General features: G+C 68.2%; 55 protein-coding genes (2 of these 55 running past the window's edge). 29 read left to right on the top strand and 26 right to left on the bottom strand.

The genetic code is table 11. The features are described from left to right. The 3 genes from ACEQZY_RS12510 to ACEQZY_RS12500 form a co-directional block, all read left to right on the top strand. A protein-coding gene (locus ACEQZY_RS12510; protein ID WP_341703649.1) for a ribonuclease E/G crosses the window boundary here: on the top strand, positions 1–241 show its end. Its footprint begins 1,334 nt before the window's first position; 241 of the gene's 1,575 nt are visible here — the last part of the coding sequence; the start codon falls outside the window, past its left edge; the stop codon is at positions 239–241. A gap of 14 nt (positions 242–255) precedes the next feature. Then, positions 256–462 (top strand): DNA gyrase inhibitor YacG, encoded by a 207-nt coding sequence (gene yacG, locus ACEQZY_RS12505; protein WP_370154822.1) that lies wholly within the window; start codon positions 256–258, stop codon positions 460–462. A gap of 165 nt (positions 463–627) precedes the next feature. Further along, positions 628–1,470, top strand: a complete 843-nt coding sequence (locus tag ACEQZY_RS12500) for a VacJ family lipoprotein (protein WP_341703651.1) — start codon at positions 628–630, stop codon at positions 1,468–1,470. An 81-nt stretch (positions 1,471–1,551) separates the two neighbouring features. Here ACEQZY_RS12500 and ACEQZY_RS12495 read toward each other — a convergent pair whose 3' ends face one another. The 3 genes from ACEQZY_RS12495 to ACEQZY_RS12485 form a co-directional block, all read right to left on the bottom strand. Next, positions 1,552–3,645: an ATP-binding protein gene (locus ACEQZY_RS12495; RefSeq protein WP_370154819.1), complete on the bottom strand. Its 2,094-nt coding sequence runs from the start codon at positions 3,643–3,645 to the stop codon at positions 1,552–1,554. A 76-nt stretch (positions 3,646–3,721) separates the two neighbouring features. Beyond that, positions 3,722–4,234 carry an N-acetyltransferase family protein gene (locus ACEQZY_RS12490; RefSeq protein WP_370154816.1) on the bottom strand — a complete coding sequence of 171 codons (513 nt, stop codon included), beginning with the start codon at positions 4,232–4,234 and terminating at the stop codon, positions 3,722–3,724. After that, positions 4,231–5,181, bottom strand: a complete 951-nt coding sequence (locus ACEQZY_RS12485; protein WP_370154813.1) for a hydrogen peroxide-inducible genes activator — start codon at positions 5,179–5,181, stop codon at positions 4,231–4,233. The genes ACEQZY_RS12490 and ACEQZY_RS12485 overlap by 4 nt, the downstream gene beginning before the upstream one ends. A gap of 177 nt (positions 5,182–5,358) precedes the next feature. Here ACEQZY_RS12485 and ACEQZY_RS12480 point away from each other — a divergent pair, with 177 nt between their 5' ends. The 4 genes from ACEQZY_RS12480 (at position 5,359) to sugE (ending at position 8,195) form a co-directional block, all read left to right on the top strand. Beyond that, the gene (locus tag ACEQZY_RS12480) at positions 5,359–5,898 is read left to right on the top strand and encodes a peroxiredoxin (RefSeq protein ID WP_341703655.1); all 540 of its coding nucleotides are present in this window, start codon (positions 5,359–5,361) and stop codon (positions 5,896–5,898) included. A gap of 117 nt (positions 5,899–6,015) precedes the next feature. After that, the gene (locus ACEQZY_RS12475; protein ID WP_370154809.1) at positions 6,016–6,576 is read left to right on the top strand and encodes a carboxymuconolactone decarboxylase family protein; all 561 of its coding nucleotides are present in this window, start codon (positions 6,016–6,018) and stop codon (positions 6,574–6,576) included. A gap of 159 nt (positions 6,577–6,735) precedes the next feature. Then, the gene (locus tag ACEQZY_RS12470) at positions 6,736–7,773 is read left to right on the top strand and encodes a PAS domain-containing protein (RefSeq protein WP_370154806.1); all 1,038 of its coding nucleotides are present in this window, start codon (positions 6,736–6,738) and stop codon (positions 7,771–7,773) included. 101 nt (positions 7,774–7,874) lie between these two features. Continuing rightward, entirely contained in the window at positions 7,875–8,195 is a 321-nt protein-coding gene (gene sugE / locus ACEQZY_RS12465) for a quaternary ammonium compound efflux SMR transporter SugE (protein WP_341703658.1), read from the top strand. 19 nt (positions 8,196–8,214) lie between these two features. Here sugE and ACEQZY_RS12460 read toward each other — a convergent pair whose 3' ends face one another. The 7 genes from ACEQZY_RS12460 to ACEQZY_RS12430 form a co-directional block, all read right to left on the bottom strand. Further along, positions 8,215–9,447: a hypothetical protein gene (locus tag ACEQZY_RS12460; protein ID WP_370154803.1), complete on the bottom strand. Its 1,233-nt coding sequence runs from the start codon at positions 9,445–9,447 to the stop codon at positions 8,215–8,217. Between the two features lie 112 nt (positions 9,448–9,559). Continuing rightward, positions 9,560–10,267 (bottom strand): ABC transporter ATP-binding protein, encoded by a 708-nt coding sequence (locus ACEQZY_RS12455; protein WP_341703660.1) that lies wholly within the window; start codon positions 10,265–10,267, stop codon positions 9,560–9,562. 2 nt (positions 10,268–10,269) lie between these two features. After that, positions 10,270–11,040 carry an ABC transporter ATP-binding protein gene (locus tag ACEQZY_RS12450; protein ID WP_341703661.1) on the bottom strand — a complete coding sequence of 257 codons (771 nt, stop codon included), beginning with the start codon at positions 11,038–11,040 and terminating at the stop codon, positions 10,270–10,272. Further along, positions 11,037–12,338 (bottom strand): branched-chain amino acid ABC transporter permease, encoded by a 1,302-nt coding sequence (locus tag ACEQZY_RS12445; RefSeq protein WP_370154800.1) that lies wholly within the window; start codon positions 12,336–12,338, stop codon positions 11,037–11,039. The genes ACEQZY_RS12450 and ACEQZY_RS12445 overlap by 4 nt, the downstream gene beginning before the upstream one ends. A 3-nt stretch (positions 12,339–12,341) precedes the next feature. Next, positions 12,342–13,292 (bottom strand): branched-chain amino acid ABC transporter permease, encoded by a 951-nt coding sequence (locus tag ACEQZY_RS12440; RefSeq protein ID WP_370154797.1) that lies wholly within the window; start codon positions 13,290–13,292, stop codon positions 12,342–12,344. Positions 13,293–13,398: 106 nt separating this feature from the next. Then, positions 13,399–14,646 (bottom strand): branched-chain amino acid ABC transporter substrate-binding protein, encoded by a 1,248-nt coding sequence (locus ACEQZY_RS12435; protein ID WP_341703664.1) that lies wholly within the window; start codon positions 14,644–14,646, stop codon positions 13,399–13,401. A gap of 196 nt (positions 14,647–14,842) precedes the next feature. Next, positions 14,843–16,126 carry a serine hydrolase domain-containing protein gene (locus ACEQZY_RS12430; RefSeq protein ID WP_341703665.1) on the bottom strand — a complete coding sequence of 428 codons (1,284 nt, stop codon included), beginning with the start codon at positions 16,124–16,126 and terminating at the stop codon, positions 14,843–14,845. A gap of 227 nt (positions 16,127–16,353) precedes the next feature. On the opposite strand from ACEQZY_RS12430, the gene ACEQZY_RS12425 reads away from it, so the two are divergent. Next, positions 16,354–17,118, top strand: coding sequence for an FCD domain-containing protein (locus tag ACEQZY_RS12425; protein ID WP_341703666.1), 765 nt, complete (start codon positions 16,354–16,356; stop codon positions 17,116–17,118). A 36-nt stretch (positions 17,119–17,154) separates the two neighbouring features. Here the strand turns inward: ACEQZY_RS12425 and ACEQZY_RS12420 are convergent, their stop codons facing one another. Continuing rightward, positions 17,155–18,360, bottom strand: coding sequence for a branched-chain amino acid ABC transporter substrate-binding protein (locus ACEQZY_RS12420; RefSeq protein ID WP_370154794.1), 1,206 nt, complete (start codon positions 18,358–18,360; stop codon positions 17,155–17,157). Between the two features lie 209 nt (positions 18,361–18,569). Continuing rightward, positions 18,570–20,846, bottom strand: a complete 2,277-nt coding sequence (locus tag ACEQZY_RS12415) for an NADP-dependent malic enzyme (protein WP_341703668.1) — start codon at positions 20,844–20,846, stop codon at positions 18,570–18,572. 168 nt (positions 20,847–21,014) lie between these two features. Between ACEQZY_RS12415 and mutS the strand changes: the two genes are divergently transcribed. The 4 genes from mutS to ACEQZY_RS12395 all read left to right on the top strand — a co-directional run bounded on the left by mutS (position 21,015) and on the right by ACEQZY_RS12395 (position 24,917). Then, on the top strand, positions 21,015–23,645 hold the full coding sequence (gene mutS, locus ACEQZY_RS12410) for a DNA mismatch repair protein MutS (RefSeq protein ID WP_370154790.1): 2,631 nt from the start codon (positions 21,015–21,017) through the stop codon (positions 23,643–23,645). Between the two features lie 262 nt (positions 23,646–23,907). Next, positions 23,908–24,117 (top strand): cold-shock protein, encoded by a 210-nt coding sequence (locus tag ACEQZY_RS12405; RefSeq protein ID WP_341705784.1) that lies wholly within the window; start codon positions 23,908–23,910, stop codon positions 24,115–24,117. 99 nt (positions 24,118–24,216) lie between these two features. After that, positions 24,217–24,573: a DUF6481 family protein gene (locus tag ACEQZY_RS12400; protein WP_370154787.1), complete on the top strand. Its 357-nt coding sequence runs from the start codon at positions 24,217–24,219 to the stop codon at positions 24,571–24,573. Continuing rightward, a complete protein-coding gene (locus ACEQZY_RS12395) occupies positions 24,570–24,917 on the top strand; it encodes a YkgJ family cysteine cluster protein (protein WP_370154784.1) in 348 nt (115 codons plus the stop codon). The genes ACEQZY_RS12400 and ACEQZY_RS12395 overlap by 4 nt, the downstream gene beginning before the upstream one ends. 16 nt (positions 24,918–24,933) lie before the next feature. On the opposite strand, the gene ACEQZY_RS12390 is transcribed toward ACEQZY_RS12395, so the two are convergent. After that, positions 24,934–25,302: a GFA family protein gene (locus tag ACEQZY_RS12390; protein ID WP_341705041.1), complete on the bottom strand. Its 369-nt coding sequence runs from the start codon at positions 25,300–25,302 to the stop codon at positions 24,934–24,936. A gap of 24 nt (positions 25,303–25,326) precedes the next feature. Further along, positions 25,327–25,746: a hypothetical protein gene (locus tag ACEQZY_RS12385; RefSeq protein ID WP_341705040.1), complete on the bottom strand. Its 420-nt coding sequence runs from the start codon at positions 25,744–25,746 to the stop codon at positions 25,327–25,329. A gap of 321 nt (positions 25,747–26,067) precedes the next feature. Between ACEQZY_RS12385 and ACEQZY_RS12380 the strand changes: the two genes are divergently transcribed. Next, complete coding sequence (locus ACEQZY_RS12380) at positions 26,068–27,312, top strand: threonine synthase (protein WP_370154779.1); 1,245 nt, start codon at positions 26,068–26,070, stop codon at positions 27,310–27,312. Positions 27,313–27,388: 76 nt separating this feature from the next. After that, on the top strand, positions 27,389–27,814 hold the full coding sequence (locus ACEQZY_RS12375) for a PaaI family thioesterase (protein WP_370154776.1): 426 nt from the start codon (positions 27,389–27,391) through the stop codon (positions 27,812–27,814). Here ACEQZY_RS12375 and ACEQZY_RS12370 read toward each other — a convergent pair. From ACEQZY_RS12370 to ACEQZY_RS12350, 5 genes are all read right to left on the bottom strand, one after another. Next, positions 27,811–28,341, bottom strand: a complete 531-nt coding sequence (locus ACEQZY_RS12370; RefSeq protein WP_341705037.1) for a DinB family protein — start codon at positions 28,339–28,341, stop codon at positions 27,811–27,813. The two genes, ACEQZY_RS12375 and ACEQZY_RS12370, sit on opposite strands and share 4 nt — an antisense overlap. Positions 28,342–28,537: 196 nt before the next feature. Next, positions 28,538–29,707, bottom strand: coding sequence for a TAXI family TRAP transporter solute-binding subunit (locus ACEQZY_RS12365; protein WP_370154773.1), 1,170 nt, complete (start codon positions 29,705–29,707; stop codon positions 28,538–28,540). A 44-nt stretch (positions 29,708–29,751) separates the two neighbouring features. Further along, the gene (locus tag ACEQZY_RS12360; RefSeq protein ID WP_370154770.1) at positions 29,752–31,770 is read right to left on the bottom strand and encodes a TRAP transporter permease; all 2,019 of its coding nucleotides are present in this window, start codon (positions 31,768–31,770) and stop codon (positions 29,752–29,754) included. 235 nt (positions 31,771–32,005) lie between these two features. Then, positions 32,006–32,356: a hypothetical protein gene (locus tag ACEQZY_RS12355; protein ID WP_370154767.1), complete on the bottom strand. Its 351-nt coding sequence runs from the start codon at positions 32,354–32,356 to the stop codon at positions 32,006–32,008. 53 nt (positions 32,357–32,409) lie between these two features. Next, complete coding sequence (locus ACEQZY_RS12350; RefSeq protein WP_341705715.1) at positions 32,410–33,003, bottom strand: TetR/AcrR family transcriptional regulator; 594 nt, start codon at positions 33,001–33,003, stop codon at positions 32,410–32,412. A gap of 166 nt (positions 33,004–33,169) precedes the next feature. Here ACEQZY_RS12350 and ACEQZY_RS12345 point away from each other — a divergent pair, with 166 nt between their 5' ends. After that, positions 33,170–33,760: an intradiol ring-cleavage dioxygenase gene (locus ACEQZY_RS12345; RefSeq protein WP_370154765.1), complete on the top strand. Its 591-nt coding sequence runs from the start codon at positions 33,170–33,172 to the stop codon at positions 33,758–33,760. A 43-nt stretch (positions 33,761–33,803) separates the two neighbouring features. Beyond that, a complete protein-coding gene (locus ACEQZY_RS12340) occupies positions 33,804–34,436 on the top strand; it encodes a LysE family translocator (RefSeq protein ID WP_341705713.1) in 633 nt (210 codons plus the stop codon). A 35-nt stretch (positions 34,437–34,471) separates the two neighbouring features. Here the strand turns inward: ACEQZY_RS12340 and ACEQZY_RS12335 are convergent, their stop codons facing one another. Both ACEQZY_RS12335 and ACEQZY_RS12330 read right to left on the bottom strand, forming a co-directional pair. Beyond that, on the bottom strand, positions 34,472–34,942 hold the full coding sequence (locus ACEQZY_RS12335; protein WP_370154762.1) for a hypothetical protein: 471 nt from the start codon (positions 34,940–34,942) through the stop codon (positions 34,472–34,474). A gap of 169 nt (positions 34,943–35,111) precedes the next feature. Further along, complete coding sequence (locus ACEQZY_RS12330; protein ID WP_370154759.1) at positions 35,112–35,720, bottom strand: hypothetical protein; 609 nt, start codon at positions 35,718–35,720, stop codon at positions 35,112–35,114. A 95-nt stretch (positions 35,721–35,815) separates the two neighbouring features. Between ACEQZY_RS12330 and ACEQZY_RS12325 the strand changes: the two genes are divergently transcribed. The 8 genes from ACEQZY_RS12325 to ACEQZY_RS12290 all read left to right on the top strand — a co-directional run bounded on the left by ACEQZY_RS12325 (position 35,816) and on the right by ACEQZY_RS12290 (position 46,163). Beyond that, positions 35,816–36,592: an SDR family oxidoreductase gene (locus tag ACEQZY_RS12325; protein ID WP_341705303.1), complete on the top strand. Its 777-nt coding sequence runs from the start codon at positions 35,816–35,818 to the stop codon at positions 36,590–36,592. Between the two features lie 90 nt (positions 36,593–36,682). Beyond that, positions 36,683–39,472, top strand: coding sequence for a [protein-PII] uridylyltransferase (locus ACEQZY_RS12320; RefSeq protein ID WP_341705304.1), 2,790 nt, complete (start codon positions 36,683–36,685; stop codon positions 39,470–39,472). Between the two features lie 125 nt (positions 39,473–39,597). Further along, a complete protein-coding gene (gene murJ / locus ACEQZY_RS12315; protein ID WP_370154755.1) occupies positions 39,598–41,202 on the top strand; it encodes a murein biosynthesis integral membrane protein MurJ in 1,605 nt (534 codons plus the stop codon). A 96-nt stretch (positions 41,203–41,298) separates the two neighbouring features. Continuing rightward, positions 41,299–42,309: a tryptophan--tRNA ligase gene (trpS, locus tag ACEQZY_RS12310; protein ID WP_370154752.1), complete on the top strand. Its 1,011-nt coding sequence runs from the start codon at positions 41,299–41,301 to the stop codon at positions 42,307–42,309. A 151-nt stretch (positions 42,310–42,460) separates the two neighbouring features. Continuing rightward, entirely contained in the window at positions 42,461–42,898 is a 438-nt protein-coding gene (locus tag ACEQZY_RS12305) for a MarR family winged helix-turn-helix transcriptional regulator (protein ID WP_370154749.1), read from the top strand. Continuing rightward, complete coding sequence (locus tag ACEQZY_RS12300; protein ID WP_370154746.1) at positions 42,895–44,574, top strand: FAD-dependent oxidoreductase; 1,680 nt, start codon at positions 42,895–42,897, stop codon at positions 44,572–44,574. The genes ACEQZY_RS12305 and ACEQZY_RS12300 overlap by 4 nt, the downstream gene beginning before the upstream one ends. 67 nt (positions 44,575–44,641) lie before the next feature. Continuing rightward, positions 44,642–45,595, top strand: coding sequence for a DUF2333 family protein (locus ACEQZY_RS12295; protein WP_341704624.1), 954 nt, complete (start codon positions 44,642–44,644; stop codon positions 45,593–45,595). A gap of 52 nt (positions 45,596–45,647) precedes the next feature. Next, a complete protein-coding gene (locus ACEQZY_RS12290) occupies positions 45,648–46,163 on the top strand; it encodes a universal stress protein (RefSeq protein WP_341704623.1) in 516 nt (171 codons plus the stop codon). A gap of 59 nt (positions 46,164–46,222) precedes the next feature. Here the strand turns inward: ACEQZY_RS12290 and ACEQZY_RS12285 are convergent, their stop codons facing one another. The 5 genes from ACEQZY_RS12285 to ACEQZY_RS12265 form a co-directional block, all read right to left on the bottom strand. Further along, positions 46,223–46,753, bottom strand: a complete 531-nt coding sequence (locus ACEQZY_RS12285; RefSeq protein ID WP_341704622.1) for a PAS domain-containing protein — start codon at positions 46,751–46,753, stop codon at positions 46,223–46,225. A 78-nt stretch (positions 46,754–46,831) separates the two neighbouring features. Further along, positions 46,832–47,602: a pyrimidine utilization protein B gene (gene rutB, locus ACEQZY_RS12280; RefSeq protein ID WP_370154742.1), complete on the bottom strand. Its 771-nt coding sequence runs from the start codon at positions 47,600–47,602 to the stop codon at positions 46,832–46,834. Between the two features lie 85 nt (positions 47,603–47,687). Next, on the bottom strand, positions 47,688–49,058 hold the full coding sequence (locus ACEQZY_RS12275) for an MBOAT family protein (protein WP_370154739.1): 1,371 nt from the start codon (positions 49,056–49,058) through the stop codon (positions 47,688–47,690). Positions 49,059–49,067: 9 nt separating this feature from the next. After that, entirely contained in the window at positions 49,068–50,159 is a 1,092-nt protein-coding gene (locus tag ACEQZY_RS12270) for a hypothetical protein (RefSeq protein WP_370154736.1), read from the bottom strand. 17 nt (positions 50,160–50,176) lie between these two features. After that, a complete protein-coding gene (locus ACEQZY_RS12265) occupies positions 50,177–51,448 on the bottom strand; it encodes an adenylate/guanylate cyclase domain-containing protein (protein ID WP_370154733.1) in 1,272 nt (423 codons plus the stop codon). A gap of 171 nt (positions 51,449–51,619) precedes the next feature. On the opposite strand from ACEQZY_RS12265, the gene ACEQZY_RS12260 reads away from it, so the two are divergent. From ACEQZY_RS12260 to ACEQZY_RS12240, 5 genes are all read left to right on the top strand, one after another. Further along, on the top strand, positions 51,620–52,183 hold the full coding sequence (locus ACEQZY_RS12260; RefSeq protein ID WP_370154730.1) for a NifU family protein: 564 nt from the start codon (positions 51,620–51,622) through the stop codon (positions 52,181–52,183). 147 nt (positions 52,184–52,330) lie between these two features. Continuing rightward, complete coding sequence (locus ACEQZY_RS12255; RefSeq protein WP_370154728.1) at positions 52,331–53,533, top strand: glucosaminidase domain-containing protein; 1,203 nt, start codon at positions 52,331–52,333, stop codon at positions 53,531–53,533. 182 nt (positions 53,534–53,715) lie between these two features. Then, positions 53,716–54,222 (top strand): RT0821/Lpp0805 family surface protein, encoded by a 507-nt coding sequence (locus ACEQZY_RS12250; protein ID WP_341705719.1) that lies wholly within the window; start codon positions 53,716–53,718, stop codon positions 54,220–54,222. Positions 54,223–54,226: 4 nt separating this feature from the next. Further along, complete coding sequence (locus ACEQZY_RS12245) at positions 54,227–55,222, top strand: hypothetical protein (protein ID WP_370154725.1); 996 nt, start codon at positions 54,227–54,229, stop codon at positions 55,220–55,222. Positions 55,223–55,252: 30 nt separating this feature from the next. Next, positions 55,253–55,260, top strand: the 5' end (the start) of a protein-coding gene (locus tag ACEQZY_RS12240) for a DnaJ C-terminal domain-containing protein (protein ID WP_370154723.1). 985 nt of this gene lie beyond the right edge of the window; 8 of the gene's 993 nt are visible here — the first part of the coding sequence; it begins with the start codon at positions 55,253–55,255; its stop codon lies beyond the right edge, outside the window.

Genomic DNA, 55,260 nt, shown 5'->3' with positions numbered 1-55,260 from the left:
CGATGGCCATCTGCCCTCGCTGCCCGCCGTGCTGGCCGAACTGCTGCGCCAGGCGGGGCGCGAGGCCGCCGCCGGCCCGCCCGGCATCCGGCTCGACATCCGCTGTGCCCCCGACCTTGCCGCCCTTGTCGACGGCGACCTGAAAGCCCGGTTCGAGCGGCAGATCGGCACCAGCGTGGCGGTCACCGGCGAGCCCGGCCGCCGCCGCGACGGATTTTCCGTCGGCCGGGCCGACCGTTAGGGGGGCGGGCGGGGATGACCGGAAAGGCCTGTCCGATCTGCGGCAAGCCGGCGGTGCAGAAACACACCCCCTTCTGCTCGCCGCGCTGCGCCGATGTCGACCTCAATCGCTGGCTGAAGGAAGCCTATACCATACCGGCGGTTGAGCTGGATGATCCCGACATGGACGAAAACCTGCCGGAAGGCGGGCAGGCAGACGGGCCGGCCGGCCGCCTGCACTGAGCGGCCGCAAGCCGCCGCCGGCCGCTGTTGCAGTTTCGCACCAGTGGCGGCAAATAACGCCAGCACTGTGACGGGTTGCATAAAGGGGCCCGGGATTCGGCTTGCCACCGTCTCCCGGATGCCCGATAACCGTATGGCGTAAAAGTATAAAGAGGTCATAGAACCATGATCGCAGCCTTGCGTTCGCCCCATTCCGCAGGCTTTTCCGACTGGAAGCGTCTCGCCCTGACCGCCGTCGTCTCGGCGGGCCTGCTGGCCGGCTGCGCCTCTGCGCCGCAGGACCCGCAGGGCAAGGCCGATTTCGAGGCGATGAATGACCCGCTCGAGCCGGTCAACCGTGCGCTGTTCGAGCTGAACCAGGTGATCGACAACCTGCTGCTCAAGCCGGTCGCCTTCGTCTACAGCATCATCGTGCCGGTGCCGGTGCAGACCGGCATCCACAATGCCCTGGTCAACCTGAAGACCCCGGTGATCCTGGCCAACGACCTGATGCAGGGCGAGCTGGGCCGCGCCGGCCAGACCGTCGAGCGTTTTGCCATCAACAGCACCGTCGGCCTGCTCGGCACCTACGATGCCGCCGACAAGTGGTTCGGCGTCGCCCCGCATACCGAGGATTTCGGCCAGACCCTCGCGGTCTGGGGCAGCGGCGAGGGTCCGTACCTGTTCATTCCGGTGATCGGCCCGTCCAGCCCGCGCGACCTGGTCGGCCTGGGCGTCGATTCGCTGATCGATCCGCTGAACTGGTACCTGCGCAACACCGACCGTGACGGCTGGATCTGGGCCCGCATGGCGGTCAGCGGCATCGACAGCCGTGCCGAGCTGCTCGACACCCTCGACAACCTGGAAAAGACCTCGCTGGACTATTACGTCACGCTGCGCAGCGTCTACCGCCAGCGCCGTGCCGACGAGATCAACAACCGCCGCCCGCGCCAGCAGCCGGTGGCGCCGACCCTCAGCCTGTCGGCGGCGGATGGCCGCGACATCGAGACCCGGCCGCTGCAGCAGTAACGCAGCCGGCCCCGACGGACCGGACGGCGCGCCCCGCAGGGGGCGCGCCGTTTTCGTTTCCGTCACGGCGTGGACGGCAGCCTAGGAAGATCTGGCGGGCTTCATGGTGCCGGCCGGAAAGCGCACGATCACCGTGGTTCCGGCCCCCATGGCCGATTCGATGGTGATGCTGCCGCCATGCAGCTCGATCAGCTTGCGGCAGATGCTGAGGCCGAGGCCGCTGCCCTCGCTGCGGCGGATGCCGGCGGCGGCCTGCCAGAACGGCTCGAACAGCCGCGGCAGATGATCGGCCGGAATGCCCGGCCCGGTATCGCTGACCCGCAGGGTGACGGCGCCGTCCGCCTGGCGCTGGCCATCGACGGCAATGCGGCCGCCGGACGGCGTGAACTTCACGGCGTTGCCCAGCAGGTTGATCAGGATCTGTTTGACCATCCGCGCATCGACCTTCGCCTCCGGCCAGTCGGCGGGCAGGGCGTTGTTCAGGACGATGCCGCCGTCCCGCGCACGCCCCTGCACCAGCCGCAGGCTGTCCTCGACCAGATCGTGCAGCCGGTGGAAATCCGGCTCGAAGGCCAGCTTGCCGCTTTCGATGCGCGAGACATCGAGGATGTCGTTGATGACGCCGAGCAGGTGATGGGCGCTGCGGCTGATGTCGTCGGCATATTCGAAGTATTTCGCCGAGCTGTTTCCCAGCATCCGGCTCGCGATGATGTCGGAAAAGCCGATGATGGCGTTCAGCGGCGTGCGCAGCTCGTGGCTCATATGGGCGAGGAACTCGCTCTTGGCCCGGTTGGCGGTTTCGGCCAGCTCGCGCTGCTGCGCGAAGTTCATGGCCAGCCGCTCGCGCTCCGCCGCATGCTCGCGCAGCGCCTCCTCCAGCTGCTTGCGTTCGCTGATATCGATGCCGATGCCGCCGACGGCCAGCAGGCGACCCGCATCGTCATAGATCGGGAAGCGGATCAGCACGAACTGGCGGATCTCGCCGCTGCGCTGGCGGGCCGCGGTGTCGAAGACCAGCGGCCGGCCGGCATCGATGGCTTCGCGGATCTGCTGTTCGTAAAGGCCGGCGACACGCGGCGGGAAAACATCGTACGAGGTGCGGCCGATCAGCTCGCCTTCCTGGCGGCCCAGCAGGTTGCAGTAATGGCGGTTGACCATCAGATAGCGGCCGGCGGCATCCTGCAGGGCCATGATGATCGGCGGGTTGTTCATCAAGCCGCGCAGCAGGGCTTCCGATGCGGCGCGCTGGCGCAGCTGCCGCCAGGCGCCCCACAATGCCGCAATGGCGGCAATCATGACGAGGCCGATCACCATGGCATAGCCGGCCGCCGTGCTGTACCAGTCGGGCGCGCCGCTGCCGGTCGCGGTCTGCACCAGCACGGTCAGCGGCAGATGGGCGACCCGCGCCCAGTACAGGTCGCTGGCGTCGATCGCCACATGGCCGTCAGCCTCGTCGCTGAGGAAGTTGGTCAGGCCGGCCAGCTCCACGGCTGCCGCATAGGGCTGGCCGAAGACCAGCGGCCCGTCGTCGCTGATCACCGCCAGCCCCCGCACCGCGACCGGAAGGTTGCGGCGGTCCAGCGCGTCGAAGGCGTCGAGATCCATGGTGGCGATGATGATGCCGGAAAAACTGCCGTCGGCGAGGCTCATGCGCCGCGCCAGGCGCAGCAATGCCGGCGCGCCGGGGCCGCTCTGCACTGCCAGCCGGGAATGCTCGCCGGCCCGCAGCCGCTGGAACGGCTCCAGTCCGGATACGTCCAGCGGCATCGGTTCGGTGCCGGTGGACAGCCACAGCATGCCCCTGTGGTCATAGGCATGCACGGCACTGACCTGCGGCAGGGTGTCGACCCGGCGGCTCAGGGCTTCGATCAGGGTTTCGCTGGGCAGGACTGCGGACCGCAGGCGCTCGGCCACCTCGGCGCCGGTCAGGTCGATCAGCACATCGGCGATATCGATCTGCCGGCGGATATAGTCGGCCGCCGTGCGGGTGATATAGCGCATCTGCAGGTCGGCCTGCAGCCGGGTTCTGTCATGGGTGTTCACCACCAGCAGGACGGTCAGTCCGATGATGGCGCCCAGCAGCACCGCGACGATGGCGACGACCGCCATGAAGCCGCGGGGGATCGGATTACGCGTACGGCCGGCACGCTGGGTATGCGGAGGACTGTTCGGCAACACCATCTGCAATCACTGATTGTTCCGGCCTCCACTCTCTCACACTTTGGCGCGGCAGGAAATCCCGGCGGTCCGGTCAGCGCAGCTGCGGGAACCAGGCCGCATCGGCCTGTGCCGCCAGGGCGGCGATGGCCGGCTGGGTCATGCGGTAGGGCAGCCACTCCTTCATGTGGGCGATGCCGAGCCGGTGATAGAAATCGCGGGTCGGATTCCAGTCCAGCACATTGAGGTCGATCCGCTTGCAGCCGCGCGCATCGGCCATCGCGGCAATCGCCGTGATCAGCTGCCGGCCGAGGCCGTGGCCGCGCGCCTCCTTCAGCACGAACAGGTCCTCGACATAGATGCCGGCGCGGCCTTCCCAGGTCGAGTAATTGTGGAAGAACAGCGCGAAGCCGACGGGCTTGCCGTCCAGTTCGGCGATCAGCGCCTCGAAGCGCCGCTCCGGCCCGAAGCCGTCGCGCAGCACGTCGGCCGGCGTGATCTTCACGCTGGACAGCGGCTCGTTCTCGTATTCCGCGAGTGCCGTCACCAGCGCGATGATGGTTGCGGCATCGGCAGGCTGTGCCGGCCGGATCAGGGTGCGGGTCATGATGCGGTGGAATCCTGTGTCGCGGCGGTCTTGTCCATGGCTTCGTGCAGGGCGTTGCCGAACAGCCGGAATTCATCGGCACGCTGGGTGCCGCGCCGCCAGGCCAGGCCGATCTGCCGTGCCGGTGCGGTCCGGCCGCCGCCATCGCCGGCCAGCGGCCGCGTCACCACATCGGTCCCGCGCAGGATACCGGCCGCGAGCGCCAGCTGCGGCAGCAGCGTGACGCCAAGGCCGCTGTCGACCATCTGCACCAGCGTATGCAGCGAGGTGGCGGCAAAGCCGTCGCGGCGCGGCGAGGGCGGCAGCCGGCAGGCCGCCAGCGCATGGTCGCGCAGGCAGTGGCCGTCCTCCAGCAGCAGCAGCTGGGTATCGGCCAGATCGCCGAGCCGGACCGGCCCGGCCTGCTTCGCCAGGACATGATCGCTGCGGCAGGCCAGCGCGAAGGCATCGTCGAACAGCGGCAGGGTGTCGATGGCGCCGCCCTCGTAGGGCAGGGCGATCAGCAGCAGGTCGAGCTTGCCCGCCAGCAGCAGGTCGACCAGCCGCGCCGTCAGGTCCTCGCGCAGGAACAGCCGCAGGTCGGGAAAGCGCCGCCGCAGCGCCGGCAGCACGCGCGGCAGCAGGAAGGGCGAGATGGTCGGGATGACGCCCAGTCGCAGCGGTCCGGTCAGCGGTGCCGCGGCGGCCCGGGCCAGCAGCACCATCTCCTCGGCCTCGCGCAGCAATTCGCGGGCACGGGCGGCGAGGTCCTCGCCCAGCGGGGTCAGCACCACCTTGCGCTTGGTGCGGTCGACCAGGGCGGCGCCGAGCTGGGTTTCCAGTTCCTGGATGCCCGCCGAGAGGGTCGACTGGGTGACCAGGCAGGCTTCGGCAGCCTTGCCGAAATGGCGGATTTCCGCCAGCGCCACCAGATAGCGCCATTGCCGCAGGGTGGGAAGATTGATCATTGCCGCCAGTATAATCGGCTGATCCGATTAATATCAATGGAATTATCCGTTGGAACAATGATTAGAAAGCGTCTAAGTATCATTTCGAGCGGGACGGAGAGCGTGCGGCCACAGGGCCGGCAGCGTGACCAGCCCCGCCGCCCCGGACTGAAAAACCCAAGAGAGGAGCATTCTCACATGTTGACCATCGGCGACCAGTTCCCCGCCTTCAACCTCAAGGCCGTCGTTTCCACCGACCCGAAGAAGGCCTTCACCGACATTTCCAGCGACAGCGACAAGGGCAAGTGGAAGGTCGTCTTCTTCTGGCCGAAGGACTTCACCTTCGTCTGCCCGACCGAGATCGCCGCCTTCGGCAAGATCAACGGCGAGTTCGCCGACCGCGACGCCGTCGTCTACGGCGTGTCGACCGACAGCGAATTCGTGCATCTGGCCTGGCGCAACAACCATGCCGACCTGAAGGACCTGCCGTTCGCCATGCTGGCCGACATCAAGCGCGAGCTGAGCCAGTCGCTCGGCATCCTCGACAAGAACGAGGGCGTCTGCCTGCGCGCCACCTTCATCGTCGACCCGGAGGGCATCATCCGCTTCGTGTCGGTGAACGACCTCAGCGTCGGCCGCAATCCGCAGGAAGTGCTGCGCGTGCTCGATGCCCTGCAGACCGATGAACTCTGCCCCTGCAACTGGCAGAAGGGCGAAGAGGTCCTGAAGGCCGCGTAAGCCGTCCTTCCGCCTCTGCCGATGATCGGGAGGCCCGCCGCCGCACCGCAAGGACCGTGCGGCGGGCCGACCCCGGGACGAGAAGACCCCGGAACCAGAAGACCAAGGAGTTTCGCCATGAGCCTCGAAAGCCTGAAGACCGCCCTGCCGGATTACGCCCGCGACCTCAAGCTCAATCTGGGTTCGCTGGCCACCGAGCCGGTGCTGACCGAACAGCAGCGCGCCGGCACCTTCGTCGCCGCCGCCTATGCCGCGCGCAATGCCGACGTGATCCGTGCCCTGCTGGCCGAGTTCGAGCCCAGGCTGTCGCCCGAGGCGCTGACCGCCGCCAAGGCCGCCGCCGCCATCATGGGCATGAACAACATCTATTACCGTTTCGTCCACATGATGGGCGAGGCCAGCGACTACAAGACGCTGCCGGCCAAGCTGCGCATGAACGTGATCGGCAAGCCCGGCGTCGACAAGGTCGATTTCGAGCTGTGGTCGCTGGCCGTCTCGGCGGTCAACGGCTGCGGCATGTGCGTCGAGGCCCATGAGCATGAGCTACGCAAGGGCGGCATGACCGCCGAGCAGATCCAGGCCGCGGTGCGTATCGCTGCGGTGGTGCATGCGGTTGCCGCCACCATCGAAGGTGAGGCGGCGGGCGGCGGCGCCGCCATTGCCGAAGCGGCCGAGTAACGCCGGCCCGCGCCGGACTGACGCCTTCTGCCGGGCTTCCCGCCCCTCCGCCTGGCAGGACCACGGGGCCGCCGCGCCTTCCCCGTCTCGCAAACGGCGGCGGCCCCGACTTTTTCCCCGTGACTTGACGGCACCCGGCATGCATGGCCCCAATGGGCCATGCATGCCCTCGTCCCCAGACTGTCGCAGCTGGAGGAATTCCTCTGCGGCCCGCCGCAGATGCTGCTGCCGCGGATCCGCGCGGCCGCCCTGCGCCGGCTGCTGCAGGACTGGGCCAGCCGCGGCCGCGACGGCCACCCGCCCGGCCATCTTCCCGGCCGCGCCGACTTCCAGCCGGAAAGCCTGCGCTACATCCTCGGCAACCTGATCCTGTGGCAGACCGGCGCCGATCCGCGCACCGCCACCTGCCGGCTGTTCGGCGCCAATCTCGTCTTCGAGCGCGGCTTCGATCTCACCGGCCGGGCCGTGACCGACCATCCGCAGCCGGCGATCGGCGAACTGACCGCGTTCGGTCTCGAACGCATCGTGGCCGAGCGCCTGCCGGTGCTGACCCGCGGCCGCTATCCCGGGCCCGACAACACGGTGGCCGAGATCGAAACCGTCTGTCTGCCGCTGGCTGCCGACGGGCAGAGCATCGACATGGTGCTGCAGGGACAGATCAACCGGTCGCTGCGCCCCGGCGACAGTGCCACGCCGCCGACCCGACTGGACACCGCCTGCGACGAACCCGCCATCCTGCTGCCGCGCATCGGCGATGCCAGGCTGGCGCAGCTGCTGCGGGACTGGGATGGCTGGCGCGGCCGCCGCCGGCTGCCGTCGCGCGACAGCTTCAGGCCGGAAGACCTGCGCTACATCCTCGGCAGCCTGTTCCTGTTCGACATCGAACCCGGCACGCCGGACTGGCCGGCGCCGCGCTTCCGCTACCGCGTCTTCGGCAGCGCGGTGGCCGAATCCCGCGGCTTCGATCTCACCGGCCGCCGCATCGACGAACATCCGGACATCGCCTTCGCCGCCCGTGCCCAGCAGGCCTATGCCGCCGCCGCGTCGGCGCGACGGCCGCTCTGGGCGCTGGCCGACGGCGTCAGTCCGGACGGGCTGGTTGCCCGCTTCGAGGCGCTGATCCTGCCGCTGGCCCGCGACGGCGAGACGCCGGACATGATGCTGGCCGCCCAGGTGATGGCCAGCCCCGTGTCTTGACCGCGCCCGCGGCCGGCCCCATATGACCCTTGCCGGGACGGCCCGGCATTCCCCCCAATCCCGCAGGGACGGCCCTGCATCCGCTGCAAGGAGACATGCAGATGGCATGGCTGATTCTGCTGCTGGCCGGCCTGGCCGAAACTGCCTGGGCGGTCGGGCTGAAATACACCCATGGCTTCACGAAACTGTGGCCGACGCTGGGCACCATCGGCGCGATGGTGGTCAGCCTGTGGCTGCTGGGGCTGGCGCTGAAGACCCTGCCGCTGGGCACCGCCTATGCGGTCTGGACCGGCATCGGCACCATCGGCACGGTGCTGCTCGGCATCGTCCTGCTGGGCGAGAGCGCGTCGCTGGTCCGGCTCGGCTGCATCGGCCTGATCGTTGCCGGCATCGTCGGGCTGAAGCTGGCCACGCCGGCCTGAACGGGGCCGCGGCCGGGCCTCAGCCGCGTTCGATCCGCCCGGGTGGCGCCAGCAGATACAGGCGCAGCAGTTCCAGGCGCCGCGCCAGCTGGCGCGCGCGCGGATGCGTCTCCGCCCGCAATGCCGCGATCAGTGCGTCGAAACGCTGTCCGGCCTCGGCATAGCGGGCATCGCGGTAATCGTCGAGCAGGGCATCGACGGTCTGCGGTCCAAGCCCCCGGTCGACCAGGCGGCCGGCGATGTCGGCCGGGATCAGCACGAAATACACATCCGGCGCGCAGCGCCGCACCAGCCGCCAGGCTTCGTGCTGCAGGGGCTGGTGCTGCGGGTCCTTCTCGTTGGCGCGCTCGAGAAACAGCAGCAGACCATCGGTGCGCAGGTCGACCTGTTCGATCAGCGCGCGGTCGCTTTTCTCCGGCCGGCCGGCCAGCAGATAGGCCTGGCAGATCAGCAGGCCGCCGGCATAGTCCAGCCCGGCCGGCGTGCGCAGGCCTTCGCTGATGCGGGCGATGCGCTCGATGCTGTCGTGCATCTGGTCGCGGTCGCCGGTGTCATGGGCGGCAAACAGCCGCACCCGCAGCACCTGCAGGGCGCGCAGCTCGGCATCGGCGCGGTCGAGGTCGTGCGGGAATTGCAGCCGCTCGCGGGAAATCTGGTCGATCAGGACCAGGGCGGTGGCCGGATCGCCGCGCTGGCGCCGGATTTCCGCCCGCGCCAGCTGGGTGCGCTGGCGGTCGAAATCGAGATCCATGTAGTCGAGGCCGTCATAGTCGGCGCCGCCGAAGCGCCAGGCGAATTCATCCACCGCCCATTCGGCGGCCCCGATCTGGCCTTCATCGGCCAGGATCATGGCGATCGAGGCCAGCATGCTGCCCAGCGCCTCGGCATGGTCGCGGCCATCGGCACCGCCATGGCGCAGCACGCTGCGGCAGAAATCGAAGGCCGCCTTGTCCACGGCGATGGTCATGCTGGTGACGCAGAGGGTGGCCTCGACCGCCGGCACCAGCCTGTCGGGGATGCCGAGATGCAGCGCCGCATACAGGGCCAGCGCGGCCAGCCGCTGGTCGCCCATCTCGGCGGCATCCTGCGCGGTGCGCAGGGCGTTGAGGCCGGCCTCGGCGGCGCGGGCCGGCGCGGGGGTCAGCACCCCGGCCAGCGTACCGGCCAGGGCGAAACACAGCAGCACATACAGGATGCGACCGCGCAGGCGCAGGCCCCGGCAACCGGGGGGATCGCGGCGGCGGAGGGGCATGGCGGGCGGGATCCCTGCGGCTGTTGGGGTATCCCAGCATGATGCACGCATCGGACGATGCGCAAGGCGGTATCTCTTCCTATCGGTGAAAAACCCGATGGCGGAAGGGCGCTCAGACCTCCAGCCACTCCTTGCGGATGGCGGCATCGTCCATCAGCTGCTGCGCAGTGCCCTCGAACACCATGTGGCCATGGCCCATCACATAGAGCCGCGCGCAGATCTTCAGCGCGATGGTCAGCTTCTGCTCGACCAGCAGGATCGAGATGCCGCGCTCGGCGATGCGGGTCAGCAGCTTGCCGACATGCTCGACCATCATCGGCGACAGGCCTTCGGTCGGCTCATCGACCATGATCAGGTCGGGATCGCCCATCAGCGTGCGGCACATGGTCAGCATCTGCTGCTCGCCGCCCGAGAGGACGCCGGCGGCGGTGTCGGCACGTTCCTCCAGGCGCGGAAAGATGTCGAACATGTCCTGGATCGACCAGCGGCCGCCGCCCTTGGCGGATTTCTGGCCGAGATACAGGTTCTCGCGCACGGTCAGGCCGGGGAAGATGTCGCGGTTCTCCGGCACGTAGCCGAGGCCGAGCCGGGCGATCTCGTGCGGCTTGCGGCCGGCGATCTGGGTTCCCTTGAAGACGATCGAGCCCTGCGGCGGCACGTCGCCCATGATCGCCTTGATGGTGGTGGAGCGGCCGACGCCGTTGCGGCCCAGCAGCGAGACGATCTCGCCAGTGCCGACATCGAAGCTGACGCCATGCAGGATATGGCTCTTGCCGTAATAGGCATGCAGGTCGCGGACCTGAAGCATGGTCTCGCTCATGATCAGTGCTCCGCTTCCATGGCTTGTCCGAGATAGGCTTCCTGCACCCGCTTGTTGGCGCGGATGTCGGCCGGCCGGTCGGTGGCGATGATCTCGCCGTAGACCAGAACGCTGATGCGGTCGGCGAGGTCGAACACCACGCCCATGTCGTGTTCGACCATGATCAGGGTGCGCCCTTCCGTGACCTTGCGGATCAGGTCGACGAAATGCGCGGTTTCCGACCGGCTCATGCCGGCGGTCGGTTCGTCCAGCATGATCACCCCGGCGCCGCCGGCGATGGTGATGCCGATCTCCAGCGCGCGCTGCTCGGCATAGGTCAGCAGGCCTGCCGGCATCTCGGCGCGGTCGGCGAGGCCGATCTCGCGCAGGATGGCATCGGCGCGGTCATTGGCATCGCGCGCCTTGCGGATGTTGGACCAGAAGGAATAGCGGTAGCCGAGATGCCACTGCACGCCGCAGCGCACATTCTCGAACACGCTCATCCGCGGAAAGATGTTGGTGACCTGAAAGCTGCGCGACAGGCCGCGGCGGTTGATCTGGTAGGGGCGCAGGCCGGTGATGTCCTCGCCGTTCAGGGCGATGCGGCCGGAGCTGACCGGGAAGCGGCCCGAGATCAGGTGGAACAGCGTCGACTTGCCGGCACCGTTCGGGCCGATGATGGCATGGCGCTCGCCGCTGCGGATGTCCAGGGTCACCCCGCGGATGATCGGCGTGTTGCCGAAGGCCTTGTGCACGTCGGCCAGCTGCAGCGCGTTCATGGCGGCGGCGGTCATCGGCCGGTCTCCTTTTCGCCGCCGCCATGGGCGGCGGTGTTGAAAGCGTCGCGGAAGCCGGGTCCCCAGCGGCGGCCGAGCAGGATGGCGGCGGCGATCAGCACCAGCGCCGCCAGCCAGGCCAGCGGGTTGTCGGAGTGGAAGGCGATGCCGAACAGCCGCATCGCCGGTCCCGCGGTGCCGGCCTTGACCATCTGGTGATGCGCGATCTCGATCAGGGCGACGAGGCCGGCAAGTCCGAGCAGGGCCGGCACCGCCATCAGGGCATAGCGCGGCAGCACGCGGTGGAAGGACCGCCGGCGCACCAGCGGCTCGTGCAGCATGATCAGGCCGGCGATGCCGCCCGGCGCGAACATCACCATGGCGATGAACAGAAGGCCGAAATACAGATGCCAGGCACCGGTGAAATCCGACAGCATGCTCTGCAGCAGGGTGACGATGATGGCGCCGAGGATCGGGCCGAAGAAATGGCCGATGCCGCCGATATAGGCCATCAGCAGCACCACGCCCGACTGCGCGCCGGCCAGGTTGATGGCATTCATCAGCTCGAAGTTGATCGCGGTCAGGCCGCCGGCGATGCCGGCGAAGAAGCCGGAAATGGCGAAGGCCGAGAAGCGCACCATCTGGGTCGAATAACCGACGAATTCGGTGCGTTCCGGATTGTCGCGCACCGCGTTGCAGATGCGGCCCAGCGGCGTGCGGGTGAAGGCGAACATCAGCACGATGCAGATGAAGCACCAGGCGGCGATCAGGTAGTAGATCTCGATCTGCGGGCCGAATTTGTGCCCGAAGAAGGGCAGCATGCGGGTGCGGTTGGCGGAAATGCCTTCCTCGCCGCCGAAGAAGCCGCGCAGGATCAGCGACATCGAGGCGATCAGCTCGGCCAGGCCCAGTGTGATCATGGCAAACACCGTGCCGGCACGGCGGGTGGAAACGGCGCCGAAGATGATGCCGAAGGTCAGGCCCATGAAGCCGCCCGCCAGCGGGATCACCGGCAGCGGGATCGGCAGCCGGTCGGCGGCGATCACGCCCATCGCATGCACGGCGAGGAAGCCGCCCAGCCCGTAATAGACGGCATGGCCGAAGCTGAGCAGGCCGGTCTGGCCCAGCAGCATGTTATAGCTGAGCGAGAACACGATCATGATGCCCATCAGGCACATGGTGGTGATGGCGCCGCCCGAGCTGAAGATCTTCGGCAGCACCAGGAACAGTGCGGCGACAAGGATCCAGATGCCGTAGCGGCGCAGGGTATCGAGGGACAGGATGGCGGGAGAGGTCATGGTGGTGGTCGCGCGCATTACTCAGGTCTCCCGCGTGCCCAGCAGGCCCGTGGGCCGGAAAATCAGCATCAGCACCAGCATCAGGTAGGGCAGGATCGGACCGATCTGCGCCACCGTCACCTGCCAGAGATCGCTGAGCGCGCCGCTGACCGGGCGGCCGATGCCGACCAGGCCGAGCGCGTCGCCCAGCGAATAGTTGATGGCGATGGCGAAGGTCTGGATCAGGCCGATCAGCATCGCCGAGATGAAGGCGCCGGGCAGCGAGCCCAGCCCGCCGAAGACGACGACGACGAACAGGATCGGGCCCAGCGTGGCGGCCATGGCCGGATCGGTGACCAGGGCCGGGCCGGCGATCACGCCGGCGATGGCGGCCAGGCCGCAGCCGAAGCCGAACACCACCATGAACACCTTGGGCACGTTGTGGCCGAGCATCGCCACCATGTTGGGATGGGTCAGCGCCGCCTGGATGATCAGGCCGACGCGGCTGCGCGTCATCACCAGCAGCAGCACGATGAAGATGGCCAGCGAGATCAGCAGCATGAACATCCGGAAGGCCGGATAGGTGGTGCCGAACAGCTCGAAGGCGGAGAAATCCAGCGCTGCCGGCACCTGGTAATCCACCGGCAGCTTGCCCCAGACCATCTTGACCAGTTCCTCGATCACGAAGGCGAGGCCGAAGGTGAACAGCAGCTCGGGCACATGGCCCCATTTATGGACGGTGCGCAGGCCGAAGCGCTCGACGAGGGCGCCGATCAGGCCGACGAGAACCGGGGCCACCAGCAGGCCGGCCCAGAAGCCGGTGAACTGGCTGATCTGGTAGCCGAAATAGGCACCCAGCATGTAGAAGCTGGCATGGGCGAAATTCAGCACGCCCATCATCGAGAAGATCACGGTCAGGCCGCTGGCGAGCAGGAACAGCAGCATGCCATACAGCACGCCGTTCAGTGTGGAAAAGACAATGATCTCGAGCACGCGGCTTCCCCCTGGAAAAACAGGAATCCGGCCGTGGCGGATTCCGGGCCGGAGACGTTGCGGCCCCGGATGATCCGGGGCCGCAGGTCCGGTTGCAAGTGTCCGATCAGCTCGGCTTCTGCATCTTGCAGGTGGTGGAGACGTTGGTGAACTGGGCGGGGATCTTGGCCGCCACCTTCCAGCCCCAGCCGGTCTTTTCCTCGTCGAACTTCACCTCGCCGCCGACCGGCACGAAGTTGGCGATGTACATGTCCTGGAAGAACTGGTGGTCGGTCTCACGCATGTAGGCTTCGGCGCCGTACATGGTCTTGTGCTTCATGCCGGCCAGGATCGGCACCAGCTTCAGCGGGTCGTCGGACTTCGCCTCGTTGATCGCCTTGGCCAGCATTTCGACGGCGTTGCGAACGCGCGGGTAGGTCCAGCCGAAATCGTGGTTCTTGCGGAAGGCCGCCTCGAATTCCTGCGAGTCGCCGCCGCCGGCATTGGCGAGACCCTCGACGATCTGGAAGACCTTGCCGTCGAGGCCGGTCTGCTTGATCGCGGTCGGGCCGCCGGCGCCGCCGGCATAGTAGGTGTAGAAGTTGGCGTTCAGGCCGGCATCGGCGGCCGCCTTCAGCAGCAGCGCGATATCGGAGCCCCAGTTGCCGGTGATGATGCTGTCGGCGCCCGCGGCCTTGATCTTCGCGACGTAAGGCGAGAAGTCGGTGATCTTGGCGATCGGATGCAGCTCATCGCCGACGATCTGGATGTCCGGCCGCTTGGCCTTCAGCATCTCGACCGCCGCCTTGCGCACCGCATGGCCGAAGGAATAGTCCTGGTTGATCAGGTAGACCTTCTTGATCGACGCATTCGACTTCATGTAGCTGGTCAGCGCCTGCATCTTGATGTCGCTGTTGGCATCCCAGCGGAAATGCCAGTAGCTGCACTTCTCGTTGGTCAGCGCCGGATCGACCGCCGCATAGTTGACATAGAGCACTTCCTTGCCCGGATTGCGCTCGTTGTTCTTGTTGGCGAAGTCGATCAGTGCCGCGGCCAGGCCCGAGCTGTTGCCCTGGGTGATGATGCGGATGCCCTGGTCGATGGCCTTCTGCGCCTGCACGATGGTTTCCTGCGCCGACAGCTTGTTGTCGAACGGCACGATCTCGAGCTTCTTGCCGGCAACACCGCCGGCGGCATTGATGCGTTCGGCCATGAACCGGTAATCGGCGAGGCCCTGCTCGCCGATCGGCGCCATCATGCCGGACAGCGGGTCGATATAGGCGATCTTGATCGTGTCTGCGGCAATCGCCGGTGTGGCCATGAGGCCGATTGCGAGCCCGGCCAGCGCCACGCCCTTCCCGAAACGAGTCGGCATTGTGTTTCCTCCATCCCGATTATGTTGTGCGGCGGCTTCCGGTCCGCCGATCCGCTGCTGGTGCAGCGAATTCGTTGAATTGTGTGAAAGCGTGCCGAAGCGGTACTGCCAAGTCAAGGCAATACGGCCCTACGTTTTGCACGCTGGTATCGTGTCGATCTCCTGTGCATTGCGGCTGCACGAATTTCCGGCATGCTCATTTCACCAGCGCGGCGTAGACCATGTCGCGCATCAGCGCGCGATAGGTCAGCCGCTGCTTGGGCGACTGCATCATGAAGACGGCGAACATCTTTTCCTTCGGGTCGACCCAGAAATAGGTGCCGCCGGCGCCGCCCCAGTAATAGTCGCCGACACTGCCCGGATCGGCGGACACGCCGGCCGCCAGGCGCACGCCGAAGCCGAGGCCGAAGCCGTAGCCGGGGCCGGGCAGGAAATACGGGCCCGGCACCACGCCGGTGCCCATATGGTCGGCGGTCATGTAGGCAAGGATTCTCGGACTCAGATACCGCCTGCCGTTCTGCGTGCCGCCATCCAGCAGCATCTGCAGGAAGCGGGCATAATCCATCGCCGTGCCGGTCAGGCCGCCGCCGCCGCCCTCGAATTTGCCGGGCTGGCGCGGATCGAAGAATTCGACACCGCCGCCGAGGCTGCGGTCGTTGGCAAAGGGCTCGGCGACGCGTGCGTGCTTGGCCTTGTCGGTGACATAGAAGGCGGTGTCCTTCATGCCCAGCGGCTTGAGCAGACGGTCGTTCAGCGCATTGCCCAGCGATTTCTTGTCCACCACCTCGATCACGCGGCCGAGGATGTCGGTGGAATGGCTGTAATCCCACACCGTGCCGGGCTGGTAGGCCAGCGGCAGGGCGGCGATGCGTTCGGCGAATTCGGCATTGTCGACATCGCCTTTCAGCACGTCGCCATACAGCGCCTTCACGGCGCCGACGCCGAAGAAGCCATAGGTGATGCCCGAGGTGTGGCGCATCAGGTCCTGGATGCTCATGGCGCGGCGCGGCGGCACGAGTTCGAGTGTCGGCTTGCCGCCGGCCTCGGCGGCGGGCTTTTCGACGCCGACCTGCACCTTGGCAAAGGACGGAATGAACTTCGCCACCGGATCGCTGATGTGATAGCGGCCTTCCTCCACCTGCATCATCGCGGCCGCCGTCACGATCGGCTTGGTCATCGAATAGATGCGGAAGATGCTGTCGCGCGTCATCGGCGCCTTGGTCTGCGGGTCCTGCAGGCCGAAGGATTCGAAATAGGCGATCTTGCCCTGGCGGGCGACCAGCACGACGGCGCCGGGAATGACACCGGCCTGCGAATCGGCCTGCAGCCGCGCGCCGATGCGGGCGAGGCGGTCGGGCGCGAAGCCCACGGATGCGGGATCGGCCTTGGCCAGCAGCTCGGCGGCCAGGACGGCGGGGGTCTGAAGCGCAAGGATGGCAATGCCGGCCATGGCGGCCAGCCCGATACGGCGCAGTCTCATCGGCGTGGCCTCCCCGGCCATTTTTATTTTGCTTGGGGGTTATGATTGTCGGACAATCAGACGCGAGTCAACGCTGCATTTGTATGCATGGGTCTTCCGGCGGAAACTGGACTTCGCCGGGCCTCAGGGCCGATCATACGCATACGCGAATCGTTCCGGGCCATAGCGCCTGAAAATTGCGCCGGGCCTTGCGCCGGGCCGGCAAGGGGGGCATAGACAGGACGTAAATGTCGGAAGTCGCCGAAAAATTCGCCCGCATCACGCCGGTTCCCGCCTACCAGATGGTCGCCGAGGCCATCGAGCGCGAAATCCTGTCCGGCCGCCTGCGCCCGGGCGACCCGATCGGCACCGAGGCCGAACTGGTCAAGCAGTTCGGGGTCAACCGCTCCACCGTGCGCGAGGGCATCCGCCTGCTGGAACATGGCGGGCTGGTGCACCGCGATTCCAGCCGCCGGCTGTCGGTCGGCCTGCCCCATTACGACCGCCTGGCCAGCCGCGCCAGCCGCGCGCTGGTGCTGCACCAGGTCACCTTCCGCGAGCTGCTGGAGGCGACCATGGCCCTCAGCCTCGCCTCCATCGAACTGGCGGTGATGCGCGCCACCGAGGACGACATCGCCGGGCTGGAATCCAACATCGCCGCCACCGAACAGGTGATGCACAATCCCGCCGCCGTCGCCGCCTATGACAGCGAGTTCCACATCATGCTGGAGCGCGCCGGCCGCAACCGCGTGCTGGAACTGGCGCGCGAGCCGTCGAACATGCTGATCTATCCGACCACCCAGGTGGCGGTCGGCGGCAGCGAGCAGGGCGCCCGGCGCCTGATCGAGGCGCATCGCATGCTGGTGGAGGCCGTGCGCCGGCGCGACCGCGAGATGGCCCGGCTGTGGACCCAGCGCCACCTGATCGACTGGCGCAAGGGCTTCGAGAAGGCCGGCATGGATCTCGACCAGCCGATCGACACCGTGACCGGCGACAGCGCCGCCGGCGGCTGACGCTTCAGCCTTTCGGCATCACGCAGCCACCGGCTTTCACCGGAAAGCCGGCATCACGCAGGTCGTCGGCAGCGCGGTATCGGCGGCCTTCACCATGCCGGCGCTCTTCCAGCCCCAGCCGGTACCTTCCTCGTCCAGCCGCATGTCGCCCTGCAGCGGCCCGAAGGATGCCACATACAGGTCCTGCAGCAGCTGGTGATCGGCGGCGCGCATGGTCGCCAGGCCGCCATACGGGGTCTTCTGCTGCAGCCCGGCCAGGGCGCGGCCGATGGCGGCCGGCTCGGCGCTGCCGGCCTTCACCGCCGCCGCCTTCAGCATCTCCATGGCCAGGCCGATGCGCGGCACGTTGAAGCTGCCGCCATGCTGCGCGCGCCAGCGCGCCTCGATGTCGCCCTGCTGCGGCAGATTCGGATGGCCCTCGATCACCGCGAAGACGCGATGGGCAAGGCCGCTCTGCTTCACGGCGGTGGGGCTGCCGATGCCGCTGGCATAGTAGGTGTACCAGCCGGCCTGCAGCCCGCTCTCGCCGGCCGCCTTCAGCAGCAGGGCGAGGTCGCTGCCCCAGTTGCCGGTGATCACGCTGTCGGCGCCCGACGCCCTGATCTTGGCCACATAGGGGCTGAAATCGGTGATCTTGGCCAGCGGATGCAGCTCGTCGCCGACGATCTCGATATCCGGCCGCGCGGCAGCCAGCATGGCACGCGCGGAATCGCGCACCGCCCGGCCGAAGGAATAATCCTGGTTGATCAGGTAGACCTTCTTCACGGCCTTCTGCCGCGCGAGCACGGTGGCCAGCGCCTTCATCTTCATGCCGGCATGGGCATCGAAGCGGAAATGCCACGGGCTGCATTTCTCGTTGGTCAGGGCCGGGTCGATGGCGGCGTAGTTCAGATACAGCACGGCCGCATCGGGGTTGCGCTCGTTATGCTTGACCACGAAATCGGCCAGCGCGCCGGCGGCGCCCGAGCCGTTGCCCTGGGCGAGAATGCGGATGCCGGCATCCACCGCCTTCTGTGCCTGCACGATGGTTTCCTGCGGGTTCAGCTTGTTGTCGAAGCCGGTCACCTCGAACTGCCAGCGGCTGTCCGACAGCCGCGCGGCCATGAAGCGGAAATGGTCGAGCCCGTTCTGGGTCACCGCGGCGGCCGGGCCCGACAGCGGATCGATGAAGGCGATTTTGATCGTCTCGGCGCGGGCGGACAGAGACAGGAAAACAACAGCGAGAACGGCGAGAATGCGCATGACGGCTCCGGGGGGGGCAGGCGTGGCGCGGAGCCTATGAAAAAACCGCCGCGGCGCAAGATGCGGCGGCGGCAAATAAACGGCTGTGTGCAGACAAACAGACAGACTGGGTCCCCGCTTTCGCGGGGACGACATAATCCTTTTTCGTCATTCCCGCGGCAGCGGGAATCCAGTTTTGCCGTGCGTTGCAGGCCGCCCCGCGCCCGCCTTTACCGCACGTTATAGGCGGCCAGCGCGGCGAGGTTGACGATCTCGCTGACCGAGGCGCCCATCTGCACGATCTGCACCGGTTTCTCCAGGCCGACCAGCAGCGGCCCGATCACTGTGCCGCCGCCCAGGTCCTGCATCAGCTGGGTCGACAGCAGCGCCGAATGCAGGCCCGGCATGATCAGCACGTTGGCCGGGCCCGACAGGCGGCAGAACGGATACAGCTTCATCAGGTCGTGATTCAGCGCCACCCGGGCATTCAGCTCGCCGTCATATTCGAACTCGACCTTGTGGCCGCCGGCATCCAGCGCGTCGAGCTCCATCACCGCCTTGCGCACCACTTCCACCACGCCGCCGGGCGCATTGCCGAAATTGGAATGCGACAGCAGGGCGACGCGCGGCTCGTGGCCCATCTGGCGCGCGGTGGCGGCCGCCTGCACGGCGATCTGGCAGAGGTCTTCCGCGGTCGGCTGCTCGGTCACCGTGGTATCGGCGACGAACACCGTGCGGCCCTTGGCGACGATGATCGAAAGACCCATCACGCGTTGGTTGCGCATCGGGTCGAGGGCCAGCCGCACGCCGTCATAGGAGACCGAATAGGTGCGGGTGACGCCGGTGATCATCGCGTCGGCATGGCCATGGGCAACCATGCAGGCGCCGAACACGTTGCGGTCGAGATTGACCAGGCGCTGGGCATCGCGATGCAGCATGCCGCGGCGGCGGTGCCGGTTGTAGAGGAAGTCGGTATAGAGCGCGTTATGCTCGGAAAGCCGCGCATTGTGGATCTCGCAGCCATCGAGATTCTTCAGGCCGATCGCCTGCATGGTCGCCTCGATGCGCTCGCTGCGGCCGATCAGCACCGGGGTGCCGTAGCCGGCATCGCGGAATTCCAGCGCGGCGCGGATCACGGTCTCCTCCTCGCCCTCGGCGAACACCACCCGCTTCGGGTTGGCGACCACCTGGTCGAAGAAGATCTGCAGGCTGCCGACGGTCGGGTTCAGCCGCGCCCGCAATTCATGGGCATAGGCATTCCAGTCGCCGACCGGCTTGCGGGCGACGCCGCTGTCGACGGCGGCCTTCGCCACGGCGAGCGGGATGTCGACGATCAGGCGCGGATCGAAGGGCGAGGGGATGATGTAGCCGGCGCCGTATTTCGGGCGCTCGCCCTTGTAGGCGGCTGCCACCTCGTCGGGCACGTCCTCGCGCGCCAGCATGGCGATCGCCTCGGCGGCGGCGATCTTCATCTCGTCGTTGATGGTGCGCGCCCGCACGTCCAGCGCGCCGCGGAAGATATACGGGAAACCGAGCACGTTGTTGACCTGGTTCGGATAGTCCGACCGGCCGGTGGCCATGATGACGTCGCCGCGGGTGGCCAGTGCCTCCTCCGGGGTGATTTCCGGATCGGGATTGGCCATGGCGAACACGATCGGGTTGGCCGCCATCGAGCGCAGCATCTCCGGCGTCACCGCGCCCTTCACGCTGAGGCCGAAGAACACGTCGGCGCCCTTCAGCGCATCGGCCAGGCTGCGGGCATCGGTCTTCACCGCATGGGCCGATTTCCACTGGTTCATGCCGTCGGTGCGGCCCTGGTAGACCACGCCCTTGGTGTCGCAGAGGATGACATTCTCGTGCTTCATCCCCATCGCCTTGACCAGCTCGCTGCAGGCGATGCCGGCGGCGCCGGCGCCGTTGACGACCATCTTCGCGTCCTTGATGTCGCGGCCGGTCAGGTGCAGGGCATTGATCAGGCCGGCGGCGGCGATGATCGCGGTGCCGTGCTGGTCGTCATGGAAGATCGGGATGTCCATCAGCTCGCGCAGGCGCTGCTCGATGACGAAGCATTCCGGCGCCTTGATGTCCTCGAGGTTGATGCCGCCGAAGCTGGGCCCGAGATAGCGCACCGCATTGACGAATTCGTCGACATTCTCGGTATCGACCTCGAGGTCGATGGAATCGACATCGGCGAAGCGCTTGAACAGCACCGCCTTGCCCTCCATCACCGGCTTGCCCGCCAGCGCGCCGAGATTCCCCAGGCCCAGCACCGCCGTGCCGTTGGAGATCACGGCGACCATGTTGCCGCGCGAGGTATAGTCGTAGGCGGTGTCCGGGTTCTTCTGGATTTCCAGGCAGGGGGCGGCGACGCCGGGGCTGTAGGCCAGGCTGAGATCGCGGGTGGTGGCCATCGGCTTGGTGGGCACCACCTCCAGCTTGCCGGGCTGGCCCATCTTGTGGAATTCGAGGGCGTCGTCGTACAGGGACGGGTTTTTCGCGTCGCTCATCAATATCTCTGCGGGTTGTTAGGGCCGACCTGGGCGTTTCTCCGCTGCCATCTTAGAGCCAGACCGCAAGGGGTTAAAAGCCCCGCGGCCTGTGCTATGCCTGTCGGACAAGCGATTCCACCCATGAACATGCCCGCCCCGCAGCTGCCCCCCGGAACTTCCCCCCTGATGGCCCAGTATCTGACCATCAAGGCGGCAAATCCCGGCTGCCTGCTTTTTTACCGCATGGGCGATTTCTACGAGCTGTTCTTCGAGGATGCCGCCACGGCAGCCCGGGCGCTGGACATCGCCCTGACCCGGCGCGGCGAGCATGACGGCCAGCCGATCCCCATGTGCGGCGTGCCGGTGCATGCGGCCGAAGCCTATCTGTCGCGGCTGATCCGCCAGGGCTTCAAGGTGGCGGTCTGCGAGCAGACCGAGGATCCCGCAGAGGCGAAGAAGCGCGGCTCGAAATCCGTTGTGCGCCGCGATGTGGTGCGCGTGGTCACGCCCGGCACCATCACCGAGGACAGCCTGCTGGAGGCGCGGCGCAACAATTATCTGGCGGCGCTTTCACAGACCGGCAGCGGGGAAGCCGCGGCGCTGGGCCTGGCCTGGCTCGACCTGTCCACCGGCGAATTCGGCCTCGCCGAGACAACCTCCGCGTCGCTCGGCGCCGATCTCGCCCGGGTCAATCCGCGCGAGCTGGTGCTGGCCGAGGGCCTGCTGGCCCGGCCGGAGATCCGTGCGGTATTCGACCAGAGCGACACGGCCCTGTCGCCCTTGCCGTCGGCCCGTTTCGACAGCCTCTCGGGCGAGCGCCGGCTGAAACAGGTGCTGGGCGTCGCCGCGCTGGATGCCTATGGCAGCTTCAGCCGTGCCGAACTGGCCGCCGCCGGCGCGCTGCTGGATTATGTCGAGACCACGCAATGCGGCCGGCTGCCGCGGCTCGATCCGCCGGTGAAGCAGCCGCCGGCCACGGTGATGGCCATCGACCCGGCGACGCGGCGCAATCTCGAACTGGTCGAGACCATGAACGGCCAGAGTGATTCCCGGCGCGAGGGCGCGCTGCTGGCCACCATCGACATGACCCTGACCGGCGCCGGCGCCCGGCTGCTGGCCCAGCGGCTGCAGGCGCCGCTGACCGATGCCGCCGCCATTGCCGCGCGCCACGATGCCGTGGCCTGGCTGCTGGATGGTGGCCGCCTGCGCGAGGATATCCGCACGGCGTTGCAGCGCGTGCCCGATCTTGCCCGTGCCCTGTCGCGGCTGTCGCTGGGCCGTGGCGGCCCGCGCGACCTGGGCAGCCTGCGCGACGGCCTCGTGCAGGCCGGCAGCCTGCGCGACCGGCTGGCGGCGGAAGCCGCGCTGCCGCCCGACCTTGCCGCCCTGCGCGACGGCCTCGGCGACCATGCGGCGCTGGTGGCGCGGCTCGACGCGGCACTGGCGGAAGAGCTGCCCTTGCTGGCCCGCGATGGCGGGTTCATCCGGCCGGGCCACCGGTCCGATCTCGACGAATTCCGCGCCCTGCGCGACCAGAGCCGCCGGCATATCGCACAGCTTCAGGAACAGTATGCCGCCGAGACCGGCGTGGCGGGGCTGAAGATCCGCCACAACAACGTGCTCGGCTATTACATCGAGGTCACCCCGCGCCATGCCGACCGCATGGGGGTGGCTTTCATCCATCGCCAGACCATGGCCAATGCCATGCGCTATTCCACCCCGGCGCTGAACGAACTGGAAAGCAAAATCGCCCAGGCCGCCGAACGCGCGCTGGCGCTGGAGCTGGAGATCTTCGGTGACCTCTGCGCCGCCGTGCTGGAGCAGGCACAGGCGATCACCCGCGCGGCGCGGGCACTGGCCGGTCTCGACGTGGCCGCCGCGCTGGCCGAACTCGCCGCCCAGCGCGGCTGGGTGCGGCCCGTGGTCGATGACAGCCTCGCCTTCACCATCACCGCCGGCCGGCATCCGGTCGTCGAGGCCGCGCTGCAGCAGGCCGGGCAGGGCGAACGCTTCGTCGCCAACGATTGCAGCCTCGATGACGGCCGCCGGCTGTGGCTGCTGACCGGCCCGAACATGGCCGGCAAATCCACCTTCCTGCGCCAGAATGCGCTGATCGCCCTGCTGGCCCAGATGGGCGCCTATGTGCCGGCGACCGCGGCGCATATCGGCGTCGTCGACCGGCTGTTCAGCCGCGTCGGCGCCGCCGACGACCTGGCGCGCGGCCGCAGCACCTTCATGGTCGAGATGGTGGAGACGGCGGCCATTCTGCATCAGGCCGGCCCGCGCGCGCTGGTGATCCTCGACGAGATCGGCCGCGGCACCGCCACCTTCGACGGCCTGTCGATCGCCTGGGCCGTGGTGGAATACCTGCACGAGACCAGCCGCTGCCGCGGCCTGTTCGCGACCCATTACCACGAGCTGACCGCGCTGGCCGACCGGCTGCAGCAGCTCAGCAACCACACCCTGAAAGTGAAGGAATGGGAGGGCGAGCTGGTCTTCCTGCACGAGGTCGGCGCCGGCGCCGCCGACCGCAGCTACGGGATCCAGGTCGCCAAGCTTGCCGGCCTGCCCGCCGCCGTGCTGGCACGGGCGGCGGAGGTGCTGCACAAGCTGGAAGAGGGCGACCAGGGCGGCGCGGCGAAACTGGTCGACGACCTGCCTTTGTTTTCGCTGGCTGCGCCAGCGAGGGCTGCCGCTGTTGTCAGCGCCGAGCCCTCGCCGGTGGAAGCCGCCCTGCGCGGCACCGATATCGACGCCCTGTCGCCGAAACAGGCGCTGGACCTGCTGTATCAGTTGAAGGCGCTGGCGAGGGAATAGGCCGTTTCCCGCGGTATTCGGCGCGGGCCGCGTGGCTTCCGGGAGACCCTGCTTGTAATCTCCGGCATTTGCGCCTATATGTGGCGCATCGACGTTTGGCCGGACAATCAGGCTGTCTGTCGCGCACGGGTCCCCAGGGACCACCGGCTTCGTGCCACCCGCGCGGCGAACTTTCAGACTCTCTCCCAAAATCGACAAGCCGGGCTTCAGTACGCAACATCTGTGTCCTGCGCCCGTGCGCCAACCCTGAAAGGATATCCCGATGATCACGGGCACCGTTAAGTTCTTCAACACCACCAAAGGTTTCGGCTTCATCCAGCCCGACGACGGCAGCAAGGACGTGTTCGTGCATGTCTCCGCCCTCGAGCGCGCCGGCATGGGCCCGCTGGCGGAAGGCCAGAAGGTCTCCTTCGACACCGAGACCGACCGTCGCTCCGGCAAGACCGCCGTCAGCACCATCAAGGCGGCCTGATCCGTCACGGATTGCGGAAGCGGCCGGGCCTTTCAGGCCCGGCCGTTTTCATGCCCGCCTGCCGCTCCCTGCTCTTCCTGATCCCTTCCGAAAGCCAGAATGACCGCCGACCGCCACGCCTACAGAAATACCGGTTTCGATGCCCGCCAGCAGGCCGCTGCCGCCGCCCGCCGCGCCGCCCTGGAAAAATTCCGCGCCCGTCCGGAGCCTGATGCGGCGGCACTGGCCGCCCGCCAGGCCGAACGCGCCGCCAATGCCGCTGCCCGCGAGGAACGCCAGGCTGCCCGCCGCGCCGAGCGCGCGGCCGCCCTGCAGCGCGAAGCCGAAGAGAAGGTCGCCCGCGCCGCCGAGGCCGAGCGTCTGGCTGCCGAACAGGCCGCCGCCGCGATCGCGCTGGAAGCCGAACGCAAGGCGGCCCGCGACGCCCGCTACGCGGCCCGCAAAGCCCGCAGGTGAGCGCGGCGCCGTCCGCTGCGCCGGTGCTGCAGGATGCGGCGCGCGATGCGCAGCCGGCCGGCTTCGACTGCCAGGCCTGCGGCGCCTGCTGTGCCTATGCCGATGACTGGCCGCGCTTCACCCTCGAGGACGAGGCCGATCTCGCGCGGATTCCGCCGGCGCTGGTCGCCGCCGATGGCAGCGGCATGCGCTGTTCCGGCGGCCGCTGCGCGGCGCTGACCGGCCAGGTCGGCCGCCGCACCGGCTGCGCCATCTACGGCCTGCGTCCCGATGTCTGCCGCGCCTGCCAGCCCGGCGACGAGGCCTGCCGCATCGCCCGCGCCCATCACGGCCTGGCCCTGTAGCCGCGCCCGGCCCCGCCTACTGGCTGGCGCCGTCGTATTTCATAATGTCCAGCGCGTCCGGATCGACATCGTCGAGGCAGCGCATGTTGACCGCCACCATGCGGGTGCCGTTCGGCGCCGTGCCGGTGGCAAAGCCGGTCACCCCGCAGGTCCTGCAGAAGAGGTGATGGATGTTCTTGGTGTGGAACTGGTAATCCTGCACGGCGTCCTTGCCGGCCAGCAGGCGGAAGGCTTCCGCCGGCACGAAGCTGAGCAGCGTGCCCTTGCGCCGGCAGATCGAGCAGTTGCAGGACAGCACCGGGGCGCCCCCCTCCGGCAGGTCCACTTCATAGCGCACGGCGCCGCAATGGCAGCTGCCTTTATGGGTCTGGGCAGTGGCGGTCATGGGCTCCTCGTCAGCGGATATCGGTTACACGGATAATGAAATGCGCTCCCGTGGCGGCGGCGCACCGGGTCCCGGCCACAGCTTTTGCACGTCGGCGGCCGGGAAGGCCAGGGTCCGCCAGGCCACCCGGCGGCCGGCGGCCAGCCGCGCTTCCGATGGTGCCACCGGCACCAGTCCGGCCCAGTCCGTGGCCGGCACGGCAACCGCCATCGCAGTCGCATCCGCCGCCGCCGGCCGGCCGTGCGCCGTCAGCCGGCCCTGCAGCAGGGCGGCGAGCAGGCTGCCGCGATGATCCTCCTCGGCAATCGCGGCGCCATCGGGAAACATGATCGCCTCGGCAATGCCCAGATGGGTCTCGGCGGCGAAGGCAGCCGTCTTCGCCGGATCGCGCCAGCGAATCCAGGCCCAGGTCTGCGTCAGGTTCCAGTCGGCAGGAATTGACATAATTCCTATTATATGTATATCATATGTTCCATACTGTCAACCGCAAATGCCGCGCGTATGGCCATGCATGCCGGACAATCTGCCGTAGCAATAAGCCAAAATGAACCGTCACGAAGCGTCACGAAGCGTCACGAAGCGTCACGAACCGGAATGAACCGGAATGAACCGGAATGAACCGAAGTGAGCCGCCACGAACCGAAACGAACCGCGGCGAACCATTCCGGACCGCGCCCGCACCCGGCCGGACCGGATGCGGACCCGGCCGGGCCATGCTAGCTCTTTGCCTCGCCTGACCTTTCCGTCCCGCCACAGACCGGTGCCATGACCCAGACCCCCGCCGCCATCCCGGACACCCCCACCTTCGTCACCCATCTCGAATGCGGCATGACCGGCGAGCGGTTGCCGGCCGACACCCTGCATAATCTGTCGCCGCAGGGCTATCCGATCCTGGTGCGCTACGACCTTGCCGGGGTGAAGGCGGCGCTGACCAAAGAGAAAATCGCCGCGCGGGCGCCGAACTGGTGGCGCTACCGCGAGCTGCTGCCGGTGCGGAAGACGGAGAATGTCGTCTCGCTCGGCGAGGTGATGACGCCGCTGATCGGCCTGCCGGCGCTGGCGAAGAAACACGGCGCCACCGGCGCGCTGATCGTCAAGGACGAGGGCCGCCTGCCCACCGGCAGCTTCAAGGCGCGCGGCCTGGCGCTGGCCGTCTGCATGGCGAAGGAACTCGGCGTGAAGAAAATGGCGATGCCGACCAACGGCAATGCCGGCGCCGCCCTGGCCGCCTATGCCTCGCGGGCCGGCATCGAGACGGTGGTCTTCTGCCCCGACGACACCCCGGCGGTGAACATGAACGAGATCGCCCTGCAGGGTGCGCGGCTCTACAAGGTGAACGGCCTGATCAACGATTGCGGCAAGCTGGTCGGCGCAGGGAAAGAGTCCGCCGGCTGGTTCGACACCTCGACGCTGAAGGAGCCCTACCGCATCGAGGGCAAGAAGACCATGGGGCTGGAACTGGCCGAACAGCTCGGCTGGGAGATGCCTGACGCCATCTTCTATCCCACCGGCGGCGGCACCGGCCTGATCGGCATGTGGAAGGCCTTCGCCGAACTGGAGGCGATCGGCTTCATCGGCAGCAAACGCCCGAAGATGATCGCCGTGCAGGCATCGGGCTGCGCCCCCATCGTGCGCGCGTTTGAATCCGGCGAGCGCCACGCGAAACTGTGGGAGAATGCCCATACGGTGGCGGCCGGCATCCGCGTGCCGGCGGCGATCGGCGATTTCCTCATCCTCGATGCCGTGCGCGAGAGCGGCGGTTTCGCCATCGCCGTGGACGACGCGGCGATCACGGCGGCGCTGTCGGAAGTGGCGACCCAGGAAGGCCTGCTGCTCTGCCCCGAGGGCGCCGCGACCTATGCGGCCTGGAAACAGGCGCTGGCCGGTGGCCGCGTGAAAAGATCCGACCGCGTGGTTTTGTTCAACTGCGCGACGGGACTGAAATACCCGATGGCCGATGGCGGCGCGCCGCTCGACCGCCATGGCGGGATCGACTACGCGGCATTGTGAGGCCGGCTGCCGCAGGGGCAGGCTTTCCGCCGCCGCCGCGGCATGGCAGCGTCATCCCACAGCCAGGGAGGTGACGATGACGGACAGTCTGCAGGCGGCGGCGAAACTGATCGAGGGCGTGCTGCTGCGCCAGCCCTTCATGCAGATGCTGGGCGTGACGCTGGGGGCGGTGGGTGAGGGCGAGGTCGAGCTGCGGCTGGCCCTGCGGCCCGACCTGACCCAGCATGGCGGCGTGATCGGCGCGCTGGCCGACAATGCCGCCGGCGCGGCGGCCGGCACGCTGACCCTGCCGGAGAAGGCCACCGTCACCGCGGAATACAAGATCAACTTCATCGCGCCGGGCGCCGGCGATGCCCTGCGCGCGGTCGGCCGCGTGCTGAAACCCGGCCGCAGCCTGATCGCCGTCGAAAGCCGCGTCTATGCCCTGCGCGACGGCACCGAGACGCTGGTGGCCGCCGCGCTCGCCTCGATGGTGCCGGTGCCGCTGCCGCCGCGCGGCTAGGCGTCGGCGCGCAGGAAGTAGATCAGGTCCAGTTCCGGCGCCGCCGCGCCGGCCTGGCTCAGCAGGCCATGGGCCTGGCCGCGATGATGGGTCTGGTGGTTGAAGAAATGGGTCAGCGGCGGAAACAGCGGATCGGTGAAGGTCTGCCCGCGGGTATTCGTGTAGGTGAATGTGCCGCCCAGTGCCGCATCGTCCAGCCCGTCGCAGAAGGCGATGATGGCCGCATCCATCGCCGCGCGCGCGCTGCGCAGGGCGGCGAAATCCGTGTGCAGGATCTGGTCCAGCGCGGTGATATGCGTTGCCGGCTGCGCCGTGAAACGGCCCATCCAGATGCTGTCGCCGACCAGGATGTGGTTCAGGGTGTTGTGCAGGCTGCCGAAGAAACTCGGCCGCGCCGCCATGTAATCGGCCTGCGGCAGCGCGGCGCAGGCATCGTAGAGCCGGGTGTTGGCCCAGGCATTGTAGCGGGCGAAGCGGCGCACATGCTGCAGGGGCAGCGAAACGGGCAGCGAAACGGTCTGGCTCATCGGGGCACCTCGGGGCTGGTGCCGCAAAGCTTAAGCCGGGTGCTGCCGCGCCGTCATGCGCGGAATTGTCCCGCTGCAATTGAGCAAAACGAAACCGGCAAAATGACACCGGCAAAAAAGAAACGGCCCGCCGGCATGCGCTGCCGGCGGGCCGCCTGTCACGCGGGAGAACCCGGTGTCACCACTCGGTCAGCCCTTACCATTCCGTGAGAACGGGCTCCATGCCGGCCTTGGTCAGGGCATCGGCACGCAGCTTCTGCCAGCCGGCCATCGCCGCCTTGTCGTCGGCATACGACGCCTTGCCATGGGCGGCCCAGGCATCGGCCAGCACCTTCTGGCGCTTGATCAGCTCGGCATTGCTCTTGTCGTATTCGGGCTTCCAGACGCCGATTTCCTTGAAATACTTGATGGCGCCCTCATGCACCGGCACCACCCAGTCGAACACCTGGCGCTTGATGTCCCAGCCGACATTGCCGGGGGCCGCGTCCTTGTATTCGTTGAACAGCTCGACCATCGCCTTGGTCATCGCATAGACCATGCCGGCATCGACCGCCTCGTAGGTCATCAGCACCGGATAGGGATAGGTCGCGCCCTCGACCGGCTTGTCCTTCGACAGGCCGGCGCCCTCGGTGCCCATGAACGGCACGTAGAACGGCGCCTTGGCCTTCAGGCGCTTCCAGCCTTCCTTGTCGGTATGCGGCACGGTCGGCCAGGCGATCCCGCGCGGCGAGGATTCGATCTGGAAGGCCTTGCCCGAGATGGTCGAGGTAAACGCGGCATCCACCTGGTTGTTGATGATGCCGTCCATGGCCTGGCCGAAGCCGCCGAACTCGACCTTCTGCACGTCCTTCCAGTCGAGATTGGCGAAGGCGAGCAGCGCCGTGATGTTCTGGTTCAGCGACGGCGCGCCGACCACCCATGCCACCCGCTTGCCCTTCAGATCGGCGATGGTCTTCACATTGGCATCCTTGGCGGTGACCACGGTCAGCAGCGCGTCGGAATTGTTCAGCAGCAGCGAGCGCACCGGCTGCGGACCCCAGTCCTTGCCGCCGAACTCGTACATGCCTTCCTGCGCCATGTAGGTGCCGCCGACGCCGTTGGCCGAGAAGGGCGCCTTGCCCTCGCGCAGCGGCACGGTGCGCGACACGTCGTTCTTGCCGGGCAGCACGCGCAAGGTGACGCCCTGCTTGTTCTTCAGCGCGTTGCCGATGGCCACGGCCTGGTTGTAGCCGCCGGAGCCGACGTCATAGGCGGTCCAGGTCAGCTGGTCGGGCAGCTTCTGCGCCCGGGCATCATGGATACCGGCTGCACCGGACAGTGCCAGCGCCGCCACCGCGGTCAGGGTCGAAAGGGCAAATCTACGCATCGGTCTGTCTCCTCCTTGGTGATTCTTCTGCTTTGGTCGTCAGACTACTTGGTATTCACGACTGGGCTGTCGCGGCCGGTCAGGCGCACGAGGCCGACCGCGCCGGCCGCCAGTGCCAGCCCGATGCCGGCCAGGGTCAGGTTGCTGACCGGGATCAGGTTGCCGCCCGGCACCGCCAGCGCGAAGCCGGCGACGAACAGCATGGCCCGGGCCAGCTGGCGCGGGAGACTGCCGCTGAGCCGGCCGACGCCGATCAGATAGCCCTGCAGCGACGAGCCGATCAGGGCGACGCCGGCCGCTGCCGAGGCGATCACCGAGATCACCTCCAGCGGTCCGCCGCGCAGGATCAGCGCGGGGTTCAGCACGAAGAAGAACGGCACGATGTAGATCACGGCACCCAGCCGCACCGCCTGGAAGCCGATCCGGAACGGCGAGGTGCGGGCGATCGACGAGGCGGCGAAGGTGGCCAGCGCCACCGGCGGGGTGATGAAGGAGATCATGCCCCAGTACATGATGAACAGGTGCACGGCCAGCGGGTCGAGGCCGGATTTCACCAGCGGCGGCGCCAGCACGATGGCGAGGAAGATGTAGCAGGCGGTGACCGTCATTCCCATGCCGAACACGAAGCTGGTCAGCGCGCCCATCAGCAGCAGGATCAGGGCGCTGTCGCCGGCCAGGTAGATCAGGTCGTTGGCCAGGGTGCCGGCCAGTCCGGTCACCGAGAAGGCGCCGATGATGAAGCCGACGCCGGCGAGGATCGCCACCAGCTCGGCGAGGGCGCGGCCGGTGGCGGCCAGCAGGTTGAGCAGCTTGTCGAGGGTCAGGCGGTTTTTCGGCAGCAGCTGGTTGATCACCAGCAGCAGGGCGGTGGCGGCAAAGGGCGCGACCGCCTCGCGCTGCTGCCACACCATCAGGAAGACCAGCACCACGAAGACGAGGATATAGAGCCAGCCGGCCTTCATGGTCTCGCGCAAGCTGGGCAGTTCCTCGCGGGTCAGGCCCTTGAGACCGAGCCGGGCGGCATAGGCGTCGATCTGCACGACGAGGCCGAAATAGAACAGCAGGGCGGGGATTGCCGCGGCCAGCGCGATCTCGCCATAGGGAATGCCGAGGAAGCTGGCCATCACGAAGGCGGTCGACCCCATCACCGGCGGCATCAGCACCGCGCCGGTGGAGGCGACCGATTCGACGCCGCCGGCATAATCGGCGCGGAAGCCGGTGCGCTTCATCGCCGGGATGGTGACCACGCCCGACGAGATCACGTTGGAGATCACGCTGCCCGAGATCGAGCCCTGCAGGGCCGACGAGATCACGCCGACCTGGGCGGCGCCGCCGCGCACCCGGCCGACCAGGGCGAAGGCGAGGTCGTTGAAGAATTTGCCGCCGCCGGTGTGATTGAGCGCGACGCCGAAGACGATGAAGCCGATGACGATCTCGCCGAAGGCCCGCATCGGGATGCCGAAGGCGCTTTCCGACGAGACGATGTGATAGGCGAAGGTGTCTTCCAGGGTCTGGCCGATGCCGCGGATCGGCCCCGGCATCACGTCGGCCACCACCGGATACAGCGAGATGGCCAGCACGATCAGGAAAATCGCCATGCCGCCGGTGCGCCGCAGGGCTTCGAGGATCAGCACCCACAGCACGCCGCCGAGGATCTTGGCCGTGTCCGGCGCGGCGAATTCCCAGCCTTCGGCGAGGATCGCGTCGGCATGCCAGGAATACCAGCCGATGCAGCCGGCGGTGAGCAGGGCGAGGCCGGCATCGAGGAGGTTGAGCCGGCCGACCCTGCTCTTGTCCTTCGGCTGCCGCCACGGATAGGCGAGGAAGACCAGCGGCAGGGTGGCGGCGGCCATCAGGAAGAGATAGCGGTTCTCGATCAGGGTGACGCCGAACAGATGCAGGTTGAACTGCTGGTTCAGCACCATGCCCAGGGTCAGCAGGGTCAGCAGGGTGAAGATGCCGCGCACCAGCGGCGTCATCGGACGATGCGCCAGCTCCTCGACCATCTGGTCGGCCGGCGCGTTGACTGCGGCACCCGACGCGGTGCCGGCCCCCTGGGTCATTCTGATTTCCTCCCGGTTGTCCGATTGTCGGACAATGTGCTTTTTTATCTTAGGCGCCGATACGCCGGTAATCAACCGTGGTCAGATCATGCCACGGCAGCCCCCCCGGACACCAGTGCGAGTGTGACCGGCAGCCCGATCCGTCTGCCGGTGCCGGGCATGGCTGCGGCCGGCCCGCAGGGGGCCGGCCGGCAGGGTATCAGAAACCGGAAGGACCTTCCGGTGGGCCTGCGGTTCAGCGGCCGATGTCGCGCAGCGGCAGCGACGGCCGCCAGAAGGGCTGTGCCGCCTCGAAGGCGGCGATGCCCGGGTCGATGCCGGCATCGCGCAGGGTCTGGCGGTCGATCTGTGCCAGGTCGCGCCGCCGCCGCCGGCGGGCCGCCCAGGTCTGCAGCAGGGTTGCCGCGGCCGCGCCGGCCAGCTGCCACCAGGGGCGGTCGAGACCGTCGAAGGCGGCGCTGCCGGGCAGGGCGAACAGCAGATGCCGTTCGGCCCGTTCGGTGGCGGTGGCCGTGCGCCGGCAATTAAACGAACGATCGTGCTTTTCGTGATGGAGGAGCGTCCTCCGGGCGGGCATGAATGTCATGGGGAACCTCGTCTTTTCTGGTCTGGGTTTTTACTGGACGGACTGGACTGGAATCAGGCCGCGCTGCGCTCCAGCAGGGCGGCAAAGGCATCCTCGGCCCGGCGGATCGCGGCCGGGTCCTGCAGCAGGCGCCGGTAGAAATTCAGGCCGAGCACGATGCCCTGCATCTCGTAGGCAAACTGGCGCGGATCGAGATCGGCGCGGAAATGGCCTTCCTCCATGGCGATGCGGGCGCTGCGCACCAGCATGGCATCCCACTGCCGCTGCAGGTCGGCCAGCTGGTCGCGCACCGGGCCCGGCTTGTCGTCGAGATCGGCGGCCAGGGCCACGAACAGGCAGCCGCCGGGCAGCTGGTCATTCTGCTGGGTCCAGTCGAGCCAGTGGCGGAACAGGGCCTCGACGCGCGGCCGGCCGCGCGGCTCGCGCCGCACCGGGGTCCAGATCGCGTCCATGAAGCGCTTCGCGGTCTCGTCGAGCACCGCCTTTTCCAGTTCTTCCTTGGACCCGAAATGGGCGAACAGGCCGGATTTCGACATGCCCAGCCGGTCGGCCAGCATGCCGATGGAGATCCCCTGGAAGCCCTCGACGCTGGCGGTGCGCATGGCTTCGGAGAGGATGGTGCTGCGGGTCTGCTGGCCTTTGCTCATGCCGGTAAAATACGAACGGTCGTTCGTGTCGTCAAACGGAATCGCCGCCCGGCCCCGGCCAACCTCGCGCAACTGTGATCGCCGCCACACCTGCCGCCGGCGCAGGGTGGCGCCCATCTCCCCGTATAGACCGCTGCCGCATCCGCCAGAGGGGGGGACCACCGCCATGCCGACACGCCGGGACCTGCTGCTGCAGGCCGCCCTGTTCTCCGCCCTGCCGGGTCTCGGTTTCGCCCAGACCCGCGGCCAGCTGGCCCTGCCGCTGGAACCGACCCCGGCCTGCGGCCCCCAGTCCTACACCCCGGCCCAGACCGCGGGCCCGTATTTCACTCCCGGCAGCCCGCGCCGCAATGCCCTGCGCGAGCCCGGCATGGCCGGGATGCCGCTGCGGCTGGGCGGCCGCGTGCTCGATCCGGCCTGCCGGCCGCTGGCCGGGGTGCTGGTCGATCTGTGGCAGGCCGATGCCGAGGGGCGCTACGACAATGACGGCTTCCGTCTGCGCGGCCATGTTGTCACCGATGCGGAGGGCCGCTGGGCCTTCGACACGGTGCGGCCCGGCCTCTATCCCGGCCGCACCCGGCACCTGCATGTGAAGCTGCAGCCGGCCGGCGGCCGCGTCCTCACCACCCAGCTCTATTTCCCCGGCGAGCCCGGCAATGCGCGGGACGGCATTTTCGATGCCCGCCTGCTGATGGCGGTGGGCGGCAATGACGACGAGATGCTGGCCCGCTTCGATTTCGTGCTGGCGGAAGGCTGAGCCGGCTTGACCGCCAGCCGGAGGGCACCGCATAACCGTCGCCATGATGGACCTCGCCACCCTGCTGACCTTTGCCGCCGCCGCTTTCGCGCTGGCGATCACGCCCGGCCCCGACATGCTGCTGGTGATGACGCGCAGCGTGGCGCAGGGCCGCGTCGCCGGTCTGGTCACCCTCGCCGGCATCACGCTGGGCTGCTTCGGCCATGCGCTGGTTGCGGGCTTTTCCCTGAGCGGTGTGCTGCTGGTGGCGCCGGTGATGTTCGAGATCATCCGCTGGGCCGGTGCTGCCTATCTGTTGTGGCTGGGCGTGCAGGCCCTGCGCGGCGCCGGCGGCTTCCGGCCGCCGCAGCCCGGTGCGCCACGGCTGCCGCTGGGGTCGCTGTTCCGCCAGGGGCTGCTGACCAACCTGCTCAATCCGAAAGTGGCGCTGTTCTTCTTGGCGCTGTTCCCGCAATTCATGCAGCCCGATCCCGATACCGCCGTGGCGCAGGCCCTGCTGCTGGCCTGCGTGCTGTCGGCGGCCGGCGCGCTGGTCAATGGCAGCATCGCGCTGGTGGCCGGCCGGCTGGGCGAATGGCTGGCGGCGCGGCCCGGTTTCGTGCGCTGGCAGAACCGCCTGCTCGGCGGCGTCTTCGCGGCGATGGCGCTCCGCCTCGCATTCGACGCGCGGCGGTAAATCGGCAGCCCGGGCCTCGCGTTCGACCCGCGGCGCTAAAGCCGCGCCGTCTTCACCCCGGTCACCTCGGCGGTGCCGTCGAGGATGGCGGTCTTGATCATCTCGAAGCCGTGCTCGAATTCGGCGATGCGCTCGCGCAGGCCCTGCAGTTCCTCCAGCGCCAGCTTGCCGATCGGCCGCTCGCTCTGGCCGTATTCCAGCACCAGGCTGGCATAGCGGCCGCGCATGCGGGCCAGCTGGCGCACCATGGCATCCAGTTCGGTGGGCTCGATGCGGCCCAGCGCCCAGACCATCTGCGCCTGGGTGGTCTCGCGGTCCTTCTCGATCAGGCGCTGCACGAACTGCCGGGCATTCAGAATGGCGGCGGCTTCCTCGATGCTGCCCTCGCGCAGCGCCATGCGCTCGCGGGCGGTCATGCCGCCGGCCGCCTGGCCGCCGCGCAGGGCGGCTTTCAGCTGCGGCTCCACCTTCTCCGCCTGGCGCAGGCTCATCAACGCAATTCCCATGGTCCCGGTCTCCCGCTCACATCCTGTACACGGGGGAACAGGAGCAAACCGCATGCCATGGTAAATATGGCCGGAAACCGGTAAATACCCGGCCGCAACCCGTGCCCGGGCGGCAGAAACTGCCGGCCGGCCTGGCCTTCCGCGGCCGGCCCGGCCTGACGGCCCCGGCTTACTGGCGCGGCAGGGCGGGTTCCGCCGGCGGCGCCGGCAGGCTGCGGCCGCCCTCGTCGAAGGCGAGGTCCAGCAGCCAGTCCTGCGGCCGCGCCAGATAGGCGGCCAGCACCGCCTCGGGCAGGCGGAAGACGGCCTGCACCGACAGCCAGCGCGGCGGATCGGCCGCGAAGGGATTGCGCAGCGGCAGGCCGATGCTGATGCCGGCATCGAGGCCGCTGCCGGAGCCGCCGGAACCGCTGATGCCGATATCCGGGCGCCGGGCCGCCTCGCGCTGGACCGGCAGCGGTTCAGGCGCCGAAAGCTGCACCGGGGCGTGGCTGCGGCCATCGGGCGCCAGCAGGGCGAGGCCGCGCACCGGCTGCACCGCCAGCACCCGCACCATCAGTACCCGCGGGCGCCGCTCCGCGTCGCTGCCGGCATTTCCGCTGCCGCCGCCGGCCTCCGGCCCGGCGCCGATCCAGGCGGCGGCGCGCGGCGGCGGCGGCGGGCTGTCGGCGCAGCCGGCGAGCGGGGCGGCAGGCAGCAGGGCCGCCAGCAGCAGGGCGGCGGCGTGCAGGCGGGGGCGGCGGGGCTGACGCTGGGGCAGTTTGCGGGCGGCGGTCATGGGCTGCAGTATAGGCCCCGGGAGGGCGGCCCGCCTATGCGCGGCGCCGCGCCGCCGGCCTGCGGGCCGGCAGAAATCAGAGAGAGGAAACCGGGATGGACAATCTGTTCGATCTGAAGGGCAAGGTGGCCGTGGTCACCGGCTCCAGCCGCGGCATCGGCCGCGCCATCGCCCTGCGCCTGGCGCAGCATGGCGCGAAGCTGGTGATTTCCAGCCGCAAGGCCGAGGCCTGCGAGAAGGTGGCTGCCGAGATCACCGGGGCGGGCGGCGAGGCGATCGTCGTGCCCTGCAACGTCTCCGACAAGGCGCAGCTGCAGGGCCTGGTGGATGCCACGGTGAAGCAATGGGGCCGGATCGACATCCTGGTCTGCAATGCCGCGGTCAATCCCTTCTTCGGCCCGTCGAAAGACATCCCCGACGATGCCTTCGACAAGATCATGGATGTCAACATCAAGTCGAATCACTGGCTCGCCAACATGGTGGCGCCGGGCATGGCCGAGCGCGGCGACGGCGCCATCGTCATCATCTCCTCGGTGGGCGGCCTGTTCGGCTCCAGCACGCTGGGCGCCTATGGCATCTCCAAGGCGGCCGACATGCAGCTGGCCCGCAACCTCGCGGTCGAATGGGGGCCGCAGAATGTGCGCGCCAACTGCATCGCGCCGGGCCTGATCAAGACCGATTTCGCCCGCGCCCTGTGGGAGAATCCGGAGATCGCCAAGAAGGCGACCCGGGGCTATGCCCTGCGCCGGGTCGGCGAGCCCGACGAGATTGCCGGGGCGGCGGTCTTCCTGGCCAGCCGGGCCGGCAGCTTCATGACCGGCCAGACCATGGTGATCGATGGCGGCGGCATGGTGAATTTCCAGGCGGTCTGACCCCCCGCCGGCGCGGCAGGCGCGGAATTCTCCGCAAAACTCCGGGGCCGGGGGGCGCATTTTTAACAAAGTCGTCTATATACTGTCGGCATGCGCCCCTCGATCCAGAATCCCCGCGAGATCATCGACCGCAAGGCCCTGACCCTGCAGCTCGATGCCCTCGGCGGTGACGGGCCGAAGGCACAGCCCGAGCGGCGGCGCCAGGCACTGGTGCTGCTGAAGGCCGCCCTGCAGCAGGGCCACGGCGTGATCCGCCGCCGCTTCGAGGCCGGCACCCCGGCGCTGGCGACCCGGCAGTCGATCGCCTTCCTGACCGACCAGGTGGTGCGGCTGGTCTTCGATTTCACCGTCACCCGCATCTACCCGCTGGCCAACCCGACCGCGGCCGAGAAGCTGTCGGTGGTCGCCGTCGGCGGCTATGGCCGCGGCGAGATGGCACCGTTTTCCGATGTCGACCTGCTGTTCCTGTTCCCCTACAAGCAGACCCCCTGGGGCGAGCAGGTGGTGGAATACATGCTCTACCTGCTGTGGGACCTCGGGCTGAAGGTCGGCCATGCCACCCGCTCGGTCGATGAATGCCTCAGGCTGGGCATGGCCGATGTCACCATCCGCACGGCTTTGCTGGAGGCGCGCTGGATCTGGGGCGACCAGGAGCTGGCCGGCCAGCTGCAGGCGCGCTTCCGCGACGAGGTCGTGACCAGGACCGGCGCCGACTTCATCGAGAAGAAGCTGGCCGAGCGCGACGACCGCCACCAGCGCATGGGCGACAGCCGCTATGTGGTCGAGCCCAACATCAAGGAAGGCAAGGGCGGCCTGCGCGACCTGCATACGCTGGTCTGGATCACCAAATACGTCTATGGCGTCGAGGCGACTGCCGAACTGATCCAGCGCGGCCTGCTGCAGGCCGACGAGCACCGCCGCTTCGTGCAGGCGATGGAATTCCTGTGGGCGGTGCGCATCCACCTGCATTACCTGGCCGGCCGGCCGGAGGAGCGCCTGACCTTCGACATGCAGACCGAGATCGCCAAGGCGATGGGCTATGCCGACCGCCCGGGCCGCCTCGATGTCGAGCGCTTCATGAAGAAATACTACCTGGTCGCCAAGGAGGTCGGCGACCTGACCCGCATCTTCGCGGCGGCGCTGGAAGAGCGGCACAAGAAGAAGAAACCGCTGGCGGCGATCCGCGCCCGCATGAAGCGGCCGAAGACCATCGACGGCTTCGAGATCGAGGGCGGCCGCGTCAATGTCGGCAGCGACGGGCTGTTCGCGAAGCAGCCGATCAAGATGCTGCGGCTGTTCCATCTGGCCCAGGAACAGGGCCTCGACATCCACCCCGAGGCCCTGCGGCTGGTGCGGCGCAATCTCAAGCAGATCAATGCCGCGGTGCGCGGCGATGCGGAGGCCAACCGGCTGTTCCTCGATATGCTGTGCTCGAAGAACGACCCGGAGACGACCCTGCGCCGCCTCAACGAGGCCGGCGTATTCGGCCGCTTCGTGCCGGATTTCGGCCGCGTGGTCGCCCAGACCCAGCACGACATGTACCACACATACACTGTGGACGAGCATACCATCCGCGCCATCGGCATCCTCTCGCGCATCGAAAGCGGCGCGCTGAAGGAAGACCATCCGCTGTCGGTGAACGTGATCAAGGAGGTGCTGTCACGGCGGGTGCTGTATGTCGCCCTGCTGCTGCACGACATCGCCAAGGGCCGCGGCGGCGACCATTCGGTGCTGGGCGAGGCGGTGGCGGAAAAGCTGGGGCCGCGTTTCGGCCTGACCGCGGCCGAGACCGAAACCGTGGCCTGGCTGGTGCGCTGGCACCTGCTGATGTCGGCCGTTGCCTTCAAGCGCGACATTGCCGACCCGAAGACGGTGGTGGATTTCGCCCAGGCCGTGCAGAGCCCGGAGCGGCTGCGGCTGCTGCTGTGCCTGACGGTGGCCGATATCCGCGCGGTGGGGCCGACCATCTGGAACGGCTGGAAGGGCCAGCTGCTGCGCGAGCTGTATTACCGCGCCGAGGAATTTCTGTCGGGCGGCTTCACCGGCCGCGCGCGCAGCCAGCGCATCGACGACACCAAAGATACCGTGCGCAGGCTGCTGGCTGCCGATTTCAGCAAGACCGAGATCGAGAAGCTGCTCAAGCGGCATTACGAGAATTACTGGTATTCCAACGACCCTGAGACCATCGCGCGGCATGCCCGCCTGATGAAGGCGGCCGATGCCGACAAGCGCAGCCTGACCATCGAGACGCGGCCGGACAGCTTCCGCGCCGTCACCGAACTGGCGCTGTATGCCCCCGACCATCCCGGCCTGTTCGCCCGCGTTGCCGGCGCGCTGGCATCCTGTGGCGCCAATATCGTCGACGCCAAGGTCTTCACCACCAAGGACGGCATGGCGCTCGACATGTTCTTCATCCAGGACATGGAAGACGGCGCCTTCGACAGCCCGGACCGGCTGAAGAAGGTGAACACCGCCATCGCCCGCGCCCTTGCCGGCGACCTCAAGCTGCGCAGCGCCATCGCCGCCGAGAAGCCGGGCCTGCCCAGCCGCACCCGCGTCTTCAAGGTGGCACCGCGGGTGCTGATCGACAACAGCGCCTCCAACCGCTGGACGGTGATCGAGGTGAATGGCCGCGACCGGCCGGGTTTCCTCTACGACGTCACCCGGGCGCTGTACGAACTGAACCTGACCATCGGTTCGGCCCATATCGCCACCTATGGCGAGCGCGCGGTCGACACCTTCTATCTGCGCGACCTGACCGGGATGAAGATCACCGACAAGCGCCGGCTGGCGCAGATCGAGAAGGCCGTGCTCAAACGCCTCGCCCCGGCCGACGAGAAGCCGGCCGCGGCCAGGGCCGCCGCGGCGAAGGCGGCCTGACGGCTTTGGCTCTCCCTGTTTCCCATCCTGCCCGTCGTCACCCCGGATCGGGTCCGGGGTAAGGGTTCATGGTGTGGCTGCTCCCCGTGCCGTCCTCTTGCCGTCTCCGTAGCTGACTGTTCCGCATGTCGCTGTTCCGCTCCATCGCCACCGTCGGCGGCCTGACCATGCTCAGCCGCATCGCCGGCTTCGTGCGCGACCTTCTCATCGCCCGCTATCTCGGCGCCGGGCCGGTGGCCGATGCCTTCTTCGTGGCCCTGCGGCTGCCGAATTTCTTCCGCTCGCTGTTTGCCGAGGGCGCCTTCACGGCCGGCTTCCTGCCCCTGTTCAGCGGCACGGAAGCCACCGAGGGCCGCGCGGCGGCGAAGGCCTTCGCCGAACAGGCGCTGGCGGTGCTGCTGCCGGCCCTGTTCGTCTTCTGCGTGGCTGCCCAGCTGGCCATGCCGCTGGTGATCGGCCTGCTGGCGCCGGGGTTTCTCGGCGATGCGCTGCGCTTTCCGCTGGCGGTGACGCTGACGGCGATCACCTTTCCCTATCTGCTGTTCATCTCGCTGGCGGCGCTCTACGGCGCCATGCTGAACAGCGTCGGGCGGTTTGCCGCCATGGCGGCGACGCCGGTGCTGCTGAACCTGGTGATGATCGGCGCGCTGCTGGGCTTTGCGTCAGCAGCCGGCCCTGCCCAGACCGGCCCTGTCCAGACCGGCCCTGCCCAGACCGGCCATGTGCTGGCCTGGGCGCTGTTTGCCGGCGGCATCGTGCAGTTCCTCTGGCTCGCCTTCGAGGCACGCCGGGCCGGTCTCGCCCTGCGGCTGCGCCGGCCGGCCCTGCCGGCGAAGGTGAAGCGGCTGTTCGTCCTGGTGCTGCCGGCCGCCATCGGCGCCGGGGTGACACAGATCAACCTGATCGTCGGGCTGGTGCTGGCCTCGCTGCTGCCGGCCGGCGCGGTCTCGTATCTGTTCTATGCCGACCGCATCAACCAGCTCACCGTCGGCGTGGTCGGTGTCGCCATCGCCACCGCCCTGCTGCCGGCGATCTCGGCCCAGCTGGCCCGCGGCGAGACCGCGGCGGCGATGGCCAACCAGAACCGCGCCATCGAATTCGGCCTGCTGCTGTCGCTGCCGGCCGCCGCGGCGCTGATCGCGGTGCCGGGGCCGGTCATCGCGATCCTGTTCCAGCGCGGCGCCTTCGATGCCGCCACCGCGCAGGCGACCGCACTGGCGCTGCTGGCCTATTCGGTCGGCCTGCCGGGCTATGTGCTGTCGCGCACGCTGACCCCCGGCTTCCACGCCCGCCAGGATACCCGCACGCCGGTGAAGATCGCCGTCATCGCCATTGCCGTGAACCTTGTCGCCAGCATCGCGCTGATGCCATGGCTCGGCCATGTCGGGCTGGCGCTGGCGACCGCGCTGGCCGCCTGCGTGAACACCCTGCTGCTGGGCGCCACGTTGCACCGCCGCGGCCACTGGCGCGCCGATACCCGGCTGCGCGCGCGGGCCTGGCGTATCCTGCTGGCGGCGCTGGCGATGGCCGCCGGGCTGCTGGCGGCCGACCGCTGGCTGCTGCCCGGCTGGTATGCCGGCCCCGACCTGCTGCGCTTTGCCGCGCTGGCCCTGCTGGTCGGCGGCGGGCTGGCGCTGTATCTGCTGGCCGCCCTGGCATGCGGGGCGACGCGGCCGGCGGAATGGCGGGCGCTGCTGCGCCGGCCGGCGAAAGCCGCGCCTGCCTCTTGACGGCCGGCGCCGCCGGGCGCGATAACCCCGCCCGCACATCATCCCTTCTCTTCCCGCAACCGGGGCCTTCCACCGCCCCAATCCCAGGGGACTTTCATGGCCTTCCAACGGCGCATCTTCTCGGGCATCCAGCCCACCGGCAATCTCCACCTGGGCAACTATCTCGGCGCGGTGCGCAACTGGGTCGCGCTGCAGGCCGAGTATGAGTGCATCTTCTGCATGGTCGACATGCATGCGATCACGGCCAGCCTGCTCGATCCCGACGAGCTGCGGCGCTCGACCCGCGAGCTGGCGGCGGCGATGATCGCCTCGGGCATCGATCCCGAGAAGAACATCCTGTTCAACCAGTCGCAGAATCCCGATCACGCCACCCTGGCCTGGATCTTCAACTGCGTCGCCCGCATGGGCTGGATGAACCGCATGACGCAGTTCAAGGAAAAGGCCGGCAAGGACCGCGAGAATGTCTCGCTCGGCCTGTTTGCCTATCCGGCGCTGATGGCGGCCGACATCCTCGTCTACAAGGCAACCCATGTGCCGGTCGGCGAGGACCAGAAGCAGCATCTGGAACTGACCCGCGATATCGCGCAGAAATTCAACTTCGATTACCAGAAGGAGATTTTCCCGCTGACCGAGCCGCAGATCTTCGGCACGGCGACGCGGGTGATGAGCCTGCGCGACGGCATGAAGAAGATGTCGAAGTCGGACCCTTCCGACCAGTCGCGCATCAACATGACCGACACGGCCGACCAGATCGCCGACAAGATCAAGCGGGCGAAGACCGATCCCGACGCGCTGCCCGACAGCATCGATGGCCTGGAGGGCCGGCCCGAGGCCGCCAACCTGATGGGCATCTATGCGGCGCTGGCCGGGCAGACCCTGGAGCAGGCGGTGGCCGACTGCGCCGGCAGGGGCTTTGCCGAGTTCAAGAAGCTGCTGACCGAGGTCGCCGTGTCGCATCTGGCACCGATCACCGCCGAGATGCGCCGCCTGACCGCCGATCCGGGCTATGTCGACGGCATCCTGCGCAAGGGCGGCGAACGCGCCCGTGAACTCTCGGCGCCGGTGGTGGCCGAGATCTACGACACGGTTGGTTTCCTGCGGCCGTAAGGCCGCGGGCGGTTTCCTGCGCCCGTAAGGGCGCGACCGACTTTTCTGCGCCCGTAACGCCCTGCCGGCCTGCGAGTCAATTGGTAAGGTAAACTTACCAATTGACTCGCAGGCTTCTCCCGTCCAGTCTGGCCGCACGGGAGGATGCGGAATGCGCGACGAGGCCTGGCGCCGCGACAATATCGGCCGGCTGCTGAACGATGCGGCGCGCGCCTTCGAGGCGCAGGTGCTCGACTATCTGGCCCGTGCCGGCCATGACGGGCTCGGCGCCACGCATATCAACGTCACCCGCAATCTCGACAGCGCCGGCACGCGGCTGACCGAACTGGCGCGCCGGGCCGCCATGACCAAGCAGTCGATGGGCGAGCTGGTGCGGCAGATGGAGGCGCTGGGCTATCTGCGCCGCGATGCCGATCCGCAGGATGGCCGCGCCCAGATCGTCCGTTTCACGGCGAAAGGCGCCGCCTGGCTGAAGGCCTTCCGCCGCGCGCTGCGGCGCGCCGAGGCCGACATGGCGGCGCGGCTCGGGGCCGGCACGGTTCTCGCCCTGCGGCAGTCGCTGCAGCGCTATCGCGGCGACGTGCTGTGAGCGGCGCTGCGGCCGCGCCGGTGGTCTGCGACGTGCTGGTGGCCGGCGGCGGCCCCTGCGGGCTGATGCTGGCCAACGAACTCGGCCGGCGCGGCATCAGCCTGCTGCTGGTCGATGAAAAACCGGACACGGCTTTCAATCCCCAGGCCAACGCCACCCAGGCCCGCACCATGGAGCATTTCCGCCGGCTGGGTTTCGCCGACGAGATCCGCGCGCTCGGCCTGCCGCCGGACTATCCCACCGACATCGCCTATTTCACCCGCTATGCCGGGCATGAGCTGGCCCGCTTCCGCCTGCCATCGGCGCAGGCGGCGAAGGCCCGCGCGCGCGAATCCGGGTCGTCCTGGAGCACGCCGGAACTGCCGCATCGGGTGTCGCAGAAATATGTCGAAGCGGTGCTGCGCCGCCATGCCGAGGCGCTGCCGGGCGTCAGCCTGCGCTATGGCTGGCGGCTGGAGGATTTCAACGACCGGGGCGACGGCGTGACGGCAATGGTGGCGCCGGCGGCCGGCGGCGCGCCCGTTGCCGTGCAGGCCCGCTATCTGGTCGGTGCCGATGGCGCGCGCAGCCTGGTGCGGCGCCGGCTCGGCATCCGCTATGGCGGCGAGACCGGCGTGCAGCGCGATTTCATGGGCGGGCGGATGTATGCCCTGTATCTGCAGGCGCCGGATTTCTACGCGGCCACCGGCCATGCGCCGGCCTGGATGAATGTCGCCTTCAATCCCGAGCGGCGCGCCTTCATGGCTGCCGTCGACGGCGCCGGCGAATTCGCCTTCCATACCCAGCTGCAGCCGGGCGAGGACGAGGGCCGGCTCGGCGAGGCCGATGCGCTCGCGCTGTTCCATGCCACGGCCGGCGCCGCAATCCCGGCCCGCATCCTGTCGCGCGGCAGCTGGACGGCGGGCCATGCACTGGTGGCGGACTCCTTCGGCCGCGGCCGCGTGCTGCTCGGCGGCGATGCCGTGCATCTGTTCACGCCCACCGGCGGGCTCGGCTACAACACCGCCATCGAGGATGCGGTCAATCTCGGCTGGAAGCTGGCGGCGGTGCTGCGCGGGCAGGCGGCGCCGGCGCTGCTGGACAGCTACGAGGCCGAGCGGCGGCCGCTGGCCCTGCGCAACACCGGCTATGCCCGCGGCTTCGCCGATTCCCTCGGCCTGTTCCGGCCCGATCCGGCCATCGAGCGCGCGGATGCGGCCGGTGCCGCCGCCCGTGCCCGGGCCGGCGCCTATCTCGGCGACCATGCCCGGCGCGAATTCAACATTCCCGGGATCACGTTCGGCGGTCGCTATGACGGCTCGCCCGCCATCATCGCCGATGGCAGCACGCCGCCGGCCGATGCCGCCAATGTCTATGTGCCGACCGCCTGCCCGGGCGGGCGGCCGCCGCATCTGTGGCTGGCGGATGGCGGCTCGCTGTTCGACCGCTTCGGCTTCGACTGGACCTTGCTGGCGTTGCGCGATGATGACGGCGCGTTTGCCGCTGCGATGCAGGCGGCCGCCGCCCGGGCCGGGATCGGGCTCGTCGTCGTGCGGCCGGATTCGCCTGCGGCCCGCGACCTGTATGCGGCCGACCATGTGCTGATCCGGCCCGACCATATGGTGGCCTGGCGCGGCGCGGCCGGGGATGCCGCGGCGATCCTGCGCCATCTGCTGGGATATGGCGCCGCATCTTGAATCGCTGCCGGGCCGGCCCCAGATTAACAGGATCGCCCTTTTTCCTCCTTCCGACCCGAACGGTGCCATGACCGATCCCGCCTCTGGTTTTGCTTCCCGCCTGCGCGGCCGCTGGCTGTGGCCGTCGGCGATCGCCGCCCTGCTGGTTTTCGGGCTGTATTACCCGGCCGGGATGCTGATCGTGCACAAGATCGACGACAATCTCGACTACCAGGTGGCGGATGCGGCCATGCCGCAGGGCGGCAGCCGTGCGGTGGCGATGGCCGCGGCGCTGGTCGACCGCGAGATCCGCCAGACCGGCTGGGTTGCCAACGATCCCTTCTTCCTGCCCGGCTCGATGCTCGACAACATGCCGAACTACCAGCTCGGCATGATCCATGCGCTCGGCCGCTTCGCCTTCGAGATGGTCGACCAGCTCGGCCGCACCCGCGGCTCCAGCCAGACCGACGGCGACCTGCAGGAGGCCGCCGGCCTGCTGCAGTATTCCGGCACCAAGTGGCTGTTCGATTTCTCCACCTCGCTGCTGCCGACGGCGAAGTCGGAAACCCAGTATGACAAGGCGGTGCGGTCGCTGCGCCGCTACAACGAACGGCTGGCCGCCGGCAACGCCATCTTCGAGCGCCGTGCCGACAACCTGATCTCGACGCTGGACCGCATCGCGCTGGATGTCGGTTCGGCCTCGGCCGCCATCGACCAGCGCATCCATGAGGGCAGCGGCCTGTGGATCGACACCCAGAGCGACGATGTCTTCTACAGCGTCAAGGGGCAGGCCTATGCCTATTACATGGTGCTGCGCGAGCTGCGCAGCGATTTCGGCAACATCATCCGCGACAAGGAACTGGGGCCGACCTGGGACCAGATGATGGCCTCCTTCGCCGCCGCCGCCGATCTGCGGCCGCTGATCGTGCATAATGCCAGGCCCGACGCGATGATCCTGCCCAACCATCTGGCCTCGATGGGCTTCTACATGCTGCGGGCCCGCACGCAGATCCGCGAAGTGAGCAATATCCTGCTGAAATGACAGACGATAAGTCTGCTTGCAGGACCTGACCGATCAATGGCAACCTGAGCCCATGAGCGAGACGGCGACCGCCGCAAAACCCGCAGCCAAACGGCGCACGAAATTCCTGGTGGTGGTCGACGACACCCCGGAATCGCGCGTGGCCCTGCGCTATGCCACCCGGCGCGCCCGCAACATCCGCTGCGGCGTGGTGCTGCTGCGGGTGGTCGAGCCTGTCGACTTCCAGCAATGGGCCGGCGTCGCCGAGATCATGCGTTCGGAAGCACATGAGGCCGCCGAGCAGCTGCTGCACGATCTGGCCGAGCAGGTGAACAAGGAATCCGGCCTGCTGCCGGAACTGGTGATCCGCGAGGGCGTGGTGCGCGACGAGGTGCTCAACCTCGCCAATACCGATCCCGATATCCGCATGCTGGTGCTGGCCGCCGCGCCCAGCAACGGAACGGTGGGCGGCCAGGGCCCCGGCCCGCTGGTCACCGCGCTGGCCGGGCAGATGGCCGGCGATCTCAGCTTCCCGATCACCGTGATCCCGGGCAGCCTGACCGACGAGCAGATCGACCGCCTGACCTGACTGGTTCTGACCTGAGCGGTTCTGGCCTGATCGGCTGTCTGCCGAACAGCCGGCCCGGCTCAGACGAACTGCAGCCTGGTATCCTGTTCGATCTCGATGGTCACCGGGTTGCGGATATGGTCGATCGGCTCGTGCGGCCGGCCGTCGAGACGTTCATACAGCGCGAAGCCGAGCATGCTGTCGGGCCGCCTGCGGTCGGTGGCCAGCGGCAGCAGCAGGCTGCGGAACCGCATCACCGGTTCGCCCTGCCGCAGCCAGCGCTGTACCGAGACATGGCCGTTGCCGCCGCGCAGCTCGCCATAGATGCGGTTGATGCGGTCGAGATCGCCGCCGGCGAACAATTCATCGGCATGCAGGCCGGTGAGCTCGAAGCCGAGCTGGTCGCGCACCGTCCGGCCGGCGAGGGTGTAGCGGATGCGGCCATCGGCCAGCAGGTCGGCCATGAACAGGTTGGGCAGCAGCGAGTCGAGATCGGCAGGCTCGACATCCGACCGCGCCGGGCAGGCATGGCTGCCGCGCCATCGCTGCCAGCAGGAGAGGGCATGGCTGAGCCGGGCGTCGGTGACGCTTTCGGGCAGAAAGGCGGCCATGCGGCCGAGTCTCGCGCCGCCGGACCGGAGTCACAAGCGGACAAATAGCGAAGCATATCCGCCGCTTCAGTATACGGCTTATTCCGCGGGCGGAATCTGGGCGAGGCTGCCGCAGAAATCGGCGGTGCTGCTGACCCAGCCGAAGAAGGTCTCAATGTTGTAGATCGCCGCCTGCTGGATGAAATCCGGCCCGGCCTGGTGGGTGGCGTCTTCCAGCAGCACGCCGAAATATTCCAGGTGGAAGGCATCGCGCAGCGAGGATTCGACGCAGACATTGGTGGCGATGCCGGTGAAGACCAGGTTGCGGATGCCGCGCGACCGCAGCAGGCTGTCGATGCCGGTGTTGAAGAACCCGCTGTAGCGGCTTTTCGGGATCACGATGTCGCCCGGCTGCGGCGCCAGCGCATCGACCAGCGCGTAATCCCAGCCGCCCTTGGCCAGCAGTCTGCCCTGCAGCTCCGGCCGCCGCCGCATGGTCTTCAGCGCATTCGACTTGTACCAGTTCGGCGAGCCCGGCCCGCCGGCCTCGGTGTAATCCGCATCCCAGCCATTCTGGAAGTAGATGACGGCGATGCCGGCGGCGCGGGCGGCCGCGGCGGCCTTCGCGATCTGGCCGGTTGCCGCCGCCGCCCCGGCGATGTCGAACCCGGCCAGGTCGAGATAGCCGCCGGGCGAGGCATAGGCATTCTGCATGTCGACGATCACCAGCGCCGTCTCGGCCGGCTTCAGGCGCAGCGGCTCGGGCCGCGCCGGCAGGGCGACCATGCGGTCATCGCCGGCGCCGGCGGGGGCATAGGCGGGCACGGCGGCAGGCGGGATGGCGGCAGGCGGGATGGCGGGATCGGTCATGGCGGGCTCCGGGCCGGAAGGAAGAAGGGGAAGGCGGGCCCGGAAAGCCTAGCAGGATGCGTGCCAGAAAGGCCGCAGCCGGCGGTCAGAACCGGAAATAGATGAAGGCTGCCGACAGGTCGAGATACAGGAGGCTCGCATATATCATGCCGGCCGCACCGGCCCCCCACAGCATGGTGCCGGCCCTGCCGGCCGTGCAGGCGCGCCGCGCCAGGGCCTCGACATCGACGGCCATCGATACGGGCAGGCAGGCCGCGAGCAGCAGCCATGGCCACGGACCAATCACGGCCTCGCCGCCCGCCGCCGGGCCAACCAGACGGCCGGCAAACATGGCCCAGTCTGCAAAGTCGAACAGGAACAGGCTCCAGCCGGCAGAGACGAGCAGAAAGGTGAGGAATACCTGCAGGCGCACGGGAATATTCTGCCACGGCTGCCGCAGCAGGTGATAACCGGTGACAAGCATCGCGTGATAGAGGCCCCAGACGACAAAATTCCAGCCGGCGCCGTGCCACAAGCCGCAGACGGCGAAAATGATGATGATGTTCCGGACATAGTGGCGGTTGCCGCCCAGCGGCAGATACAGGTAATCGCGGATCCAGTAGGACAGGGTGATATGCCAGCGGCGCCAGAAATCCCGCGGGTTGGCGGCGGCATAGGGCAGCCTGAAATTTGACGGGAACCGGAGGCCGAATATCAGGCCAAGGCCAATGGCGATCAGCGAGTAGCCGTAGAAGTCGAAGTAGATCTGGAAGCTGTAGCCGAACAGGACAAACAGCGAATCAGGCCGGGACAGATGCGACAGATCCGCTGCCAGCGGAGCGATCAGGGCCGCAATCCGGTCAGCCAGGACAACCTTGAGGAACAGGCCGCCGGCGATCAGCGTGATGATTTCCGGCAACCGTTCTGCCGGCAGCCGCCAGCGCGGCAGGGCCTTCAGTCCCTCGGCAACGTCATGGTGCCTCAGAATGGGCCCGGCGACCAGCTGGGGGAAGAAGCTGATGAACAGGGCGAAGGCGGGCAGGCGCTCCGGCTGCGGGATCTGCCCGCGCTGCCGGTCGATCGCGTAGGACACGAGCTGAAACGCAAAGAATGAAATGCCCGCCGGCAGGACCTTGTCGGCCGCGGCGGGAATGGCGATGGCGGTCAGACCGAGGGGGTGGAGGATGCCGGTGACGACAAAGCCGAGATATTTGTAGTAGACCAGCGCGCCCATCGGCAGCAGTGCCGCCGCGGCCACATGCCACCGCGTCAGGGGACGATCCGGCCGGCCTGTCCACAGATGCACCCAGACGATCGAGGCGGCAAGGACGGCGCCGTGCTCCAGGCCGGAATATGAGTAGAAGACAAAACTGGCGACTATGAGAAAGAGAATGCGGGCCATGCCGCGCAGCGGCAGCCCGATGCACAGGATGGCGGGCAGGAAGATGCCCAGAAAAAGCCAGCTGTTGAATAGCAAAGGCGGCTCCTACAGCGGAAGCAGATCGTGCAGGAAGCGGCCGAGTGCGGCAGCTGGCGCGTGGCAGCAATCCGGCCAGGGCGTGGCGGTTTGCAGAACGGGGGCAGGCAGGCAGGTCAGGCCTTCCGCATGGCAGGCCGCAAAAAGCCGCTGCCGCAGGGCAGCGGTTTCAGGCTTGCGGCCCTGTTCTATTTCCCGGAGCAGTGGCGGGTAAAGCGGCGACTCGTAGACAATAATCCGGCGGCCCTGCGCCTGCAGACGGGCCAGCCTGTGAACGTAGAGCGCCAGGTGGTCGAGATGATAGGGGTTCGGTGCAGGGAAGCGGATCATGTCTGCGGCCGGCTGTGCGGCCAGGTGTCCCTGCGGCACCGACCCATCGGCCCTGTAGCGGCCACCGTCTTCGAGACCGATCCCGGTCAGGAAGCGCAGATAGTCGAGCTGGCGGTCTGCATTCATGAATGCCTTGACCTGGTCGAGGGCCATCCGCACCGGCTCTGCCGCGATCCGCGGCAGCGAGGCATGGCCCATGCGCCGGATCAGGACGGAATCGTCGGCGATCCGGGGCAGGCTGGTGAAAACAGAGGGCCAGCCAATGGTTCCGAAGAACCCGATATCCACGTTGTCCAGGCTGATCAGCACCGTTCCGGGCAGCTTGCCGTCCCGGGCAAGATGTTCGGCCAGTGTGACGCTCTGTTCGAAAACGGTGCCGCCAACGGAAAAATTGAAAAAGCGCGACGGCGCCACGCCAAGATCGGAATGCGACACCGCCACGGACCGGCTGTTGCCGAACAGGCCGATATCATAACGCGGCGCGGTGCGGCCGTGATTTGCCTTGAGGGCAATCGTGTCGTCGACGGTCAGCCGGGTCATCGCCTGCCGGAGCCGGGCGTCGCCATCGGGACCGAAGACCGGCAGGCGGCGGACCGTTCCGCTGAGGGTGAGTGACAGCGCGGCCAGCAGCAGAAGGGCTGCGACCAGGGTGCCAAGCCCGGTGCGTATCGAGATCCGGTCAGACATCGGCTGCCAGCGGTCCTTGTGGAGCGGTCCTTGTAGGTTCGGGCGTTGGCGCGCGAGGGTAGCTACGCCGCCATGGGCCGGCAAGGGCCGGTCGGCCGGGGCTATTCGTAGCCGGCCAGGCAGTGGGCCGGCAGGCCGAACAGCTCCTGCGGCTCCTGCACGCCGCGCAGGCCGTGGAACCCCAGCGATTCGATCGGGCAGTCGCTGACCTCGCGGGCGAAGGCGGCTGAGGCCAGCACCGGCCGGTCCAGCACCTTGGTCATCGCCTCGACCCGCGCCACCTCGTTGACGGCGCGGCCGATCACGGTGAAATCCAGCCGGTCCTTCGCGCCGATATTGCCGAACACCACCCGGCCGACATGCAGGGCGAGGCCGATCTTCAGCGGCGGCTCGCCGCCGATGGCGCGGCCCTGGTTCAGCTCGTGCAGTTCGGCAAAGGCCTGCTGGGCGGCTTCCAGCGCCCGGTGGCAGGCGGCGGCGCGGCCGCCGCTGTCGGGATCGACCCGGAAGATCGCCAGCAGGCCGTCGCCGATGAATTTCAGCACCTCGCCGTCATGGGCCTGGATCGGCCCGGACATGGCGTCGAAATAGCTGTCCAGCGTCGTCACCACTTCCTGGGGGTTGTGGCGGTCGGAATAGGCGGTGAAGCCGCGCAGGTCGGACAGCCAGATCGCGGCTTCCACCTCGTAGCCGCGGCCGCGCATGAAATCGCCCTTCAGCACCCGCTTGGCCGGACCGCTGCCCAGATAGGTGGTCAGCAGGTCGCGGGTCATCCCCCGCGCCGCTTCCAGTTCCAGCCGCAGCGCGATCAGCGGCATCAGCTCCATCAGGTAGCTCAGCTCCTCCGGCCGGAAGCCGCCGGGCCGGTCGGTGACGAAGCTCATGAACGAGATGTTGGCGCTGCCGTCATGGCTCATGCCCGGGCCCTGGGTGAAGCGCATCGGCAGGGCGATGTAATCGGTGGCGCCGATGGCGATCAGGTCGGGCAGCACGCCGAAATCGAGCGGCACCCCGGGAATGTCCAGCCGCCGGCGCACCGCCGCCGCGCCCATATGGATGGCATGGACCGGGCTGTTCAGGTATTCCGGCGATTCCCGCACGTCGTGGCCGCGGGTGACGACGGTAACGCCCTGGCCGCGGGTCCAGCTGAAGCCGCGGGTATAGGTCTGCGGATGCATCGAGGGCAGTCCGGTGCTGACCCGCAGCAGCGGCAGGCCCTCATCGACCAGATGGCGGCAGAATCCCTCGAACAGCTCGGCCATCGGCATCACTTCGCCGTTGTGATCGAGCAGCCAGCGCGCCGCCGGGGTCAGCCGGAGCCGCGAATCGGGCCAGCTTGGCAGCCTTTCGACGGCAGCCGGGTCGGCGGTCACGGGCGCCTGGCCTGGGGATAACCCTTCATTTTATCCACATTGGTTAAAAATCTTTCTACGAGTGCCGGTCTGTACGCATCTTTGTTGCGCCGCCTCCGATTCGCCCCATTCTTCTGCCTTGATATTTGGAGACCGCCTGACCAATTTCCAGTGGCTTTGAACGGACCCACGATGTTCATCCAGACCGAAACCACGCCGAACCCGGCGACCCTGAAATTCCTGCCCGGCCGCGACGTGCTGCCGGACGGCTCCGTGAACTTCACGGCGGCCGAGGACGCGAAGGTGTCGCCGCTGGCCAGCCGCCTCTTCGCGGTGTCCGGCGTCGAGGGCGTGTTTCTCGGCAGCGACTTCGTCACCGTCACCAAGGCAGCCTCCGAGGACTGGACCGGCCTGAAGCCGGCCCTGCTCGGGGCGATCATGGAGCATTTCATGGCCGGCCTGCCAGTCATGAATGACGGAACCGCCGGAACAGAGGCCGGCGCCGACGAGCAGTACGATCCCGCCGATCGCGAGCTCGTGCTCCAGATCAAGGAACTGATTGATACGCGGGTCCGCCCCGCGGTGGCCCAGGATGGGGGCGATATCGTGTTCCGCGGCTTCGACCGCGGCGTCGTCCTCCTGCATATGCAGGGATCCTGTGCCGGTTGCCCGAGTTCAACGGCAACTTTGCGCTACGGCATCGAGAACATGCTGAAGCATTACGTCCCGGAAGTGTCGGAAGTCCGGGCTGTTTAGTCATAGCCGGCCGGCTCCAGTCGCGGAGCCGCCCGGTCCACGCGTTTCCTGGTGGGGGATCGCACAAGGGCAGTGCCCGGTGTGCCCGACAAAGTCATGTCGGCTGCACCGTTCGTCACGGCACTGAGAACTGTGGAGGTTTGACCCATGGCGCCATTTCGCGATCGGCATTTTCTTGCCATCGGATCTGACGTTCGTCTGATTCTTGCCGGTTTCGGCCTGTTGCTGGCCGTCGGCCTGGTATCCGGAGTGGGTGTTGGCGTGCTGTCCAGCCGCCAGCTTTCCCGTGTTCCCGATGTCGATATGCAGCAGGCCTCGCTGGGCGACGGCGTGCAGGAGGCCTGGGACCGCCTGCGCCAGATCGCGCAGCTGGATTTCCGTGCCGCCATCGAGCCGCGCCAGGCGACGACCGCGGTTGCCGCCGCGCCCGCGCCGGCTGCCGCGCCCGCCGTCTCGCCCGAGGAGGCCGCCCGCCGCGTCGCCGAGGGCCGCCAGCTGTCGCCGCACCGCACGGCGCTGCGCACCGATGCCGACCGCACGGTGGACGCCATGCTGCGCCGCTTCGAGCAGCAGGGCTTCGACCTGGCCGATTACCGCGGCAATGGCGGCCGGCTGGAAGTGCCGCGCATCTTCCTTGCCAAGCTGCCGGTCGACATCGCCGATGTCAGCATCACCGAAAAGCGCAAGCGCGCCTTCATCAAGGTGATGCTGCCGCATATCCTGCGCGAGAACGAGCGCATTGCCGCCGACCGCGAGCGGCTGCAGGTCCTGCATGACCGCCTGCGGCTGGGCGACAGCCTCGGCGGCCGCGACCGCCGCTGGCTGGACCAGCTGGCCGAGCGTTACGGCCTCGACGGCGACGAGCCCGACACCGCCGAACTGCTGGAACGTGTCGACATCATTCCGCCGGCCCTGGCGCTGGCGCAGTCGATCGAGGAATCCGGCTGGGGCACCTCGCGCTTCGCGCTGCTGGGCAATGCCGTCTTCGGCATGTGGACCTGGACGCCGGGCGCCGGCATCGTGCCGGAGGACCGTCCCGAGGGCGAGACCTACGAGGTGCAGCGGTTCCGCAGCCTCGAGAATTCGGTGGCCGCCTACATGCGCAACCTGAACACCAAATCGAGCTACCGCGAATTCCGCGACCGCCGCGCCGCCCAGCATGCGCGCAGCGAGACCCTGGACAGCTACCAGCTGGCCGGCCAGCTGCACCGCTATTCGGTGCGCGGTGCCGATTACATCCGTACCATCCGCTCGATCATGCGCTCGAACAACCTCGAGGCTTTCGACGATGCCCGGCTGGCCGCGGAAGCGGCGCCGCTGCTGGGGCTGGATTTCTTCGGCAAATCCTGAAGCAGCGCGCATCTGACGGCAAACGGCCCGGGAAACCGGGCCGTTTTGCTGTCCGGCGGCCGATGCCGCCGGCCGGCCGCCACCTTGCAGCCGCATTCACCCGACCAATATACTTGGCATGCTGATTCGGTCCGGACGCGACAGCCCGGCCGCAGATCGACCTGTTTTCCGAGGATCGTGCCATGTCCACCCGTCCGCTTCCCCGATTGCTGACCGCGCCGGCGCTGGCCGTTCCGGTGCTGGCCGCCGCCCTGCTGCTGGCCGGCTGCGAGAATAACGGCCAGATGAACAAGGAAAACATCGGCACCGTGCTGGGCGGCATCGGCGGTGCCGTGCTGGGGGCGCAGTTCGGCAAGGGCACCGGCCAGCTGGTCGGCGTCGCCGCTGGCGCCCTGGCCGGCGCGTATCTCGGCAACCAGATCGGCAGTTCGCTCGACAAGGCCGACAGGGCGGCGATGGAACAGGCCAGCCACAAGGCCACCACCGCGCCGGTCGGCCAGACCATTTCCTGGCGCAATCCCGACAGCGGCCATTCCGGCACCGTGACGCCGACCCGCGAAGGCACCGGCGCCAGCGGTGAATATTGCCGCGAGTTCCAGCAGACCGTCACCGTCGACGGCAAGACGGAAAAAGCCTACGGCACCGCCTGCCGCCAGCCCGACGGCAGCTGGAAGATCGTCAACGGCTGATCTGATGCCGCGATCTCCCGGTTTTTCGCAGGCCGCCCGTGCCGCTGCGCTGGCGATGCTGCTGCTGGCGCCGCTGCCGGCACAGGCGGGCTTCGCCGACGGGGTGGCGGCCTACGAGGCCGGGGACTACAGGGGCGCCTTCGATGCCTGGCTGCCGCTGGCCGAGGATGGCGATCTCGCCGCGATGCGCAATGTCGGGCATCTCTACCGCTGGGGCCAGGGCGTCGAGCGCGACATCGACAGGGCGCTGGCCTGGTACCGCCGCGCCGCTGAGGCCGGCTTCGCCCGCGCCCAGACCAACCTTGCCGCCATCTACCTGCAGGGCGAGGATGTGCCGGTCGATTATGCCGAGGCGCTGAAATGGTTCGATGCCGCCGCGCGTCAGGGCAATGCCGTGGCGCAGTACAATCTCGGCCTGATGCATGAACTCGGCCTCGGCGTCGCGCCCAGCGAGCCGGTGGCGCTGGGCTGGTACAATCTCGCCGCCAAGGCGGGCCAGCCCGATGCATTGAACCGCTTGTCGCTGCTGGTGCTGAAACCGGAAGCCGGCCGCGCCGCTGCCGACCGGCCCGCCGCCGCTCCCCCGGTCCGGCCCGCCGAAAAGGAAAAGGCAGAGACGGAACCGGCGGCGAAGCCCGCCGAGGAGGCAGGCGCAAAGGAGACAGGCGCAAAGGAGACAGACGCAAAGCCGGCCGAGGAAACGGCTGCCGCCGCGCCGGCCCCGCAGACTGCAGCCCGGGAGGCGCCTGTCCAGCAGGCTCCTGTCCAGGAGGTTCCCGTCCAGCCGGCGCCTGCGCAGGAAGTCCGGCCGGCCGAAGCGAAGCCGGCGGCCGACGGGCCGGATGCGGAGCCGTCTGCGCGGCCCGGCTTGCTCGGCCGCTTCTACTCCGCCATCGTGTCCGGGGGCGGCGCGTCGATTCCGGACATATTCACCGTCCGCGACGATGCGCCGGATTCCGAATCCGTGCCGGCAGCCCCGCCGCAGGAGAAGACGCCATGATCTCCGCCAGCCGCCTGCGGGATGGCCGCGATGCGTGA

Source organism: Ferrovibrio sp., assembly GCF_964218355.1.
Lineage (GTDB): Bacteria > Pseudomonadota > Alphaproteobacteria > Ferrovibrionales > Ferrovibrionaceae > Ferrovibrio.
Note: the sequence above shows the minus strand (reverse complement) of the source record. Positions and strands in the feature narration are given on the sequence as shown.

Bases quoted from the DNA above. Each gene is read 5' to 3' on its own strand.
- ACEQZY_RS12340 (WP_341705713.1), top strand. From the start codon at position 33,804: ATGATGGACCTCGCCACCCTGCTGACCTTTGCCGCCGCCGCTTTCGCG.
- rutB (WP_370154742.1), bottom strand. From the start codon at position 47,602: ATGACCGATCCCGCCATCCCGCCTGCCGCCATCCCGCCTGCCGCCGTG.
- ACEQZY_RS12480 (WP_341703655.1), top strand. From the start codon at position 5,359: ATGTTGACCATCGGCGACCAGTTCCCCGCCTTCAACCTCAAGGCCGTC.
- ACEQZY_RS12375 (WP_370154776.1), top strand. From the start codon at position 27,389: ATGACGGACAGTCTGCAGGCGGCGGCGAAACTGATCGAGGGCGTGCTG.
- ACEQZY_RS12420 (WP_370154794.1), bottom strand. From the start codon at position 18,360: ATGCGCATTCTCGCCGTTCTCGCTGTTGTTTTCCTGTCTCTGTCCGCC.
- ACEQZY_RS12400 (WP_370154787.1), top strand. From the start codon at position 24,217: ATGACCGCCGACCGCCACGCCTACAGAAATACCGGTTTCGATGCCCGC.
- ACEQZY_RS12390 (WP_341705041.1), bottom strand. From the start codon at position 25,302: ATGACCGCCACTGCCCAGACCCATAAAGGCAGCTGCCATTGCGGCGCC.
- ACEQZY_RS12350 (WP_341705715.1), bottom strand. From the start codon at position 33,003: ATGAGCAAAGGCCAGCAGACCCGCAGCACCATCCTCTCCGAAGCCATG.
- ACEQZY_RS12305 (WP_370154749.1), top strand. From the start codon at position 42,461: ATGCGCGACGAGGCCTGGCGCCGCGACAATATCGGCCGGCTGCTGAAC.
- ACEQZY_RS12455 (WP_341703660.1), bottom strand. From the start codon at position 10,267: ATGAGCGAGACCATGCTTCAGGTCCGCGACCTGCATGCCTATTACGGC.
- ACEQZY_RS12460 (WP_370154803.1), bottom strand. From the start codon at position 9,447: ATGCCCCTCCGCCGCCGCGATCCCCCCGGTTGCCGGGGCCTGCGCCTG.
- ACEQZY_RS12470 (WP_370154806.1), top strand. From the start codon at position 6,736: ATGCATGCCCTCGTCCCCAGACTGTCGCAGCTGGAGGAATTCCTCTGC.
- ACEQZY_RS12450 (WP_341703661.1), bottom strand. From the start codon at position 11,040: ATGACCGCCGCCGCCATGAACGCGCTGCAGCTGGCCGACGTGCACAAG.
- ACEQZY_RS12325 (WP_341705303.1), top strand. From the start codon at position 35,816: ATGGACAATCTGTTCGATCTGAAGGGCAAGGTGGCCGTGGTCACCGGC.
- yacG (WP_370154822.1), top strand. From the start codon at position 256: ATGACCGGAAAGGCCTGTCCGATCTGCGGCAAGCCGGCGGTGCAGAAA.
- ACEQZY_RS12430 (WP_341703665.1), bottom strand. From the start codon at position 16,126: ATGAGACTGCGCCGTATCGGGCTGGCCGCCATGGCCGGCATTGCCATC.
- ACEQZY_RS12335 (WP_370154762.1), bottom strand. From the start codon at position 34,942: ATGGGAATTGCGTTGATGAGCCTGCGCCAGGCGGAGAAGGTGGAGCCG.
- ACEQZY_RS12445 (WP_370154800.1), bottom strand. From the start codon at position 12,338: ATGCGCGCGACCACCACCATGACCTCTCCCGCCATCCTGTCCCTCGAT.
- ACEQZY_RS12380 (WP_370154779.1), top strand. From the start codon at position 26,068: ATGACCCAGACCCCCGCCGCCATCCCGGACACCCCCACCTTCGTCACC.
- ACEQZY_RS12370 (WP_341705037.1), bottom strand. From the start codon at position 28,341: ATGAGCCAGACCGTTTCGCTGCCCGTTTCGCTGCCCCTGCAGCATGTG.
- ACEQZY_RS12415 (WP_341703668.1), bottom strand. From the start codon at position 20,846: ATGAGCGACGCGAAAAACCCGTCCCTGTACGACGACGCCCTCGAATTC.
- ACEQZY_RS12330 (WP_370154759.1), bottom strand. From the start codon at position 35,720: ATGACCGCCGCCCGCAAACTGCCCCAGCGTCAGCCCCGCCGCCCCCGC.
- ACEQZY_RS12475 (WP_370154809.1), top strand. From the start codon at position 6,016: ATGAGCCTCGAAAGCCTGAAGACCGCCCTGCCGGATTACGCCCGCGAC.
- ACEQZY_RS12290 (WP_341704623.1), top strand. From the start codon at position 45,648: ATGAGCGAGACGGCGACCGCCGCAAAACCCGCAGCCAAACGGCGCACG.
- ACEQZY_RS12405 (WP_341705784.1), top strand. From the start codon at position 23,908: ATGATCACGGGCACCGTTAAGTTCTTCAACACCACCAAAGGTTTCGGC.
- ACEQZY_RS12365 (WP_370154773.1), bottom strand. From the start codon at position 29,707: ATGCGTAGATTTGCCCTTTCGACCCTGACCGCGGTGGCGGCGCTGGCA.
- ACEQZY_RS12285 (WP_341704622.1), bottom strand. From the start codon at position 46,753: ATGGCCGCCTTTCTGCCCGAAAGCGTCACCGACGCCCGGCTCAGCCAT.
- mutS (WP_370154790.1), top strand. From the start codon at position 21,015: ATGGCCCAGTATCTGACCATCAAGGCGGCAAATCCCGGCTGCCTGCTT.
- ACEQZY_RS12435 (WP_341703664.1), bottom strand. From the start codon at position 14,646: ATGCCGACTCGTTTCGGGAAGGGCGTGGCGCTGGCCGGGCTCGCAATC.
- ACEQZY_RS12320 (WP_341705304.1), top strand. From the start codon at position 36,683: ATGCGCCCCTCGATCCAGAATCCCCGCGAGATCATCGACCGCAAGGCC.
- ACEQZY_RS12385 (WP_341705040.1), bottom strand. From the start codon at position 25,746: ATGTCAATTCCTGCCGACTGGAACCTGACGCAGACCTGGGCCTGGATT.
- ACEQZY_RS12245 (WP_370154725.1), top strand. From the start codon at position 54,227: ATGCCGCGATCTCCCGGTTTTTCGCAGGCCGCCCGTGCCGCTGCGCTG.
- ACEQZY_RS12425 (WP_341703666.1), top strand. From the start codon at position 16,354: ATGTCGGAAGTCGCCGAAAAATTCGCCCGCATCACGCCGGTTCCCGCC.
- ACEQZY_RS12500 (WP_341703651.1), top strand. From the start codon at position 628: ATGATCGCAGCCTTGCGTTCGCCCCATTCCGCAGGCTTTTCCGACTGG.
- murJ (WP_370154755.1), top strand. From the start codon at position 39,598: ATGTCGCTGTTCCGCTCCATCGCCACCGTCGGCGGCCTGACCATGCTC.
- ACEQZY_RS12250 (WP_341705719.1), top strand. From the start codon at position 53,716: ATGTCCACCCGTCCGCTTCCCCGATTGCTGACCGCGCCGGCGCTGGCC.
- ACEQZY_RS12360 (WP_370154770.1), bottom strand. From the start codon at position 31,770: ATGACCCAGGGGGCCGGCACCGCGTCGGGTGCCGCAGTCAACGCGCCG.
- ACEQZY_RS12490 (WP_370154816.1), bottom strand. From the start codon at position 4,234: ATGACCCGCACCCTGATCCGGCCGGCACAGCCTGCCGATGCCGCAACC.
- trpS (WP_370154752.1), top strand. From the start codon at position 41,299: ATGGCCTTCCAACGGCGCATCTTCTCGGGCATCCAGCCCACCGGCAAT.
- ACEQZY_RS12260 (WP_370154730.1), top strand. From the start codon at position 51,620: ATGTTCATCCAGACCGAAACCACGCCGAACCCGGCGACCCTGAAATTC.
- ACEQZY_RS12485 (WP_370154813.1), bottom strand. From the start codon at position 5,181: ATGATCAATCTTCCCACCCTGCGGCAATGGCGCTATCTGGTGGCGCTG.
- ACEQZY_RS12295 (WP_341704624.1), top strand. From the start codon at position 44,642: ATGACCGATCCCGCCTCTGGTTTTGCTTCCCGCCTGCGCGGCCGCTGG.
- sugE (WP_341703658.1), top strand. From the start codon at position 7,875: ATGGCATGGCTGATTCTGCTGCTGGCCGGCCTGGCCGAAACTGCCTGG.
- ACEQZY_RS12255 (WP_370154728.1), top strand. From the start codon at position 52,331: ATGGCGCCATTTCGCGATCGGCATTTTCTTGCCATCGGATCTGACGTT.
- ACEQZY_RS12345 (WP_370154765.1), top strand. From the start codon at position 33,170: ATGCCGACACGCCGGGACCTGCTGCTGCAGGCCGCCCTGTTCTCCGCC.
- ACEQZY_RS12355 (WP_370154767.1), bottom strand. From the start codon at position 32,356: ATGACATTCATGCCCGCCCGGAGGACGCTCCTCCATCACGAAAAGCAC.